This is a genomic window from Streptomyces sp. NPDC025793 (genome assembly GCF_055558375.1).
Genome location: NZ_JBVHMR010000017.1, coordinates 1 through 54,458, shown reverse-complemented (window position 1 = coordinate 54,458; position 54,458 = coordinate 1). Strand labels below are relative to the sequence as shown.

The window sequence follows — 54,458 nt, the reverse complement described above, 5'->3', positions numbered from 1 at the left end:
TTCCGCTATCTGCCCCGGCTGCGGCGCGGGGACGACATCGAGGTGGAGACGCGGACGGCGACGTACACCTACGACGTCGACCAGGTGCTTCCGCAGACCTCGGCGACGGACTCGGGGGTGATCCGGCCGGTCCCGCGCTCCCTCGACCGGCCGTCCTACGGCTACGACAGCCCCGGCTACTACATCACCCTGACCACCTGCACCCCCGAGTTCACCTCCCGCTACCGGATGGCGGTGTGGGGGAAGCTGGTCTCCGTGCGGCCGAGGTGAGCGTGCCGGGTCGCCGTCGGTTCAGGACCGCTCCCGCGGCGCCAGCACGCTCACCACGCCCAGCGCCGCCAGTCCCGCCGACACCAGCAGGGCGATGTCCGCGCCGTGGGCGAGGCCGCCGGAGGAGGTGGCGAGGGCGATGGTCAGGGCGACGCCGGCGCTGGAGCCGATGTAGCGGAAGGTCTGCTGGGCGCCGGAGCCCATCGCGGCCCGCTCGCGCGGGACCGACTCGACGGCCAGCAGCGGCAGACCGCCGTTGAGCAGGCCGCTGCCCACGCCGCCGATGACCAGGCCGGGCAGCAGCCGGACCCAGGAACCGGAGCCGACGGCGCCGAGCATGGTCAGGACGCCGACGGCGTGCAGGGCGAAGCCGGCGGCGAGCTGCACGCGCGGGGTGACGCGGCCGGCCAGGCGCTTGACCTGGAGGGCGACCGTGAAGCTCAGCCCGGACCAGATCAGGAGCAGCCAGGCCGTGTCCATGGGGGACAGCCGCAGCGTCTGCTGGATCAGGGCGGGCAGGAAGCTGAACGGGGCGATCACGGCGAGGCCGGTGAACAGGCCGCCGCCGGCCGAGGCGAGGAAGGGGGCGTGGCGCAGCAGACCGAGGTCGATCATCGGGGTCGCGACCCGGCGTTCGACCGCGACGAAGAGCGCCATCAGGACCACGGCGGCCGCGAGGAGCAGGCCGACGGGTGCGCGCAGCCAGCCGTCCCGGCCGAGGGTCAGGGCGGCGAGCAGGGACACCAGGGCGAGGCCGAAGGTCAGGGCGCCCGGGATGTCGGGGCGGCCGCCGCGCGGGGCGCGGGACTCGGCCAGGGCGCGGGTGCCGAGCGCGGCGACCACGAGGGCGGCGGCGCCGAGGACGCCGTACGCCACGCGCCAGTCGGGCAGCGCGCCCGCGATCAGCGGGCCGGTCGCGATGCCGCCGCTGACGAAGGCGCCCCAGACGGCGGTCGCGTGCAGCCGGCCGCGCGGGGAGGGGTGGGCCGCGACGATCAGGCCGAGGCCGCTCGCGAGGAGTGCGGCGCTGGCCGCGCCCTGGGCGATGCGGGCGAGGGTGAACTGCCAGGTGGACGTGGTGAAGGCGCCGAGGACGGTGGTGAGGCCGAGGGCCAGGGTGCCGCTGAGGAAGAGCCGGCGGCGGCCGTAGTCGTCGGCGAGGCTGCCGGCCACCAGCAGGAGCGCGGCGAGGCCGAGCGGGGTGCCGTTCAGCAGCCAGGCCTGGCCGGACAGGGCGGTGTGCAGGGCGCGCGCCGTGTCCGGGAGCGTGACCATCGGGGCCGTGTACGTCATCAGTGCCACGGCGGTGGCCGCGCTGGTCAGGGCGAGGGTGGCCCGGGGGCGGGCGGGGGCGTCCCGGGCGGGTGCGGCGGTCGCGGTGCCGGCGGGGGTGGTGGCGGTGGCGGCGGCGGAGTCGAGCCCGGTCATGGCATGGTCCTTACGGTTCAGTCATTGAACTGACCTGACCCGGCCACCGTAACACGGTCGATTCAGTCATTGAACCTATTCGTCGGAAAGTGGCTACAGTGGACGGCATGGCACTGGGCAAGGACTACGCGACACAGCAGTGCTCGATCGCTCGCGCGCTCGAGATCGTCGGTGAGCGCTGGACGCTGCTCGTCGTCCGGGACGCGCTGTACGGCGTGCGGCGCTACAACGACTTCCTCGTCCACCTCGGCATCCCGCGCGCCGTCCTGGCCGCGCGGCTCCAGACGCTGACCGCCGAGGGCATCCTCGAAAAGCGCCGGTACCAGCAGTCGCCGCCGCGCGACGAGTACGTCCTCACCGACCGCGGCACCGAACTGTGGCCCACCCTGCGCGCCCTCGGCCTGTGGGGGCGCGAGCACTACACCGACGGCCGGCTGCGCTCCTTCCGGCACGCGGACTGCGGCACCGAACTCGGGGCGTACGGCGAGTGCCCCGCGTGCGGGGGCGTCGTACCGGTGGGGGACGTGGTCATGTGGCCCGGACCGGGCCTCGACCCGGACCCGGCCGACCCGGTGAGCCGGGTGCTGCTCAAGCCGAAGCGGCTGCTGGAGCCGCTGGAGACCGACTCGGCCTAGGGTCTGTCGTCACATTCCCGTCGTCCGCCCGAAGGGCGGGCCGCGCGCCAGGCGTCGCACGGCAGGCGGGGGAATGTGACGACAGACCCTAGGCGATCCGGCGGACCAGGTCGACGGCGGTGCGGTCGGTGTCGTCCGAGTCGCCGTTCAGCCGGTGGACGACCACCCAGCGGCCGTCGTCCGTCGCCCCGGCGAAGAGCGAGGCGTGCCGGGTCGCGCCGTTGTGCCACACCAGGGCCCCGGACCTCTGCCACGAGGGGGCGGGATCGCCCAGCCGGCGCTCGACCGCCAGCCGGACCAGCAGATCGGCCACCGCGCGCGGCGTGGCCCACAGCCCGCCCGCCGGGAGGATCGCCCCGTCCATCGTCCAGGGCCGGCGGGCCCGGCCGAACAGCCCCGGGGCGAGCAACCGCCGGTCCGCGTCCGGACGCGCGCCGACCTCGTCGACGTCCAGCGGGCGCAGGACGTGCTCGGCGAGCAGCTCCTCGTACGGCGCGCCGGCCGCCGCGACCAGCGCGGCGCCCAGCACCGCGTACCCGAAGTTGGAGTACTCCCGCTGCCCCGGCGGCCGGACCGCGACCTTGTCGAGCCGGGCGAGCGCCCGGGTGAGCGCGGACCGGTCGAAGGCGGCGTAGGGGTCGGCGAGTTGGAGGATCCCGATGGGGTCGGGCGGGAGGCGGGGCAGGCCGGAGGTGTGGGTGGCCAGGTTCCGCAGCGTGATGCCCGTGCCGGGCGTGGCGGGGAGGTGGCGCTCGACGGGGTCGTCCGGGTCGAGCAGGCCCGCGGCGGCCATGCGCATCAGGGCGGTGCCGGTGAGCACCTTGGTGAAGGAGCCGATCTCGACGAACCGGTCCACCGCATGGCCGTCGGAGACCCGCGCGGCAGCCGCGTCGCTCGTCAGGACGCAGGTCGGGATGCGTGGCACGGGCAGCTCCTGTCGGGTGCGGGCTTCGGGTACGACTGCCCTCTCAGGTATAAAGGGCGGAAAGGCACCGGAAGTTGCTTACGGGGAGGGCCGGATGAGGCGCGGGTTCGTGTCGTCGCGTTCGCTGCGTTCCTCGCGTGCGGTCGCCCTGCTGCTGCTCGTGCTGCTGCCGGTCCTGCTGCTCGACACCGGCAACCTCTCCGCGACCGTGGCGCTGGCCGCGACCGCCGCCGCCGGTTCCGCGTTCTCCGTCTGCCTCCTGCTCTCGGCGCGCAGCGCCCCGGCCGTTCCGCCCACGCGCGTGCGTACGGCGATCCGGGACCGGGCCCGGCGTACGGCCTTCCTGCCCCAGCGTGATCCCGACGCGCCCGGCCGGCGACGGCCGAGGGCACCCGGGTGCGCCCTCCCGGCGACCGCCGCGTAGGGCACGCACTCCCTTTCTCTTCCCGTACGCGTGACCCCGCGCGGGTCGTCATGCCGCTCTGTTCCGTTCCGGCCATGCCCGGACATCCGGCACGACGAGACCCCCGGAGGGCTCACCCATGTCCGTTCTCGCTGTCTTCGCCCGCCTGGTCGAGCACTTCGCCGACCTGCTGGCCCCGCTGTTCCACGCCTCCGCGGCCGCCGCCGCGATCGTCCTGTTCACCGCGCTCGTACGACTCCTCGTCCACCCGCTGTCCCGCGCCGCCGCCCGTGGCCAGCGGGCCCGGGCCGCGTTGCAGCCGAGGATCGCCGAACTGCGCACGAAGCACGCCGAGGATCCGCAGCGGCTCCAGAAGGCGGTGCTGGAGCTGCACGCCGAGGAAAAGGTCTCGCCGCTGTCCGGCTGCCTGCCGAGCCTCCTCCAACTGCCCGCGTTCTTCCTCCTGTACCACCTCTTCTCCAGCTCCACGATCGGCGGCGAGGCCAACGGCCTGCTCGGACACGAGCTGTTCGCCGCTCCGCTCGGCGGGCGCTGGGCCGACGCGCTCGCCGACGGCGGGCCGTTCGGGCCGGCCGGGCTGGTCTACGCCGGTCTCTTCGTCCTCGTCGCGGCCGTCGCCGTCTTCAACTACCGGCGCACCAAGCTCATGATGGCGAACAACCCGGTCGCCGTCGCGGGCGCGGGCGGCGACGGCGGGCAGGTGCCCGGGCTCGGCGCGCTCAACAAGGTCATGCCGTTCATGTCGTTCTTCACCCTCGTCACCGTGGCCGTCGTCCCGCTCGCGGCCGCGCTGTACGTCGTCACGAGCACGACCTGGAGCGCCGTGGAGCGGGCCGCCCTCTATCAGTGAGAGGCCTGGTTACGGTCCAGTACGTGAACAGGGTCTTGCGGAGTGGACTCCGGGATTGGAGGATCGGCCAGTCCTCCGATGGCTGCACCCATCGGCCGGGCGCCCCCGCGATCGAGGGAGATTGTGACCATGAAGCTGCTGCGAGTCGGTACGGCAGGGGCGGAGCGGCCCGCGCTGCTCGATGCCGAGGGAACCCTCCGGGACCTGTCGGGGATCGTCGACGACATCGACAACGCGCTCCTCGCCGACGAGGCCGCGCTCGGCCGGGTACGGGCGGCCGCCGCCTCCGGTGAGCTGCCCGCGCTCGACGCGGCGGGGCTCAGGACCGGGCCGCCGCTCGGCCGGATCGGCAAGATCGTGTGCATCGGGCTCAACTACCACGACCACGCCCGCGAGACCGGCGCCGAGCCGCCCGCCGAGCCGGTGGTCTTCTTCAAGGCCCCGGACACCGTCGTCGGGCCGAACGACACCGTCCTCGTCCCGCGCGGCTCCGCGAAGACCGACTGGGAGGTGGAGCTGGCCGTCGTCATCGGACGAACGGCCCGCTACCTGGAGTCGGCCGAGGACGGCCTCGCGCATGTCGCGGGGTACACGGTGGCGCACGACGTCTCCGAGCGGGAGTTCCAGATCGAGCGCGGCGGGACCTGGGACAAGGGCAAGAACTGCGAGACGTTCAACCCGCTCGGGCCGTGGCTGGTGACGGCCGACGAGGTGCCCGACCCGCAGGCGCTGTCCCTGAAGCTGTGGGTCAACGGGGAGCTGAAGCAGGACGGGACGACGGCCGAGCAGATCTTTCCCGTGGGGGAGGTCGTGCGGTACGTCAGCCACTTCATGACGCTGTACCCCGGGGACGTCATCAACACGGGGACGCCGGCGGGGGTGGCGATGGGGCAGCCGGAGCCGAAGCCGTATCTGCGGGGCGGGGACGTGGTCGAGCTGGAGATCACGGGGCTCGGGCGGCAGCGGCAGGAGCTGAAGGACGCCTAGGGCCTGTCGGTCGTCACCTTCCCGTCGTCCGCCCGAAGGGCGGGCCGGGCGGCGTCCGGTGCGTGCGGCTGCACGGCGGAGGAGGGAGTCGACGCGATGGGGGCCCCTCCCGCGCGAGCGAAGCCGAGCGTGGGGGAGTCGGCGACCGACGACAACGCGGCTGGGGGTGCCCCCTCTGGGGGAGCGCGTGCCAGGCGTCGCACGGCAGGCGGGAATTCGACGACAGGCCCTAGGGGGCGGGGGCTGCGCGAGTACGGCGGGTGCCGGTCCGTCGTGGTTGCTCGCGCAGTTCCCCGCGCCCTTTCGGGGGCGCTTCCGCTCACCCCAGCAGATAGGCCAGGCGGCGCCATTCCTCCCTCGGGAGTTGCTCACGCGGGCCCCCGGTGACCACCTGGAGGGCCACGTGGTCCGCGCCCGCCTGGTGGAAGGTGTCGATGCGGTCGCGGACGGCGGCCTCGTCGCCCCATGCGAAGACCGCGTCGACCAGGCGGTCGCTGCCGCCGTCGGCCAGGTCGTCCTCGGTGAAGCCGAGGCGCAGGAAGTTGTTCGTGTAGTTCGGCAGGGCGAGGTACATCGCGAGGGTCTCGCGGGCGACGGCGCGGGCCCGGGCCGGGTCGGGCTCCAGGACGACCTTCAGCTCGGGGGCGAGCAGCGGCCCCTCGCCGAGGGTCTCGCGGGCCTGCGCGGTGTGTTCGGCGGTGACCAGGTAGGGCACCGCGCCCGCCGCCCGGTCCCGGGACAGCTCCAGGGTCTTGGGGCCGAGGGCCGCGAGGACCCGGCGGTGGGCGGGGACGCCCGCCGCGTCCAGCGCGTCGAGGTAGGCGACCAGCGCCGAATAGGGGCGGCGGTACTGCTCGGCGACCTTGGCGTGGCTCACCCCCAGGCCGAGCACGAAGCGGCCGGGGTGGGCCGCGTCCACCTGGGCGAAGGCCGCCGCGCTGGTCTCGGCGTCGTAGTCCCAGATGCTCTGGATGCTGGTGCCGACGGTGAGGGCGTCGGTGGCCTCCAGGAGCGGTACGGCATGCCGGGCCGCGCTGCTGCCGCCCAGCCATACGGCTCGGAAGCCGAGCTCCTCCAACTCGGTCGCGGCCTCCGCCAGTTCGCTGCGCCGGGAGGGTTCCTCCGCGCGCAGGGCGAAGCTCCAGATGCCGTAGCGGCCGATCCGGTCCTTCAGGCCGTTCGAGGTGTTCGTGCTGCTCGTGCTGCTCGTGCTGCTCATCGGGGCGATCCCTCCGGGCGGGTCGTGATCATCACGTCTACAGCCCTTCCCAACCGGCGGGATCCCCCCACGGATTCCCGGCGGGTGTCACAGCTTGAGGAATCGCTCCAGGGCCTCGACGACGAGCCGGTGGTCCTGGAGCTGGGGCAGCCCGGAGACCGTCACCGCGCCGACGACGCCCACGTTCTCCACGTGGACCGGGAACGAGCCGCCGTGGGCCGCGTAGGTGCCGGGGTCCAGGCGGGCGGAGTCCTCGAAGGTCGTGCCCTTGGCGCGGAAGCGGGAGCCGACCAGGTAGGAGGAGGCGCCGTAGCGCTCCACCACCCGGCGCTTGCGGGCGATCCAGGCGTCGTTGTCCGGGGTGGAGCCGGGCAGGGCGGCGTGGAAGAGCTGCTGGCCGGCGCGGTGGATGTCGATCGCGACGGGCGCCCCGCGCTCCCGGCCCAGCTCGACCAGGAGCGAGCCGAGGGCCCAGGCGTCCTCGTACGTGAACTGCCGGAAGACCAGGCGGCGTTCCTGTGCCTCCAGCTCCTCGACGGACGGGGGGGCCGGTGCGGGGTCGGTGCGGGGAGCGGTCCGGGACATCAGAGGGTCACCGTCGTCTTGTCGAGGGCCGAGCGGCGGGCCGCTTCGAGTACGTCGAGGGCGGCGGCCGCCTCCAGCGCGGACACCGGGTTGGGCGCACCGGCACGCAGGGCGTCGGTGACGGCCGTGTAGTAGGCGGGGTAGTCGCCCGGCAGGGTCGGTACGGGGGTGCCGGCACCGGTCAGCGGGGATTCGCCGGCGCCGATGCGGCCCCACAGGGACTCGGGCTCGGCGCCCCAGTGCGGGCCGGGGCGCAGGCCCTCGCGCAGTGCCCCCTCCTGCGGGTCCAGGCCGTACTTCACATAGCCCGCCCGCGAGCCCAGCACCCTGAAGCGCGGGCCGAGTTGGGCGGTCGTCGCGGAGACGTAGAGGTGGGAGCGGACGCCGCTCGCGTGGGTGACGGCGATGAAGGTGTCGTCGTCGGTCTCGGCGCCCGCGCGGCGGACGTCCGTCTCGGCGTACACCTCGGTGGCCGGGCCGAAGAGGACCAGGGCCTGGTCGACGACGTGGCTGCCGAGGTCGTAGAGGAGACCTCCGATCTCTGCCGGGTCGCCGGACTCGCGCCAGCCGCCCTTGGGCTGCGGGCGCCAGCGCTCGAAACGGGACTCGAAGCGCCACACGTCGCCGAGCGAGCCGTCCGCGAGGAGCCGGCGCAGGGTCAGGAAGTCGTTGTCCCAGCGGCGGTTCTGGAAGACCGACAGCAGCAGGCCGCGCTCCTCGGCGAGGGCGGCGAGGCCGCGGGCCTCGGCGGCGGTGCCGGCGACCGGCTTGTCGATCACGACCGGAAGGCCCGCCTTCAGGGCGGCGGTGGCGAGCGGGACGTGCGTCCTGTTCGGGGACGCGATGACGATCAGGTCCAGTTCGCCGGCGCGGTCGAACAGCTCCCAGGGCGTGGCGACGGTCCGGATGTCCGGGAACTCGGCACGGGCCTGCTCCTGCCGCTCGGGGTTCGAGGTGACCACGGTGTCCAGGGCGAGGCCCTCGGTGGCGGCGATCAGCGGGGCGTGGAAGACGGAGCCGGCGAGGCCGTAGCCGATCAGGCCGACGCGGAGAGGGGTGGCAGCACTCATGGGACTCATGGGACCTACTTTCGCAACGCTGTTGCCAAAGTGCAAGCGGCGGGGACAATGGGTGGCGTGAACAGGACGACGACGGGGACGGGGACGCGGGCGGGAATGGGGACGCGGGCGGGAATGGGAGCCGGCGGCCCGGCGGGGGCGAACCTCGGCGCGGTGCGCAGCCACAACGCCGCGCTGGTGCTGGGGCTGCTGCGGGACGCCGGGGCGGAGGGCATCAGCCGGCTCGAACTGGCCGAGCGCACCGGGCTGACCCCGCAGGCCGTCAGCAAGATCACCGCACGGCTGCGGGAGCAGGGGTTCGCGGCGGAGGCCGGGCACCGGGCGTCCACCGGGGGCAAGCCGCGCACGGTGCTGCGGCTGGTACCGGAGGCGGGGCACGCGGTCGGGGTCCACCTGGACCGCGACGAACTGCGGGCCGTCCTCGTCGACCTGGACGGCGCCGTGGTGGCGCAGCGGCGCGCGGAGCTGGACCTGGGGGCCGGGGCGCCGGCCGTGCTCGGGGTGCTCACCCGGGCGGTGGAGGGGCTGGTGGGGCAGGCGCTCGGCCTCGGGGACGACGACGGACTCGCCGGTGTCGGCACGCTGCTCGGGGTGGGGGTGGCGCTGCCGGGGCCGCTCGATCACGCGCGGGGAGTACTGCACCGGGTCACGGGATTTCCCGAGTGGGACGGCTTCGCGCTGCGGGACGCGCTGGAGACACGGCTCGGGGTGGCGGTGGTGGTCGACAAGGACACGAACGCGGCCGCGCTGGGGCTCTCGGTGCGGGGCGAGGGCGGCTCCGGATCCTTCGCGTACCTGCATCTCGGCACCGGGCTCGGGGCCGGGCTGGTGATCGGCGGCAACGTGCACCGGGGGGCGCGGACCGGGGCGGGGGAGTTCGGGCACCAGGTGATCCAGCTCGACGGTCCGCCGTGCGAGTGCGGGAACCGGGGGTGCGTGGAGGCGCTGTGCCTCGGGGCCGTGGGGCGCGGGGAGCCGGAGGAGGCGGCGCGGGTGCTGGGGGTGGGGGCGGCGAATCTGGTGGGGCTGCTGGACATCGACGCGGTGCTGCTCGGGGGGCGGACCGTGGCCGGGGCGCCGGAGGTGTACGTGCGGGGCGTGGGCGACGTACTGGCGGCGCAGGCCCGGCGGGAGGGGATGCCGGGCGGGGCGGTGCCGGTCCGGGTGGCCGGGGGTGGTGAGCGGCTCGTCGCGGAGGGGGCCGCGCAGTTGCTGCTGGGGCGGTTGTTCGGACGCGGGGACGCGTGACGGTGCCGTGCGCCGTGGCCGGGTTGCGAGGCCGGCCGGTCGTCCCACCATGGAACCAACCGCATCAGCCGACTCGACGGGTGACCTGAGCCCCGACGGCCCGCCTTCGGCGGCCCGCCTTCGACCGGCACCCTGGTCGGAACCGCCCGGCCGGACCCGGGCACGCGAGCGGGCGTGGCGCACATCTACCTGGCCTGCGCCTCGGACCCGGACGACGTGGCCACGGCGGACGTCACCGTCGTCGGCCGACCCCGGCACCGCCCCCGAGGAAACGGCTCCCCGCGCGCACCCGGTCACCCGGCCCGACCATGGACCCATGCGACTGCGCACACCCCCGGCCCCGGCACCGGCCCCGGTAGTGACCCCGGCCCTGGTGGTGCCCCCGGTCCCGGCCCCGGTCCTGCTCCCGGTGGTGACTCCGTCCGCGTCCTCGTCCCTGACCTCGTCCTCGGCCTCATCTACGTCCCTGCCCACGTCCCTGACTCTGGCCCCGCCCCCGCCCCTGGCTGTGTCCTCGGCTCCGGCCACGTCCCTGGCCCCGCCCCCGCCTCTGGCCACGTCCCTGGCCCTGCCCCCGCCCCTGGCTGTGTCCTCGGCTCCGGCCACGTCCCTGGCCCCGCCCCCGCCTCTGGCCACGTCCCTGGCCCTGCCCCCGCCCCTGGCTGTGTTCTCGGCTCCGGCCACGTCCCTGGCTGTGTCCTCGGCTCCGGCCCCGCCCCTGGCCCCGGTGCTGCCCCCGCTCCCGCGTCTCGCCGCCGTCGCCGTCACCGTCGCGGTGGCCGTCGGACTCCTCGTCCCCCTGTCCGCGCCGGTTGCCCGGGCCGTCGGGGCGCCCGCGGACGCCGTCTGTGCCGGTGCCGACGCGCATGTCTTCCCGCTCACCGCCCGGATCCGCGGGGGACCGGACTCGTACGAGGCGGGCGGTGGATTCGGGACCTGGTACATCGACCTCACCAACACCACCCGCCGCACCTGCACCGGGGTCCATCCGGTCGTCGTCCTCGTCGACAGCAGACGCGCCCTGCAGCCCCACCAGCCCCGGCTGGACTTCTACGACGGCTCCCGGGCCCGTCCGGTGTCGTTCGAGAGCACCGACGAGCAGGAGCTGGTCGGGGTGCTGGACGCCGCGGGGTTCGCCGGGTTCACCGTGCCGGCCGGCAGGACGGTCAGCGTCAGGGTCAGGCTCTCGCTCACCTCGGACGCCGTGGCCGACCGGGTCACCGTCGGCGCCGCCGTGGTCCAGCGCCGGGGCGCGGACGACGGGGACTGGGTCGGGCAGTCCGATCCGTACGTGTTCGGGATCGTGCACGAGGGGGACCGTGCGGGCGACGGCTCCGAGGCGGGGGCCGAAGCCGACTGGCAGACAAGCGAGTTGGCGCGCACCGGAACCGGGGCCGCGCCCGGTCTGTCGGCGGCCGCCGGGGCCCTGATCGGGGCCGGCGCCGGTGCGTTCCTGGCGTCCCGGCGGCGCCGCTGAAACCGGGTCCCGTACCGGAAGCGCTTCCGTCGTCTGCGAACATCCCTGCGTGGACTACCCGAACGACCAGGCCCCCGGCGCCCCCGTCCGCTCCGGCATCCCCGAGCACGGGCGCATCCCCAAGTACTACGCCGTGAAGGCGCGGATCGCCGCGCTGCTGGAGGAGCTGGGGGAGGGCAGCCCCATCCCCACCGAGCGGGATCTGGCCGAGCGGTACGACGTCGCGCGCGAGACCGTGCGGCAGGCGGTGCGGGAGCTGGTGCTGGAGGGGCGGTTGCAGCGCCGGGGGCGCGGGACCGTCGTCGCCGGGCCCAAGCTCGCCCAGCCGCTGTCCCTCGCCAGCTACACCGAAGGGGTGCGCCGGCAGGGCCGTACGCCCGGCCGTACCCTCGTCACCCTCGACCGCTTCCCGTGCCCCGAGGCCCTCGCCGCCGAGACCGGGCTCACCCGGGGCGAACCCGTGTGGCACCTGGAGCGCGTGCTGCTCGCCGACGAGGAACGGGTCGGGCTGGAGAGCACGTACGTCGCCGTCGCGCGGGTGCCCCGGCTGGACGCCGACTTCGACCCCGACTCCTCCTTCTACGGCTATCTCACCGCCCAGGGCATCGCCTTCGGTGACGCGGACGAGCGCATCGAGACCGTGTTGGCCACCCCCCGCGAGGCGCTGCTCATCGGCACGCCGCCCGCCCTTCCGATGCTGCTGATCCACCGTGTCTCCCGGGACACGGAGGGCCGGCCGCTGGAGCGGGTGCGCTCGCTGTACCGGGGCGACAGGTTCTCCTTCACCACGCATCTGAGCGGCTGAGAAGCGGGTGCGGCGAGCACTCGGGCACTCTCAGTTGTATCACGAAAAGATAACGGGTCTAGCCCAAACTTGAGAGGTCGTTCACGCTCTCGTTGACAGCCGGATATCTCCGGTTCCCCGGTCCCGAGGAGCGTTGCCGACGTGAGAGTGACAGTCGTAGGAGCAGGCGTGGTGGGCACCATGCACGCCTGGCATGCGGTTCAGCGTGGCCATCAGGTCGTCCAGATCGAGCGCGAGACCGAGGCGCGCGGCGCCTCGCTGCGCAACTTCGGGCAGATCTGGGTCAGCGGCCGCGCGGGTGGCGAAGAGCTGGAGACCGCGCTGCGGGCGCGGGAGCTGTGGGAGGGGATCGGCGCCCGCGTGCCGGAGCTCGGGTTCCGGGCCAACGGGTCGCTGACCCCGGTCCGCGGCGCCCTGGAGCTGGCGGTCGCCGAGGCCGCCCTCGCCCGCCCGGACGCGGCCGCCCGCGGCTACAAGCTGCTGCCGCCCGCCGAGGCGCGCGCCCTGAACCCCGCCCTGCGCGGCGAGTTCACCGCGGCCCTGTACTGCGAGCGCGACGCGGCCGTCGAGCCGCGCACCGCCCAACTCGCCCTGCGTGAGGAGCTGTTGAAGTCCCCCAACTACACCTTCCTGCCGGGCCGTGAAGTCCGCGACGTGGTCGGCCCCGGCGCCGTACGGGACGACCACGGCGACGTGCACCACGCCGACGCCGTCGTCCTGTGCACCGGCGCCTGGCTCGGCGGACTCGTCCGCGAGCTGGCCGGGCCCGACCTGCCCGTGCGCCGCGTCCGCCTGCAGATGATGCAGACCGACCCGCTGGGCGAGCAGCTGACCACCTCCGTCGCGGACGCCGACAGCTTCCGCTACTACCCGGCCTACGGCTCCCCGGCGCTGGACGCGCTCAACGCCGGCCGGCCCCAGGCGCCGACGGCGGCCGAGCACAGGATGCAGCTGCTGATGGTGCAGCGCGCCGACGGCGGACTGACCATCGGCGACACCCACGAGTACGAGCACCCCTTCGCCTTCGACACCGTCGAGGAGCCCTACGAGCACCTCACCGGAGTCGTCGAATCCCTGCTCGGGCGCCCGCTGCCGCGCATCCGCCGCCGCTGGGCGGGCGTGTACGCGCAGTGCACCGACACGAGCCGGGTCGTGCACCGGCAGCAGGTGAGCGACGGTGTGTGGCTGGTCACCGGGCCCGGCGGGCGCGGCATGACCTGCTCCCCGGCGATAGCCGAAACGACCGCGAACGAACTGGGCTGGTGAGCACCCCCATGACCCCCTCCACGACCCTCTCCACCGACATCCGTCTCGTCGTCCTCGACATGGCCGGCACCACCGTCGGCGACGACGGCCTCGTCGAGCGCGCCTTCGCCGCCGCCGCAGGCGAACTCGGCGTCGAGACCGGTTCGCCCGAGCACACCGAGCACCTCGCGCACGTCCGCGCCACCATGGGCGAGTCCAAGATCTCCGTCTTCCGGCACCTGTTCGGCACCGAGGAGAAGGCCCGGCGCGCCAACGCCGCCTTCGAGAAGGCCTACGGCGAGCTGGTCGACGGCGGCCTGATCGCCCCCGTCCCCGGCGCCCGCGAGGCCATCGAGGAACTGGCCGGCAGCGGCCGGACCGTCGTGCTGACCACCGGCTTCGCCCGCGTCACCCGGGACGCCATCCTCGACGCCCTCGGCTGGCGGGACCCCTCGTTCCCCGTCTCGCTCACCCTGTGCCCGGCCGACGCCGGCGGGCGCGGACGGCCGTACCCGGACATGGTCCTCGCGGCCTTCGTCCGCACCAGGGCCGCGGACGACGTGCGCCAGGTCGCCGTCGTCGGCGACACCTCCTACGACGTGCTCAGCGGGGTACGGGCGGGCGCCGGGCTGGTCGCGGGCGTACGCACCGGTGCCCACGGGGACGCCGAGTTCCACGCCGCCGGCGCCACGCACGTCCTCGACTCGGTGGCCGGTCTGCCCGCGCTGCTGTCGGGAGCGCGCTGAGATGGGCATCCGCTTCGACTCCGTCACCGTCGCCTACGACGGCAACGTCGTCCTCGACTCGCTCGACCTCACCGTCGAGCCCGGCGAGGTCATGGCGCTGCTCGGGCCGTCCGGCTCCGGCAAGACCACCGCGCTGCGGGCGGTCGCCGGGTTCGTACGGCCCGTGTCCGGGCGGGTGCTCCTCGGCGGCCGGGACGTGACGGACCTGCCGCCGTACCGGCGCGGCATCGGCATGGTCGTGCAGCAGTACGCGCTCTTCCCGCACCTGCGGGTCGACGAGAACGTGGCCTTCGGGCTCAGGGCCAGGAAGACACCCAAGCTCTCCAAGGGCGAGATACGGCAACGGGTCGCCGAGGCGCTGGAGATGACCGGCATGGGCGCCTACGCCCGCCGCCATCCGCGCGAGCTGTCCGGCGGACAGCAGCAGCGGGTCGCCATCGCCCGCGCGCTGGCCATCCGCCCGGACGTACTGCTCCTGGACGAGCCGCTGTCCGCGCTGGACGCCCGGCTGCGCTCCGGGATGCTGACCGAACTGGCCCGGCTGCACCGGGAGTTGCCCGACGTCTCGATGCTGTACGTCACCCACGACCAGGTCGAGGCGCTGACCCTGGCCGACCGGATCGCCGTCATGGACAAGGCGCGGCTCCAGTCCTGCGGGACACCGAGGGAGCTGTACCGCTCCCCGGCCGACGAGTTCACCGCCTCCTTCGTGGGCGGCGCGAACCTGGTGCCCGTGACCGTGGGGACCGGCGGGGTCTCCTTCGCGGGGTCCGAGCTGGAGGTCGACACGAACGGGGCGGCCGCGGGGGCGCGGGCCACGCTGTGCGTACGGCCGCACGTCGTCGGGCTGGGCCAGGGCCCCAACCAACTCACCGGCGTCGTACGGGAGATCCAGTGGCGGGGCGCCACGCACCGGCTGTACGTCGAGGTCGGCGGACACACGCTCATGGCGGACGTGCGCGAACTGAAGGCTCCGCCGGCCCACGGCGACTTCGTGAGCCTCCACTTCGCCTGCGACGACGCCGTACTGCTGCCCGCCGGAGTCAGCCATGCCTAGGCCCTGTCGTCAAACTCCCTCCCCCAGCCTTCGGCCCGAGTACGTCCAGTACGAGGGCCAGGGCCCGGCACGCCGAGAGCACGCGCCTGACGCCGCGAGGCCCGCCCTCCGGGCGGACGGCGGGAGTTTGACGACAGGACCTCGCCTGTTGTGGGCCCTGCCTCCCGTGGTCCTGCTCGCCCTCTTCTTCCTCTACCCCCTCGGCCTCGTCGTCCAGCAGTCCTTCCAGCCCGACTCCGGCGGCACCTCCCTCCAGCCGTACGCCGACGTCTTCGCCTCCGACGCCTTCCGGCACGCGCTTGGGACCACCGTCTGGCTGGCGCTCGCCTCCACCGCCGGATGTCTGCTTCTCGGGTTCCTGCTGGCGCTGGTCATCGCGTTCGTGCCGTTCCCCGGGGCGAAGGGGGTGGCGCGGTTCATCGACGTGTACCTGTCCTTCCCGTCCTTCCTCATCACGCTGGCTCTGCTGTTCATCTACGGCAGCACCGGCATCGTCGGCTCCTTCCAGTTCCTCACCACGCCCTGGGGCGTGCTGCTGGCGGAGGTCACCTACTTCACGCCGTTCGTGATGCGGCCCCTGCTCGCCGCCTTCTCGCAGCTGGACACCGCCCAGCTGGAGGCGGCCAGTTCGCTGGGCGCGCGGGCGCCGCGGATCGTGCGGCAGGTGATCCTGCCGGAGGCGCTGCCCGCGCTCGCCGCCGGCGGGAGCCTCGTCCTGGTGCTCTGCCTCAACGAGTTCGGCATCGTGCTGTTCACCGGCGCCAAGGGCGTCACCACCCTGCCGATGCTCGTCTACAGCAGGGCGATCCTGGAGTCCGACTACCCGGGCGCGTGCGTGGTCGCCGTCGTCAACGTCCTGATCTCCGTGGGCCTCTACGCCCTCTACCGGGTGGTGAGCCGTCGTGCTGGTGCATAGCCGCGGGGCCAGGTGGGCCGTGTGGACGGTGTTCGCCGTCCTCTTCCTGCCGCTGTTCGCCCTGCCCCTCCTCGTCATCGTCGGCGCCTCCTTCGCCACCCACTGGTCCGGCGTCCTGCCCTCGGGCGCGACCGTCGCCAACTACCGTGCCGCCACCCGCGGCGAGGCCGTCCAGGCGCTCACCACCAGCCTGCTCACGGCCGTCGGCGCCAGCCTGCTCGCGCTGACCGTCGGCACCTGGGCCGCGCTGGCCGCGGCGGGGCTGAGGAAGCGGTACCGCAGGATCATGGACGCCCTGTTCGTCCTGCCGGTCGCCGTACCCTCCGTCGTGGTCGGTCTGTCGGTCCTCGTCGCCTTCTCCAGGCCGCCGCTGCTGCTCAACGGCACCCGGTGGATCGTGATCCTCGCGCACACCGTGCTGGTCACGGCCTTCGCCCACCAGTCCGTGTCGGCGGCGATCACCCGCCTCGACCCGGCCTACGAACAGGCCGCCGCCTCCCTCGGCGCCCGACCCGGGTACGTCCTGTGGCGGGTCCGCCTCCCTCTTCTGCTGCCCTCCCTGACCGCCGCCGCCGGCCTCTGCTTCGCCCTGTCCATGGGCGAGCTGAGCGCCACGATGATGCTCTATCCGCCCGACTGGACCCCGCTGCCGGTCCTGATCTACGCGGCCACCGACCGGGGCGCCCTGTTCACCGGCTCGGCCGTGGCCGTGGTGCTGATGGCCGCGACCCTGCTCGTCCTGTTCGCCGTCTCCCGGGTCCGCACCCGGGCGTCGTACCGCTGACACCCCCACCGCAGACCATCCCCTCCACTCCCGTAACCCCCGTGAAAACGCCAGGAGTTGGCCTCGCCATGCCCAGAAACCGCCTCTCGCTCGCCCTAGCCCTCGCCCTGCTCGCCACCCCCGCGCTGTCCGCCTGCGGCACCTCCACCGCCTCCGACGCCAAGGAGGTCACCGTCTACAGCGCCGACGGCCTCAAGGGCGAGAACGGCGACGGCTGGTACGACACGGTCTTCGCGGACTTCACCAAGCAGACCGGCATCAAGGTCAAGTACGTCGAGGGCGGCTCCGGCGAGATGGTGCAGCGCGCCGTCCGCGAGAGGAGCAACCCGCAGGCCGACGTGCTCGTCACGCTGCCGCCCTTCATCCAGGAGGCCGACGCCAAGGGCCTGCTCCAGAAGTACGAGGTGAAGGACTCCGACCGGGTCAGCGGCGCCGACAAGGCCGTCGACGGCTCCTGGATCTCCGTCGTCGACAACTACTTCGGCTTCGTCTACAACAAGAAGGAGCTGAAGCAGGCCCCGAAGACCTGGAACGAACTGCTCGACGCCACGTACAAGAACAAGCTCCAGTACTCCACCCCGGGCGTCGCCGGCGACGGCACCGCCGTCCTCATCAAGGCAATCCACGACTTCGGCGGCAAGGAACAGGCCCTCGCCTACCTGAAGAAGCTCCAGGCCAACAATGTCGGCCCGTCCGCCTCCACCGGCAAGCTCGCGCCCAAGGTCGACAAGGGCGAACTGCTCGCCGCCAACGGCGATGTGCAGATGAACTACGCCCAGGCCAAGACCATGCCGAACCTCGGCATCTGGTTCCCGGCCGACAAGGACGGCAAGCCCTCCACCTTCGCCCTGCCCTACGCGGCCGGCCTGGTCACCAAGGCCCCGCACAGCGAGAACGGAAAGAAGCTGCTCGACTTCATGCTCGCGCAGAAGCAGCAGCAGGAGGTCAGCTCCATCGGCGGCGGCTTCAGCGCCCGCCAGGACATCAGGGCCACCGACGCCAACGCCGTCGCCCTCACCAGGATCATGGACGGCGTCGACTTCTTCGAACCCGACTGGACCGACATCGACAAGAACCTCACGACGTACGTCGAGGACTGGAAGTCGGCGACCGGCAGCTGAGCCGATCGACAGGCGGACGGCCGGGTCAGGATCAGGCCACGCTGATTAGGCTGGGGGCGTCGGTACGCCGTGGTTCCGGCGCCCCCGCTTTGCCTTGTCGACCGCACGTACGCCAGGAGACGCACAACATGGCAGACCGCAAGCCGATCGAGTCGTGGCTCACCGACATGGACGGTGTCCTGATCCACGAGGGCGTCCCGATCCCCGGCGCCGACGCCTTCCTGAAGAAGCTGCGCGAATCCGGCCGGCCCTTCCTGGTGCTGACCAACAACTCCATCTACACCGCCCGCGACCTGCACGCCCGGCTGCGCCGGATGGGCCTGGACGTGCCGGTGGAGAACATCTGGACCTCGGCGCTCGCCACCGCCCAGTTCCTGAACGACCAGCGGCCCGGCGGCAGCGCCTACGTCATCGGCGAGGCCGGTCTGACCACGGCCCTGCACGACATCGGCTACATCCTCACCGACCACGAGCCCGACTTCGTGATCCTCGGCGAGACCCGCACCTACTCCTTCGAGGCCCTGACCAAGGCCGTCCGGCTGATCAACAACGGCGCCCGGTTCATCGCCACCAACCCCGACAACGTCGGCCCCTCCATCGAGGGCGACCTGCCCGCCACCGGCTCGGTCGCCGCCCTGATCACCGCCGCGACCGGCAAGAAGCCGTACTTCGTCGGCAAGCCCAACCCGCTGATGATGCGCGCCGGGCTCAACGCGATCGGCGCCCACTCCGAGACCTCCGCGATGATCGGCGACCGCATGGACACCGACGTGCTCGCGGGTCTGGAGGCCGGTATGCGCACGTTCCTGGTGCTCAGCGGGGTCACCCAGCCGGACTCCGTCGACCAGTACCCGTTCCGCGCGTCCAAGGTCGTCGACTCCATCGCGGACCTGGTCGACCTCGTCTGACACGGCTGACCAGCGGCTTTCAAACCCGGGCCCACCCATATGGAGCAATCGGGCGCCCTCAGGGGATGCGGGGGCGCCTGCGCCGGGGGAGCCTCCAGATAACTGGAGGTTCACGATGGGCTCACTTCGCCTCACTGTCTGTACCGGAATCCTGGCCGTCGCCGCCCTCACACCGTCGGCTCACGCGGCCGAGGGCGGCTCGGTCTCCGTGACTCCCGGCTCCCCGTCCCCCGGTACCGACGTCTCCCTGCGCGTCCACGGCTGCTCCGGTCCCGAGGGCACCGCCGTCTCGGGCGCCTTCGTCTCCGACGCGCGGCTGACCGGCAAAGGAGGCTCCCTCTCCGGCGAGACCCGCGTCCGCTCCTCCCTCGCGCCCGGCGCCTACGACGTGCGGATCACCTGCGCCGACTACGTCATCAGCGGACGGATCACCGTGGCGGGCGGCCAGGGCGACGCCCGGGGAACGGCCCCGGGCTCCGACCGGGGAACCGGACGGACCAGCCAGACAGAACAGACCGGACAGACGGGGGATCCGGGCCGGCGCCCCGACTCCGCCGCCTCCCCCGTCGCCCCGGTCCACGCGGGCGGCGGCGGCACCGCCACCCACTTCGCCACCGTGGCCACCAGTGAGTCCGGGCCCGGTACCGCCGAGACGGTGACCGGTCTGGGGCTGGCCGGGGTCGCCGCGCTCGCCGTCGGGCTCCGCGGACACCGGGGCCGCAACAGCCGTACCGGCCGCTGACGGGCCCGCATGACCGACGACCAGGGGCATCCCGGCACCGGCACCGGACGGCTGGTCACCCTCGTCACCTGGGCGCTGCTGCTGCTCGGGCTGTGGCTGTGGGGGCGGGCGGTGACCGGCGTACCGGAGGGCGCGGACGACCCGGCCGCCGGTGGCACCTGGGCCTCCGGAGCCGTGGACCCCGCCCTGCTGCCCCGCGCGGCCGCGCCGCTCGCCGACGCGCTGCCGCAGCGCGTGGACATCCCCCGGCTCGGCGTGCAGGCCCCCGTGGTGGCCCGCGGCCTCGACACCGAGGGCGCCGTCGACCCGCCGCCGTTCGACCAGCCGGGCGTGGTCGGCTGGTACGGCGCCGGCGCCAGCCCCGGCGCCAAGGGCGCGGCCCTCCTGGTCGGACACGTCGACACCGCGACCCGACCGGGTGTCTTCTACAAGCTCAGCACGCTCACGCCGGGCGCGACGGTCCGGGTGGTCCGCTCGGACGGCACGGTCGCCCACTTCACCGTCGACGACGTCCGCGTCCTGCCCCGCACCGGCTTCGACGCCCACCAGGCCTACGGCCCCCACCGCCCCGGCCGCGCCGAACTGCGCCTGATCACCTGCGGCGGCGCCTTCGACCGCACCACGAGCTCCTACACCGCCAACGTGGTGGTCAACGCCTACCTCACCGGCACCACGCACTGACCCCCGTACGCCCCGGCGTGCGACCTCGTGACGGGGCGTCCGGATATGTCAGCATGGGACGGCACCCGGACCAGTGCGCCCAGGGGGGAATCGTATGGACGACAGCAGGGGGGCCAGGCCCTGTCATCACACTCCCGCCCGCCCCGCGACGACAGGACCTGGCGCCCGGGTGTCCGTGGCGGCGGTGCTGGGGGCGGCGCTGCTGCTCGCCGGCTGCTCTTCGGGAGGCGGAGGCGGTGACAAGAACGCCGACGCGGGCGCCCGGATCACCCAACAGCCCAAGTCCGCCGACCCGTTCTGGGTGAACCCGGACGGCACGGCGGCCCGGCAGCTCGCCGCCTACACCAAGGCGGGCAGGACCTCCGACGCCGAGCAGATCCGGAAGATCGCCGAGCAGCCCGTGGGGGAGTGGATCGGCCCGGAGAACCCCGAGCAGGAGGCCCGCGGCTTCACCGAGGCCGCCCAGCACGCCGACCGCACGGCCCTGCTCGTGCTCTACGACATCCCGCACCGCGACTGCGGCCAGTACTCGCAGGGCGGCGCCGCCGACGGCAACGCCTACCGCGCCTGGATCGACGGCGTGGCCCGGGGCATCCAGGACCGTCCGGCCGTCGTCGTCCTCGAACCGGACGCCGTACTGCACCTGGTGGACGGCTGCACGCCGAACCAGTTCCACGAGGAGCGCTACGACCTGCTCCGGGGCGCGATCACCACGCTCAAGTCCCTGAAGAACACCAAGGTCTACCTCGACGCGGGCAACGCCGGCTGGGGCCGTCCCGACCAGATCTTCCAGCCCCTCCAGCAGGCCGGCATCGCGCAGGCCGACGGCTTCGCCGTCAACGTCTCCAACTTCTACTCCACCCAGGACTCCCTCGCCTACGGCAAACAGCTCTCGGCGAAGGTGGGCGGCAAGCACTTCGTCATCGACACCAGCCGCAACGGCAACGGCCCCGCCACACAGGGCGATCCGGGCCGGCGCTGGTGCAACCCGCCGGGCCGCGCCCTCGGCGAGACCCCGACGACGAAGACGTCCGACCCCCTCGTGGACGCCTACCTGTGGGTCAAGCGCCCGGGGGAGTCGGACGGGACGTGCAAGGGCGGCCCGAAGGCCGGCGACTGGTGGGCGAGTTACGCACTCGCCCTGGCCCGGAACAGTAAGCAGTAGCCCTACGACACCTTGACCCACTGTGCGACGGACGGCGTCCCCTGGTCGTCGTCCACGAACAGCATGTACCACCCGGACGGCACCAGGTTCCGGTTCGTCGGCACGGTCACCGTGACCTTGTCCCCGGACACCCTGAAGTCCAGCGCGATCGACCGCTGGTCCACATCCGTCACATGCGTCGACGCGCTCGGCCGGATCAGCCGCGCCTTCCTGAGGCCGGCCGCCTGCCGCGACGTGAACGTCCCCGAGGCGCCCCGCGCGATCGTCTGCGGACCGCCGCTCAGCGACGGCCGCGCACCCCGGTACAGATACGGCGGGGTGTAGATCTCGATCCGCTGCTCGAACTTCCCCGGCTTGGTGTTCGCCTTGTCGCCGTACAGCGAGTCGGAGCCGAAGAACATCACCCGCCCGTCCGGCAGCAGGATCGACCCGGAGTGGTAGTTGCGGCCCACCAGCGGATCGGCGACCCGCGTGAAGCTGTTGCTGTCGGGGTGGTACAGCCGCGCCTGGAGGATGTTCGAGTCGCCGCGCCCCCGGTAGTCCTCCGAGCCGCCCGACACCAGCACCGTGTCGTCGGGCAGGACCGAGGACTGCGGATACCGGGTCCCCTTCTCCAGCGACGGCCCGTCCGTGAACGCGGGTTTCCCGGCCTTCAGGTCGATGAGCCGCGTCTTCCTGCTCGACAGCTTCGACTCACCTACCCCGCCGCCCCCGATCACCATGAACTTCTCGTCCTGCGCCGGCGGCAGCAGCACGGTCGCGGAGGTCTCCATCATGTTCGGGTCGCTGAGCCCGGGCAGCTTGGTGAAGGCGTTGCTGCCGACGTCCCAGATGCCGGGCTCGCGGCCCACGTCGTCCGGGCCGTACCCCGCGTTGGACCCCGAGTAGAAGATCTTCCCGTTCTGCATCAGGAACAGCGCCGGGTACGTCGGGAACTGCCGGGTCGTCCTCGTGTACGTCCACTTCTTCGTCGCCGGGTCGAAGATCTCGTTCTTGCCCGGCACCAGCTGACCGATGTCGTCCAGGCCGGAGACGCTGAGGATCCTGCCGTCCGACAGGGTGGTGAGCGTCGGGTACCAGCGGGCCTCGTTCATCGGGTCGACCTTGATGTACCGCTCGGCGACCGGGTCGAACTCGTAGGCGTCCTTGATGCCTTCGAAGTCTTTCTTGTCGAGGGCGAGCTTCTGCGCGATGCCGTACGTGTTGCGCGCGTCGGCGCCGCTCAGGCCCTGGATCGTGTAGTTGTCCTGGGTGCCGGTCTCGTACTGGGTGCCCTCGCGCGGCGCCTCGACGTAGACCCGGCCGTAACCGGGGTTGTTCCGCAGCCACTTGCCCGCCCTGTCGAAGACCTTCGTCGCGCGCGGGAGGAGCACCGGGTCCTGCGAGACGAACGTCCTGCCGTTCTGCTTGCCGGTGAACCTCGTGCCGGCCGGCAGCGTCATCGGCTTGTCCGGGTTCTCGTTGTAGAGGATCATGACGCCGCCGGCCTTCTTGACGTCGCCCTTGAGCTTCTCGTACCGCTTGGTGCCGCCGGCGATCAGGACGTCGCCGTTGCCGAGCTGGGTGTGGCCGGTGCAGAACAGGTCGGCCGGGGTCGGCACCTTCTTGATCGTGCCCTTGACCGGGTCCCAGATCCGGGTGTCGAACTTCTTGGCGTTGAAGTTGTCCTGGTTGTTGCCCGAGCCCGCGATCATCAGGATCTTCCCGGTGCGCAGCAGGCTCGCGTGGATGGTGTCCTGCCGGAACTCCTCGGGGAACTCGATGATGTCCCAGTGGCCGTTCTCGGCCTTGTACTCGGGTCTGTTGATCTTGTACTGGTGGTACTGCGCGGTGGTGAAGCGGTAGACCCACGGCCCGTTCATCCCGGCCAGCGCGAGCACCACCGCCGTCCCGATCGCGAGCCTGCGGGCGCGACGGCGGCCGGCCTGGTCCTTCATTCCTTACGTCCCCCAAGTCCGCCAAGGGCGATCTGCATGGTCTGCTCGTTCGTCTCCGCGGCCGGGCCCGCCGACGGGCCGCCGCTCGCCCAGGACGGCCGCTGCTGCGGCACCGGCGCCGGGTGCGGCGCGGCGGGCACCGCGTCCTGCGGCCCGGTCCCCGCCACCACGGGCGCGGGCTCGCGCCGCTCCCGCCGCAGGGTGTACCGCCAGGCGAGGATCGGCGAGGCGGTGATCAGCAGCGCGAGGGCCGCCCAGACGATCATCGCCGGGTGGGAGTGCCCGAACACGAAACCGGCGGCGAGCGAGCCGCCGAAGACCAGGATGAAGAACCAGTGCACCCGGAACGTCCCGAACAGCGTGTCGGGGCTGGCCGACTCGCCCTTGGGCGTGACGACGAACGTGCTCTTGCGGCGCAGCACCGCGTCCATCAGCGAACGGGCGTAGATCGGCGCGGACAGCGCGGACATCACCATGCCCGCGACACCGCCCGACCCCTCCGGCTCGTGCGGGGAGACGTTGTGCCGTCGGTTCCAGACGTACAGGCCGATCTGGAGCGCGGAGGCGTTGCCGTACAGCATCAGCCACACGGCCGGGTCGATGTTCACGCCGGAGGCGCCCAGCCCGAGGAACAGGGCGCAACTCAGGGCCGCGAGGATCCAGTTGAGGGCGGACATCGGGTAGAAGATGATCATCATCGTGTAGTTGAAGAGCTTGCCCGGCCCCAGCGTGAACAGGCCCTTCCAGTACTGCTTGAGGATCGTCTCGTACGTCCCCCGGGACCAGCGCAGCTGCTGCGTGAAGAAGTCCGTCCAGGCGTTCGGGCCTTCGCCGACGGCGAGGACGTCCGGCGTGTAGACGGACTTCCACTTCCGCCCGGTCGCCGGATTCTTGGCCCGGTGCATCTCGAAGCCGGTCGCCATGTCCTCGGTGATCGAGTCGTACAGCCCGCCGATCTGCTTCAGCGCCCTGATCCGTACGGCGTTGGAGGTGCCGACGAACATCGGGCCGCCGTAGCGGTTGCCGGCGCGCTGGATCAGGGCGTGGAAGAGGAACTGCTGGGACTCGGCGGCCTTGGTGACGAACGTGTCGTAGTTGCCGTAGACCTGCGGGCCGATGACGAAGCCGACGTCCGGGTCGCGGAAGTAACCGAGCATCCGCTCCAGGTAGTTGGGCAGCGGCACGTGATCGGTGTCGACGGAGGCGAAGTAGTCGTAGGAGTCGCCGTGCGCCTCCAGCCAGGCGTTGTAGTTGCCGTGCTTGGTCCTCGCGCGGTGCGGCCCCTTGGGCCGGTTCCACTTCTCCACCCCCTTGCGGGTGAAGTGGTGCACGCCGAGCCGGGCGCACACCTCCTTGACGGCCGGGTCGTCGCCCTCGTCCAGCAGCCACACGTGCAGCAGGCCCCGGTGGCGCAGCCGCACCGCCGCCTCCAGGGTCTTCGTCACCATCTCCAGCGGCTCCTTGCCGGGCACGAAGGTGGTGATGAAGGCGACCCGGGTGCCGGTCTCGGGCACGACCGGGACCGGGTCCCGGGCGACGAGCGTGGCGTGCGCGTTGGACAGCACGTTCATGCAGCGGAAGAACTCGATCAGGCCGATCGAGACGAGCATGACGACGTCGAGCGCCGGCAGGAAGTCGTAGGCGGGGTAGTCCCGTTCGGTCCAGTGCGCGGGGCGCAGCAGCCAGAACAGCAGGACCAGCGAGAGGATCGGGGCCGCGCCCAGCATGAGCGCCGCGCGTATGCGATGCGGTTCCTGCGACAGCAGCGACCGGTACGCCACCGTGTACGGCTTCGCCGGGTCGGGCTGGGTGAGCGGGCCGGCGAGCCGGCTGTAGTGCTCGTAGTCGTATCTCGGCAGGCTCTTGCGTATGCGGCGGAACTGACCCGTCCGATGGGTGACCGCCCTCAGCTGTGTGGTCCGTGACGGGTCGTCGGTCTCGTCGGTCTCGTTGTGAGCGTGGCTCTGCCCGGCGCCCCTCGGCGTCGACGTCATGAGTCAGTCCCCCCACACGCAGGTCACTGCGTGTTGTTGTTCAGCGGTGGCGCGAGTGATGGCGCGTATCTCCACGTCCTCCCCACTGCATGGACACGGGATCGCGACCTTCCGGTTGCAGGGGCCCCTTCCCCGTCGGTGCGCAACCGGTTACTTCCCCCCAACTGCCGCCAATGGGCCGCAGCTTGGACATCCAGGGTTCTACGCCGTTCAGCATGATCGCAAGACGCGAAACGCGGTGTTTACCGCTCAAACCCGTTCATTGTGGCGGGCGTGGGGCGCGGGGGATCGGGGTGCGCCGGTGCTTCCGGAGGGCCGGGGTGCGCCGGTCGTGGAGAGGCGGACACGGATGTTGCCGAAGTGATCCCTTATGGCCTCCTCCGCCCGCGGCGAGTCCCCGGACCGGACCGCGTCCAGGATCTCCCGGTGCTGGCGACAGGTGACCCGGGGGTCCTGCGGCACGTCCACCAGATCCCGCTGCACCCGGTGGAAGGCGTCCCAGAACGCCTCCAGCACCTCGCTCAGCAGGACGTTGTCCAGCCCCCGGTAGAGGGTGGCGTGGAAGGCGCGGTCGGTCTCGGCGAGGCCGGCTCCCTGTGCGGCCTCCTGTTCCATACGGGCGACGAGGGCATCCAGTTCAGCGAGGTCCGCCTCCGGCAGCCGCCCGGCGAGCCGCGAGACCAGCCCGATCTCCACGGCCTCGCGCAGCTCCAGCAGCTGGAGCAGGGAGTCCTCGCCCCGGTAGTGCCCGGCGACCGTGCGGAAGGCCAGGCCCTCGATCAGCGGCGCGAACGACATCGAGCCGACGTACGTCCCGAACCCGTGCCGGATCTCCACGATGCCCATCGCCTGGAGCGCCTTCAGTGCCTCGCGCACCGAGTTCCGGCTCGCCCCGAGGTACTCCATCAGCTCGGGCTCGGTCGGCAGCGGGGCACCCGAGGGCAGCCGCCGGTCGACGATCAGCTTCTTGATCCGCTCCTGGAGGTCCCGGGCTGCCATGGCCAGAGGGTATCCGGCCAAACGAGGGGACCGGCAGAGGGATACCGGCGCGATACGGAAAGGCCCCTCGCTCGCACGAGGGGCCTTTCCGATCGGGGGTGTGGGTGGCGGAGCCCCCGCTTCGCGCGGCGAAGCCGCGCAATAACAGAGATGGCGACCCAGGTCCGCGCTTTCTGCGGACGTGGATCGCCATCGTCATCGTGCGCCGCCAGGGACTCGAACCCCGGACCCGCTGATTAAGAGTCAGCTGCTCTAACCAACTGAGCTAGCGGCGCCTGCTGACGGGATAACTCTACCTGACCTTGAGGGGTGCCTTCGACCACCGCCGGATGGCCGGACGGGTGCCGGGCGGCCGCGTACATCATTCGGACCGTCAAAGTGGCGGCCCGGTGGACAGTTGGGAAACTGACCAACGTGCACACACGCGGACAAATTACCTCTGAATGTGAGGCAGATCTCATGACCGCTCCGGTGTTCGTGGGCCGCCGTACGCCGCCGGGACGCCCGCTCGGCCTTTCGGCCGCCTGTGGTGTCGTCGTCGCCGCGGTCGCCGTTCTCGGCGCGGCCGCCCCGGCCGCCGCCCTCACCGTCGGCCGGCCCGCCGTCCAGCGCCCCCACGTCCCCGCGGACGACGGGTCCGACACCCCGCAGGGTCCCCGGTCCGGGCTGCACGGCAAGAGCGCCGGCCCCGCCAACCCCGCCAACGTCCCCGCCACGACCCGGGCCGACATCATCAAGCGGGCCAAGGTCTGGGTGACGGCGAAGGTGCCGTACAGCATGAGCACCTACTGGTCCGACGGGTACCGGCAGGACTGCTCCGGCTACGTCTCCATGGCCTGGAACCTCGGGACCAACGAGTGGACCGGCAGCCTCGGCTCGTTCGGCGAGAAGATCACCAAGGAGGAGCTGGAACCCGGCGACATCCTGCTCTACCACAACCCCGACAACCCCGAGAAGGGCTCCCACGTGGTGATCTTCGGCGGCTGGACCGACTACACGCACGGCTCCTACACGGTCTACGAGCAGACACCCCCGAGCGCACGGAGCCAGCCCACGCCCTACCCCTACTGGAGCAACACCGACAAGTACGTCCCCTACCGCTACAAGGGCGTGACCCCGGCCACCGCGGGCGCCCCGGCGGCCGACGGCAAGGGCGGGTCCCGGTTCCCCGTCCGGTCCGCCGCCGCCCGCCCGGCCGCCCGGCCCGTCTCGCACGGAGTGCCCGGCTATCCCGGCCGCGCCTTCTTCCTGCCGGGCGCGGAGAACGACCACGTCACCCAACTGGGCCGCCGGCTGGTGGAGAAAGGGTTCGGCAGGTTCTACGCCACCGGTCCCGGTCCGGTCTGGAGCGAGGCGGACCGCCGTGCCGTGGAGGCGTTCCAGCGAGCCCAGGGCTGGCGGGGCGGCGCGGCGGACGGCTACCCGGGCCCGGAGACCTGGCGCCGGCTCTTCCCGACCGCCGGCCCGGACCGCGTGACCGGAACCTGACCCGCGACTCCCCGCTCGTCCTCTGTCCATTCCTGCCCACCCCTACTCACTTCCTGCTCACTTCCCTGTTCATGGCGCATCTGGCGCGGAGGTTGGAGGCACGCATGAGTACGACCACGTCACACACGCCGCCCGAGTCCGAGGGGCGACCGGAGGCCGCCGTGGGCCCGGGCGGCCTGCCGGGCCCGTCGGCCCAGAACGAGACGACCGCGGAGATCCCCGTCCCGCTGCCCTTCCCCGGCACCCCCGACCCGTCGTATCCGGTGAAGGTGCCGCTCAAGCCCGCCGCGCCCCGCCGGTCGCTGCCGGAGGTCGACCCGGAGCTGACCGAGCGTCCCGCGCGGGTGCTGCCGGGGGCGGCCGGGGTGCTCGCCGGGGTGTGCGGGGTCGCCGGATGCGTGGCGACGACGTGGTGGGCGGGGCTGCTGCCCCGGCTCGCGACGCACGCGCTCGGGCTGCCGGTGCCCACCGGTGCGGGGCTCGGACCGGCGCAGTGGGCCGCGTACGCCGGGGCCTGGGTGCTCGGCGCGCTCGGCTTCGGCGGGCTGACCCGGGGGCGCACCGGGCGGGCCTGGGTGCTCGGCCTGTTCGGCCGCTACCGGGGGACCGTCCGGCGCACCGGGCTGCTGTGGGTGAACCCGCTGCTGCCGCGCCACGCGGTGGACGTGCGGCTGCGGCACTGGCGCAGCGAGGAGATGCCGGCGGCGGATCCGGACGGCGCCGGGCTCAGGGTGCAGGTCCTCGTGGTGTGGCGGGTCCGTGACACCGCGCGGGCGGTGCTCGGCGTCGAGGACCACGAGACGTACCTGCGCGCGTGCGTGGAGACGGCGCTGGCCCGGGTGCCCGTGGAGCCGGAGGGCGAGGCCCGCGACGGCATGACGGAGGCCGGGGACGCGCTGACCCGGCTGGTGGCGGCGGAGAGCGCGCCGGTCGGCCTGGACGTGTTCTCGGTCCAGCCGGTCCGGGTGGAGTACGCCCCGGAGATCGCCGCCGCGATGCACCGGCGCCGGATCGCCCGGCTGGACGCCCGGCAGCGGGCCGGCATGCTCAGCTCGGTGGTGGACTCGGTGGAGGACACGGTGACCCGGCTGACCGGGCGCGGCCTGGTCGAACTCGACGACCACGAGCGCAAGGTGCTGGTGCGGGACCTGACCGTCGCCTTCTGCTCGGGGCGCGGGGAGCCCGGGTAGCGCACGCCGCGATTGGTATGGACATGTTCGAGTGGCGGCAATAATCTGAGACTTGGTCTAGACCTAACCGCACCATCTGCACGGCTCACCCGAACTCCCCACGTTCTCGAGGAGCGGCAGCATGCGCACCAAGACCAGATTCTCGGCATCGACCGCGGTCGTGCTCGGGGTGGTGACCGCCGGCGCGTTCGTGCTCTCCACCGGCGGCGCCAGCGGGCACGGCTACACCGACCTCCCCATCAGCAGGCAGAAGCTGTGCGCCAACGGCACGGTGACGGGCTGCGGCGACATCCAGTACGAGCCGCAGAGCGTCGAGGGTCCCAAGGGCTTCCCGGCCGCGGGACCCGCCGACGGACAGATCTGCAACGGCGGCCTCGACCGGTTCGCCCAGCTCAGCTCGCCGACCACGCCCTCCGGCGGGGCCTGGCCCACCACCAGGGTGACGGGCGGCCAGACGTACACCTTCCGCTGGCAGTTCACCGCCATGCACGCCACGACCGACTTCACGTACTACGTCACCAAGCAGGGCTGGAACCAGAACCACGCCCTGTCCCGCTCGGACCTCGATCTCACCCCGTTCCTGACGGTGCCGTACAACGGCCAGCGCCCGCCGGCCACCCTCAGCCACAGCGGCACCCTGCCGAGCGGGCTGAGCGGGCACCACGTCATCCTCGCGGTGTGGACGATCGCCGACACCGGCAACGCCTTCTACGCCTGCTCGGACGTCACGTTCTGAGCTTCAGCACGAAGGGCCCCTCGCTCTCGCGAGGGGCCCTTCGTTTATGTGCGCCGCCAGGGACTCGAACCCCGGACCCGCTGATTAAGAGTCAGCTGCTCTAACCAACTGAGCTAGCGGCGCATGACTCCCGCCGTCCGCCGGATTTTGTCTCCCGCGGCTGGCGACGAAGAAAATACTACCTGGTCCCGAGGGGTGCTCGTGACCATCCCCCTGCCGCCCTAGAGCGTGAGCGACAGCAGCAGCGGTGCCGCGTTGCGGTTGAGCGCCTCCGCCGCCTGCTTCAGCCGGTGCGCGTGCTCCACCGGGAGGGACAGGGCGAGGCAGCCCACCGAGGAGCCCGCCGTGATCGGGACGGCCGCGCAGACCGTGCCGACCGCGTACTCCTGGAGGTCGAGCACCGGCACCGTCGGCGGCTGGGACTCCAGACGGGAGAGCAGCAGCTTGTCGCTGGTGATGGTGCGCGAGGTGAGGCGGGCCATCCGGTGCCGGGAGAGATGGTCGCGCCGGCCGTCGTGGTCGAGCTGGGTCAGCAGGCTCTTGCCGACGGCGGTGGCGTGCGCGGAGTAGCGGAAGTCCACCCACTCGTTCACCGCCGGGGTGGACGGGCCGGCGGCGTACTGGGTGACCCTGACCTCGCCGTCGACGTACCGGCTGATGTAGACCGCCGCGCCGACCGAGTCGCGCAGCCGGTCCAGGGTGTGCTGGAGTTTCTCGCCCAGGGCCCGCTCGTGGTCGTGCGCCGAGGTGAGCCGGCGCAGGGTGTCGCCCGTGACGTACGCCCCGTCGCCGATCTGCTCGACGTAGCCCTCGCGGCGCAGCATGCGCAGCAGTGCGGTGAGCCGCTCGGCGCCGAAGCCGGTGCTGCGGGCCAGCTCGGTGTCGGTGACCCCGGCGGAGTGGCGCGCCACGGTCTCCAGCACGCGCAGCGCGTCCTGGGCCGAGTGGTACGGGGCGGTCGGCTCGTGCGTCAGTGCCACGGTGTTCCCCCCTGGCTCGCCTGTCTGGCCGCGAAATCCGGTCGGCGGATCGCTACCCACGATATCGGGCAAACGGTCCCCGGGGAGAGGGTGTTGGCGAGATTGTGGTGTGCGCCGTTCTCGCCCGTGCCCTCTCCCAACTGGGGTACCAACCCCCTGGCATATGCCAGGGGCACCATCACAGCACCGCGCTGAGGAATTCCCGGGTGCGCTCCTGCTCCGGGTCGCTGAAGATCTGCTCCGGCGGGCCCGACTCGATGACCCGGCCGCCGTCGAACATCAGGACCTGGTCGGAGATGTCCCGGGCGAAACCCATCTCGTGGGTCACGCAGAGCATCGTGATGTCGGTGCTGCGCGCGATGTCCCTGAGCAGGTCCAGGACGCCCGCGACCAGCTCCGGGTCGAGCGCGGAGGTCACCTCGTCGAGCAGCAGCACCCGCGGCCGCATCGCCAGCGCGCGGGCGATCGCCACCCGCTGCTGCTGCCCACCGGACAGCCGGGTCGGCTTCGCGTCGCACTTGTCGGCGAGCCCCACCAGCTCCAGCAGCTCCCGGGCCCGCGCCTCGGCCTCGTCCGCGGACAGGCCGAGGACCTGCACCGGCGCCTCGGTGATGTTCCGCAGCACGCTCATGTTCGGGAAGAGGTTGAAGTGCTGGAAGACCATCCCGATCTTCTTGCGGACCTCGCGGATCTGCTTCTCCGGTGCGGGGAAGAGCTGCTCCCCGTCGACGGTGATCGTGCCCTCGTCCGGCTTGGTGAGGGTCATCAGCAGCCGCAGGATCGTGGTCTTGCCGGAGCCGGAGGGCCCGATCAGGGTCACGTGCTTGCCGGGCCGGACGGAGAAGTCCAGCCCGTCGAGGACGGTGTTCGAGCCGAAGCGCTTGGTGACCTTCTCCAGCCGGACCAGCTCGCCCGGCACGCTCTCGGCGACAGTGGACTTCGTATGGGGTTCAACGGACAAGGCGTCGCTCCAGAGCTCGCAGCAGCAGAGAGGCCGGGAAGGAGATGAGGATGAAGGCCACACCGATCACGGTGAGGGGCTCGGTGAACTGGAAGTGCTGCTGGGAGAAGAGCCGGGCCCGGCCGAGCATCTCCAGCACGGTGATCACCATCAGCATCGGGGTGTCCTTCAGCATGGAGATCACGTAGTTGCCGAGCGCGGGGATCACCCGGCGGATCGCCTGCGGCAGGATCACCGCGGTCCAGGTCCGCCGCCGGGGCAGGTTCAGCGCCGTCGCGGCCTCCCACTGGCCGACCGGCACGGCCTCGATGCCGGCCCGGTAGACCTGCATCGTGTACGTCGAGTAGTGCAGGCCGATCGCGAAGACGCCGGTGGCCAGCGCCGAGAAGGTCAGGCCCCACTCGGGCAGCACGTAGAACAGGAAGAACAGCTGCACCAGCAGCGGGGTGTTGCGCACGAACTCCGTGACCACCCCGACCGGCCAGCGCACCCACCGGGTCGGCGTCCGCATCAGCAGCGTCCACACCAGGCCGAGTGTGAACGACAGCAGCGAGCCGAGGACCAGGATCTGCAGGGTGACGAGCAGCCCGTGCCAGAACTCCGGCATGAAGTCGCTCACGGCGTTCCAGTCCCACTTCATGCGACACCACCCCCCACTCCGGTCGTCTGCGCGCGCTTCAGCTCACGCGCCCCGGACTCGGTCCCCGCGTCCCTGCCGATGCCGGACTTCAGCCTCTTCTCCAGTGCCCGCATCAGCCGCGTCAGCACGAAGGCGATCGCGAAGTAGATCAGCAGCACGTACGTGTAGATCTCCGCGCTCTGCTGCAACGCGAGCCGCACCAGGTTCGCGCTGAACGTCAGATCGCCCATGCCCATGACCGACACCAGCGCGGTGCCCTTGAGCAGCTCGATCAGCAGATTGCAGAAGGACGGGATCATCTCCGGCACCGCCTGCGGCAGCTCGATCAGCCGAAGGCGCTGCCAGGGCGTGAAGCTGAGGGCCACCCCGCCCTCCTTCTGCGCCGGGTCGACCGCGTTCAGCGCGCCGCGCACGATCTCCGAGCCGTACGCGCCGTACGTCATCCCGAGCGCCAGCGTGCCCGCCCACATCGGCACCAGCTGCCAGCCGAACGCGATGGGCAGCACGAAGAACACCCAGAAGATCATCACGAGCGCCGAGGTGCCGCGGAACACCTCGGTGTAGAAGCCGGCGACGAAGCGCACGAGCCGGCTGCGGTGCGTGCGCGCGACGCCGACGACGAAGGACACGGCGGTGGCCAGCAGGGCGCTGAACACCAGCAGCTGGATCGTGGTCCAGACGCCCTTCAGTACGAGTTCCCACAGTCCCGAGGTCATCCGCCGCACAGCTCCTTCGCGGTGAGGCCGGTCATCTCGGCCTTGGTGAAGCCGAAGGGCCGAAGTATCCGGAACAGCTCCCCGCTCGCCTTCAGCTTGTGCAGCTCGACGTTGAACGCGTCCCGCAGGGCCGTCTCGGCGGGCCGGAACGCGAAGGCGCCGCCGTCGACGTGCGGCTTGCCCTTGACCAGCGGTGCGAAGGGCGCGGTCGCCTCCGCCTTGGCCGACTTCCTCACCACCTCGCGGGTGGTGAGCGCCGTACCGGCGAAGACGTCGACGCGGCCGGCCTCCACCGCGTTCAGCCCGGCGACCTGGTCGGGGACGATGAGGATGTCGCCCTGTTTGTATCCGGCCCCGACGGCGTACTCGATCTCGGCGTACCCGGTGCCGGTGGCGAACCTGGCCTTCTTCGCGACGACGTCCTTGTAGGAGTGCAGCCCGAGCGGGTTGCCCTTGCGCACGATGAAGGAGTCAAGCATCTGGTAGTCCGGGTCGGCGAAGATCACCTGCTGGCAGCGCTCCGGGTTGACGTACATCCCGGCCGCGACGACGTCGAACTGCTGGGAGTTGAGCCCCGGGATCAGCGAGCCGAACTCCGTCGGCACCGGCTGCACCCGGTGGACCCCGAGCCGCTTGAAGACGACCTTCGCCAACTCGGGCGCCTCACCCGTGAGATGGCCGTTCTTGTCGATGTACCCGAAGGGGATCTCCCCGGCGATCCCGAGCCGCACGACCCCCTGCGCGCGGAGCCGTTCGAGCAGGTCACCCCCCGGCTTGTCCGACGCCGAGGCCACCCGCGTGCACCCGGCGGCCCCCAGCGCCCCGAGGGCGGCGAGAGAGCCGAGACCGCCGAGCACGGACCGCCGGCTGTGTCTGCGTACAGACCGGAATGTGTGTACGTCGTTCCCAAGTGGTGGAGCCATGGCGGCGCGGCTACCCAAGCGCACCCGGGCTATGCACCCTGGTTTCATGGCCGATCGATTCGTCACCGTCTCACTCGACAAGCGGGACGTGCACTGCACGGCCCGCCTTCTGACCGACCGCGCGCCGCTGACCTGCGAGGCGGTGTGGGAGGCGCTGCCGCTGTCCGGCGACGTCTACCACGCCAAGTACGCGCGCAACGAGATCTACGCCCTCTTCCCGCCGTTCGCCTCCACGGAACCCCCACTGGAGAACCCGACCGTCACCCCGATTCCCGGCGACCTCTGTTACTTCTCCTTCGCGGGCGCCGAGCTGGGCACGAAGGCCTACGGCTACGACCGCGAGGTCCGCCCCGGCAGCACCGTCGTCGACCTGGCCCTGTTCTACGAGCGCAACAACCTGCTGCTCAACGGGGACGTGGGCTGGGTGCCGGGGATCGTCTGGGGCCAGGTGACCGACGGCCTCGACCGGATGGCCGAGGCCTGCAACGACCTGTGGCGGACGGGCGCGGCGGGGGAGACGCTCAGCTTCCGGCGGGCGTGACGGTCGCGGACGCGGCGATCCCCGCTTCGTACAGCGCGTGCGCGGCCCGCAGCACCAGGTCGTCCCGGTGCCGGGCCGCGACGAGCTGCATCCCCACCGGCAGCCCGGCCCCGTCCGTGCCCACCGGGACGGTCGCGGCGGGCTGCTGGGTCAGGTTGAAGGGGTAGGTGAAGGGGGTCCAGCCGGTCCAGCGGCGGTGCGCCGACCCCTTCGGCACCTCCTCGCCCGCCTCGAACGCCGTGACCGGCAGCGTCGGCGTCACCAGCAGGTCGTACGTCTCGTGGAAGCGCCCCATGCGCCGCCCGAGGTCCATGCGGACGTCCACCGCGGCCAGGTAGTCCAGCGCGCTGCACCGGGCGCCCTGGACGCAGATCTCGCGCAGGCCGGGGTCCAGCAGCTGCCGCTTGCGCGGGGAGAAGCGCTCGGTGAGCCGGGCCGCGCCGCTGAACCACAGGGTGTGGAACGCCTCCACCGGGTCGCTGAGGTCGGGGTCGGTCTCCTCGACGTACGCACCGAGGTCGGCGAGCCGGGCCACCGTCCGCCGGACCGCCGCCGCGACCTGCGGAGCGACCGCCACCTGGCCGCCCAGCGACGGGGAGTACGCCACCCGCAGGCCGCGTACCCCTTCGGCCAGGCCTTTCGTGAAGGAGCCCGGGGCGGGCGGCAGGGCCGACCAGTCGCGCGGGTCGGGGGCGGCGATCACGTCCAGCAGCAGCGCCGCGTCGGCCGCGTCCCGGGTCATCGGGCCCACGTGCGACAGCGTGCCGAACGCGCTCGCCGGATACAGCGGCACCCTGCCGTAGGTCGGCTTCAGCCCGAAGATCCCGCAGAACGCGGCCGGGATCCGGATGCTGCCGCCGCCGTCCGTGCCCAGCGACAGCGGGCCCGCGCCGAGCGCGACGGCGGCCGCGCTGCCGCCGCTGGAGCCGCCGGCGGTCCGCGACGGGTCGTGCGGGTTGCGGGTGATCCCCGACAGCGGGGAGTCCGTCACGCCCTTCCAGCCGAACTCGGGGGTCGTGGTCTTGCCGACGAACACCGCGCCGTGCTCGCGCAGCCGGGCCACCGAGGGGGCGTCCTCGCTCCAGCTGCCCTGCTCGGAGAGGGTCGAGGAGCCGCGCAGGGTCGGGTGGCCGCGCAGCAGGAGGATGTCCTTGACCGTCACCGGGACCCCGTCGAGCAGCCCCGCCGGCTCACCGCGCCGCCAGCGCGCCTGCGACTCCCGGGCCCGCGCGAGCGCGTCCTCCTCGGTGAGCCGGACGAACGCGTTCACCTCCGGCTGGATCCGCCGGGCCCGGTCCAGCGCCTGTTCGGTCGCCTCCACGGGGCCGAACTCGCCCTTGCGGTATCCGTCGAGGAGCCGGACGGCGGTCAGGTCGGTGAGCTGCATGCACCCTCCTGGTGGTTCAGTGACCGGGGACGTAGCCGCGTTTCTTGTCGACCACGTTCACCAGTGATCTGCCCGCGGCCCACCGCTCGTACAACTCCACGAACTGCTTGCCGAGTTCGTCGCGCCAGCCGATCGTGTCGCCGCTCATGTGCGGGGAGACGATCAGCCCGGGCAGGCCCCACAGCGGGCTGTCCTCGGGGAGGGGCTCGGTCGTGAACACGTCGAGGGCCGCGCCCGCGATCCAGCGCCGGGTCAGGGCGTGGGCGAGGGCGTCCTCGTCCACCAGCCCGCCGCGGCCCACGTTCACGAAGAACGCGGACGGCTGCATCACGCCGAAGCGGTGGGCGTCGAACATGTGGTGCGTCTGCTCGGTGAGCGGCGCGGCAGCGATCACCCAGTCCGCGCGCGAGACCAGCCGGTCCAGGTCGGCCGGGCCGTGGATGCCGGTCCGCGGGGTCCGCCCGACCAGCGCCGTCGTCACGCCGAGCGCCTTCAGGGTCCGTACGATCGCCCGGCCGATCGGGCCCGAGCCGACCACGCACGCGCGCGTGCCCGCCACCCGCCGGCTCTCCCGGTGCCGCCAGGCCCGCTCCCGCTGGTGCTCCAGCGTGCGCGGCAGATCCTTGGCCACGGCCAGCACCAGCGCCGCCACGTACTCGGCGATCGGCTGGTCGAAGATCCCGCGCGCGTTGGTCACGACCGTGTCGGACGCGGCCAGCTCCGGGCACATCAGATGCTCCACGCCCGCGCTCGCCGTGTGCACCCAGCGCGGCCGGGGCCCCTCCCCCGGCCAGGCCTCGCGGACCGCGTGCGAGGTGAAGTCCCAGACCAGCAGCACGTCCGCCTGCGGCAGCCGCTCGGCCAGCCGGTCCGCGCCGGTGTGCACGACACGGGCGCGACCGGTGAGGCTGCCGAGGCGCGGGAGGGGCTCGGCGTCCAGGACGAGCAGCGTGGGGCGCGTGGGAAGCGTCGTCATACGGGGCGGCTCCGAGCGTCTGACGTGCACGGATTCTCCGCGCATCCTGCGCGGATTGACCACGCTCGCACCCGAACCTACCTTCGTCAACACGGGCGTACTCGCGATTCGTTGCCCGCTCGCCCGCCGCTGTTCGCTTCCACTCGTCCACTTGTCATGAGGCCGGAGCCTGCCATGGACGTTTCCTTTCTGGGCGGACCCTGTCCGCAGCGTGGCGTGGGGGTCGTCGCCCCTTTTGACTTCGCCCTCGACCGGGAGCTGTGGCGCTGGGTGCCCGACGAGGTGTCGCTGCATCTGACCCGCACGCCGTTCGTACCGGTCGAGGTGAGCCTGGACCTGGCCCGGCTGGTCAGCGAGCACGAGACCCTCGGCGACGCGGTCCGCGCGCTGACCGCCGTCGCCCCCGAGGTCGTCGCCTACGCCTGCACCTCGGGCAGCTTCGTCGGCGGGGTCGCCGGGGAACGGGCGATGTGCGCGGCGATGAGCCTCGCCGGCGCCCCGCCCTCGGTGACGACGTCCGGGGCGCTGCTGGAGGCGCTCGCCGAGCTGGACGTGCGCCGGGTCGCGCTGGTCACGCCGTACACGGTGTCCGTCACCCGGGTGCTGGAGGAGTTCATCGCCGAGGGCGGGGTGCAGGTCACCGGGTGCGCCTTCATGGGGCTGACCCGGGAGATCTGGCGGGTGCCGTACCGGGACGTGGTCGCCATGGCCCGGCAGGCGGTCCGCCCCGGCCGGGCCGACGCGCTGTTCATCTCCTGCACCAACCTGCCGACGTACGACGTGATCCCCCAGCTGGAGGCCGAGCTGCGCATCCCGGTGCTGTCTGCCAACCAGGTCACGATGTGGGCGGCGCTGCGCAGGCTGGGTACCCGAGCGGTGGGGCCCTATCAGGCGCTGCTCGACGAGTCGGCGCGGGTGTGGCCGCCGCCCGTACCGCCGGTACTGCCGGAAGAGACGCAGGAATACTGAGGCCGGAGTCAGGAATCAGGAATCCGGAATCAGCAACACGGAAAAGGACGGACATGACCGCACTCGGATTCCTCTACCCGGGCCACTCCGGCGAGGACGACTACCCGCGCATCGAGCAGCTCCTCGGCAGCGACGTCCGGCTGGACCTGATCCACACCGACATCGGTGAGGACGCGCACCGGGTGGACGCGCTGCGCGAGATGGGCTCGCGGGAGCGGCTCGCGGCGGGGATGGCCCAGCTGCGGCTGACGGGCGCGGAGACGGTGGTGTGGGCGTGCACCAGCGGCAGCTTCGTGCACGGCTGGGACGGCGCCCGCGACCAGGTGCGCGCCCTCGCGCAGGTGGCCGGCATGCCCGCCTCGTCGACGTCGTTCGCCTTCGTGCACGCGGCCCAGGAGATCGGGGTACGGCGGGTCGCCGTCGGCGCGACCTACCCGGAGGACGTGGCCGGGCTGTTCGCGGACTTCCTGCGGGCCGGCGGTCTGGAGGTGACCGCGGTGCGCCCGTCCGGGATCGTCACGGCGGCCGAGGTCGGCACGTGGGGGGAGGAGGAGGTGCTGGCGCTGGCCCGCGCGGCGGACGGCGCCGGCGCGCAGGCGGTCCTGCTCCCGGACACGGCCCTGCACACGGCCGCGTATCTGCCGCGGCTGGAGAAGGAGCTGGGCAAGCCGGTGCTCACGGCCAACCAGGTGACCGTGTGGGAGGGGCTGCGGCTGGCGGACCGGCGGGTGAACGCGCCGAGGCTCGGGACCCTGTTCACGCGGGAGCCGATCATCCAGGTCTGAGTCCGGAAGGAGGGGCGGCGCGAAGGGCGGCACGGGAGGTGGAGGTGGCACGGCGGCCGGAATAAACGGAGAGTGCCTCCTGTTACCTGGCGGACGCACAGCGCACGCCACACCACAGGAGGCCACACCGTGTCGGCAGACGAGGCAGACGAGATCCGGGGCACGACACACGGCACCGCCCCCGTCCCCCTCTCCGTACTGGACCTGGTGACCGTCGGCGCGGGCAGTACCGCCGGGGACGCCCTGCGCACCAGCGTCGCGCTGGCGAAGTTCACGGAGGCCCGCGGATTCCACCGGTACTGGGTCGCCGAGCACCACTCCATGCCCGGCGTCGCCTCCTCCTCGCCCGCGGTGATCCTCGCCCACCTCGCCGCCCACACCGAGCGCATCCGGCTCGGCTCGGGCGGCGTCATGCTGCCCAACCACGCGCCGCTCGTGATCGCCGAGCAGTTCGGCACGCTGGAGGCGATGGCCCCGGGCCGCATCGACCTGGGCCTCGGCCGGGCGCCGGGCACGGACGGCGCCACCGCCGCCGCCCTGCGCCGCACCGACACCCTGGCCGAGGGCGCCGACGACTTCCCGCAGCAGCTCGCCGAGCTGACCCGCTTCCTGGACGACGACTTCCCCGACGGGCATCGCTACGGCCGCATCCACGCCATCCCGGGCCCCGTCCAGGCCACCAGCCCCGGCGGTGTCCAGTCCCCGCACCGGCCGCCGGTCTGGCTGCTCGGCTCCTCCGGCTTCAGCGCGCGCCTCGCCGCGATGCTGGGCCTGCCCTTCGCCTTCGCGCACCACTTCTCCGCGCAGAACACCATCCCGGCCCTCGACCTGTACCGCGAGACCTTCCGGCCCTCCGCGGTCCTCGACGAGCCGTACGCCCTCATCGGCGTGTCCACGCTCGCCACGGACGACCCGCGCGAGGCCCGCCGCCAGACCCGGGCGATGGCCCTGAACATGCTCCGGCTGCGCACCGGCCGCCCCGGCCTCTTCCCCGACCCGGCCGAGGCCGAGAAGCACGAGTTCAGCCCGATGGAGGAGGAGTTCATCGACTCCTGGACGGCCAACATCGTGCACGGCACCGCCGACGAGGTCCGCTCCGGCCTCGACGACCTCCACAAGCGCACCGGCGCCGACGAGCTGATGCTCGTCTCCCACGCCCACCGCGGCGAACTGCGGCTGCGCTCCTACGAGTTGATCGCCGACGCCTACGGACTGCCGCAGGCCTGACGCCGTGGTCGCGACGGCGCGGGACGGCCGGGACGGCCGCGCCGGTCAGGGACTCGGGCAGACGTCGGTGCCGAGCAGCTCGGAGATACGATCCGGCGGCACCGGGCGGGAGTACAGCCAGCCCTGCCCGGTGTCGCAGCCGATCCGGCGCAGCCGGGTGGCCTGCGCGGAGGTCTCCACGCACTCGGCGGTCACGGTGATCCCGAGCCGGTGGGCCAGCCGGATCATCGCCTCGACGATGACCTCGTCCGCCGGGTTGGGCGCGATCGCCTTCTGGTCGCCCTCGTACTGGAAGCCGCGCACGAAGGAGCCGTCCAGCTTCAGCGTGGAGACCGGCAGCCGGCTGAGGTAGGCGAGGTTGGAGTAACCGGTGCCGAAGTCGTCGATGGCGATGCGCACGCCCATGTCGCTGAGCGCCTGGAGGGCCTGGAGCGGACGGCCCGCCGAGCCCATCACCGCCGACTCGGTCAGCTCCAGCTGGAGCAGATGCGGCGCGAGCCCGGTCTCGGCGAGCACCTGCGCCACGTCGGCGACCAGGTCGGAGTCCCACACCTGCCGTACGGCCACGTTGACGCTGACGAAGATGGGCGGCTCCCCGGGGTGGTCCAGCTGCCAGCGGCGGGCCTGCCGGCAGGCGGTGTTCAGCACCCAGCGGCCGAGCTGGACGATCGAGCCGTCCTCCTCGGCCAGTCCGATGAACCGATTCGGCGTCAGCGTGCCGAACTGCGGGTGATGCCAGCGCACCAGCGCCTCGACCCCGGACAGCCGGCCGTCCTCCATGCCGACCAACGGCTGGTATTCGAGGGCGAACTCACCGCGCTCGATGGCGGGGCGCAGGGTCGAGGACAGGGCCTGCCGGGTCATCCGGTGCGCGTTGCGCTCGGGGTCGAACAGGGTCCAGCGGCCCTTGCCGTCGGCCTTCGCCCAGTACAGGGTCGTGTCCGCCGCCTGCATGAGACCGGTGGCCGTCGTCCCCGCCGCGTGGCGCTCCACCACCCCGATGGACGCGGTCAGCGACAGCCGCTGGCCGGCCAGGTCGAAGGGGTCCTCCAGGGCCTTCAGCGCCGACTCGGCGAGATCGGCGAGCTGTTCGGTGCCGGTGGAGTCCTCGACCAGCAGCGCGAACTCGTCACCGCCGAGCCGGGCCACCAGGGGGGTGGCGGCGCGGGCGTACCCCGCCTCGTCGGCGACCCGGGTCAGCCGCTCGGCGACGGCCGCGAGCAGCCGGTCGCCGACGCGGTGGCCGAGGGTGTCGTTGACGGCCTTGAAGCCGTCGAGGTCCAGATAGCACAGGCCGATCCGCCCGGTGCCGCTCTGCTCGTACGACTCCGCCTCCAGCGCGCCCGAGAGCCGCTCGAAGAACAGCGTGCGGTTGGGCAGCCGGGTCACCGGGTCGTGCATCTGCAAGTGCCGCAGCCGCGCCTGGAGTTCACGGCGGGCGCTGATGTCCGCGACCGACAGCAGCACGCCGGGCTCCGCGCCCGTGTACGGCGCCGAGGGGGCGTCGCCCGCGAGCGGCGACACGGTGACCTGCACCCACACCGAGTGCCCCTCGGGGTGTTTGAGCCGGCGGGTGCAGCGCAGCCGGGCCTGCCGGCCGCGCAGGACCTCGCGGTAGGCGTGCCAACTGCGGGCGTCCGAGGCCAGGTCCACCAGATCGGCGGCGACCCGGCCGGTGAGGGGGGTGTCCGCGGACATGCCGAGGAGTTCCCCGAAAGCCGCGTTCGCGCGGACGACGAGTCCCGCGCGGTCCACGACGGCCATGGCGAGCGGGGCCGCCGCGAAGACACGGCGATAGAAGGTGTGATCACTGTCTGTAACGGCTGACCGGTCGAGGTCTGCCTCGGGCGTCGGCCCTTCGGACGTTCCGCTCACCGCTCGCTCCCGCAGTGCACTCGATCTCTGTCCGTGCCGGAAAGTGTGCCGATCATAGAGGCTGGCCCCGGGCCCTTCCAGCCACTCTCCAGTGTCCCGGATCGAGCAAGGGTTCTGACAGATCGTTTCTGCCCGCACCTGGGCGGGTTCTTCAAGCCGCCGACCAGTTGTGACGTTCCGTGAGTGATGCGGGGTGTCGAGCGCCGGGGTGCGCCGGTGCGCGGCGGGGCGCGCTCACCCTTCCGGTGCAGGCAAACAGGGCATGGCGCAATAAACGCGCCAATCTGGAGGGTGGGTCCCTGAATCGCGTCCGGAGGTCACGTCCGTGCCCATGCTGCGCAGCACCGCCGCCGTGTGCACCACGCTGTCGGCGCTCGCCGCCACCTCGATCCTCGGCAGCCCCTCGGCGGCCGAGCCCTTCTCCACCACCCCCTGCGCCCTGCACCGCACCGACGACCACCACTCGGAGGGCCTGGACGCCTGGAACCCGGACTACACCCACCCGACCGGCGCCCTCGACGCCGTCCTGGTCTTCCTCTCCTTCCCGGACGCCACCCCCCGCGTGACCCCCGCCCAACTGGCGGCCGATCACTTCCCGGCCACCAGCCGCTACTACGAGCAGGCCTCCTACGGCCGCTTCACCCTGCGCCCGCACCCGCTGAAGCACTGGCTGCGCATGCCGAAGCCGTCCACGGCGTACGCCATGAAGCGCGACTGGAGCGCCGAGGACCGCGGCGCCTACCTGCGGGACGCGTTCGCGGCGGCCGACCGGGAGGTCGACTTCTCCCGCTACCAGGTCGTGTACCTGGTCGCCGACCCGGACGCGCCCGGCGTCGACTCGGACGCCACGAAGGTCGTGAACCTCGACACGCCGATCCACGTGGACGGCACGGACGTCCGCCGGGTCGTCACGGTCTTCGAGAGGCACCCGCCGGACCGGCTGGTCCTCGCCCACGAGACCGGCCATGTCTTCGACCTGCCCGACCTCTACCACCGCCCGGTCGACGGCAAGGGCGACTGGGACACCTACGTCGGCGACTGGGATCTGATGGGCAGTCAGTTCGGGCTCGCGCCCGACCTGTTCGCGTGGCACAAGTGGAAACTGGGCTGGCTGGATCCGCGCCAGGTGGTGTGCGTGCGCGGTGCGCGGCCGACCCGGCTGACCCTGGAGCCGCTGGAGGCCGGCCCCGGCGTCCCGGTGCGGGACACGGCGGGCGCCCCGGCCTTCGGGCTCGGGCACGGGGTGAAACTGGCGGTCGTCCGCACCGGCGCCGACAGTGCCCTCGCCTTCGAGGTGCGCAGCGCGGCCGGCAACGACCGGGCCGCGTGCAGGCAGGGCGTCCTGGTGTACCGCGTCAGGAGCGGCGCGCAGTCCGGCGGCGGCCCGGTGCAGGTCGTGGACGCCCACCCGCACACCGAGGCCTGCTGGGAGAACTCGGTCCGTCCGCCCCTCGCCGACGCCCCGGTCGCCCTCGGTGAGAGCTTCACCGTGCCCGGGGACGGCGTGCAGGTGGAGGCCGAGGACCGGACGGCGTCGGGGGCGTGGACGGTGCGGATCACGCCGCGGCTGAAAGACGAGGGCTGAGCGCCGTGCGCCGTCGAAGGGGGTACGTACAAGGGGCGGGTACGTACAAGGGGGGTGCATACGAGAACGGCGGGTCCGATTCCTTCGAATCGGACCCGCCGTTCTTCACGCGCGTGCGCCGCCAGGGACTCGAACCCCGGACCCGCTGATTAAGAGTCAGCTGCTCTAACCAACTGAGCTAGCGGCGCCTGCTGACGTCGTAGACCTTAGCATCCTGGTCGGCGGGAGGAAAAATCGATATCCGCACCGCAGCGCGGGCGGCTCGTACGGCCGCCCAGAGCACCACCTCGGGCCCCGGCAGCCACGGGTGCCGCTGGTCCGGCGCCACCAGCCAGCGCGACTCGCCCGCGACGGGGGCGTCGCCGCACGGGGCGGGGACGGTCACCGCGTCGCCGGTGCCGTGGCACAGCAGCGGCGGGACCGCCTGCGTACGGTGCGAGCCCCACTCCTCCCAGGCCAGCAGTGAGGGCAGCCGCTGGGCCGTGCCCGGGGTGGAGAACAGCAGCATGCGGCCCCGGAACATCGCGACCGGGCCCGAGCCCGGACCCTCGTCCCACAGCTGGTCCAGCATCCGGCGCCCGAAGACCGCGGGGGCGCTCACCACGTCGAAGGCGGTGCCGCAGGGCAGGACGACCGGGGTGTCGGGGTGCTGCCGCCAGTGGGTGAGCGTGCTCCGGGGATATGTCCCTGTCGAAGCGAGCCAGGCGACGCCGTCGGCGGTGACTCGGGTGACGTTCGGTGTGCTGCTCATACCGCCAGGTGTACCGGGGGTGAGCGGGCCGTTCTTCTGAGTTGCCGAAAACCGGGACAACGGGGGTGGGGGAGGAGTATCTTGCCCGCCTGGCATATGCCAGACGGGTTGACGTATCGCGTTGACGCACCGGGTTGACGGTGTCGACGGTCACACGGGGACGACGGTCACACGGGGTCGGGGGTCGTCCGCCCCTCGCTGTCGCCCCGCAGCAGGTCCCGGCCGAACTCGACCATCCGCTTCGCGTAGTCCTCGGTCCACTCCGCGCGCTCGGCGATGTCGGCCGGGGTCAGCCGGTCGAAGCGACGCGGGTCGGCGAGCTGGGCCGCCGCGATGGCCTGGAACTCCATCGCCCGGTCGGCGGCCGCGCGGAACGCCTGGGTCAGCTCCGTCGCCCGGGCCAGCAGCGCTCGCGGATCCTCGATCGACTCCAGATCGAAGAAGTGCTCGGGATCGGAGGCCGCCTCCACGGGCTCGAAGAGCAGGGGCGCGGGGCGTAGCCGCGGTTCGTCACGACGCGGCGTGGGCTCCGCCATGTCTTGTCTCCTCCTCGTACGGTTCGCTGGGCACCACCTACGGGTGGGCCACCGTCCATTGTCCCGCGCCTTCGCAAGAGCCCCTCCCGGGTGACCTACGGCTGTTCGTGCGGGGGTGGGTTCCGTCGTGGGCGCCGGCTGGCCCGGTGTTCGGCGAGGTGGGCCAGGATCGCGTGGTTCGCCTCCCGGCCGTCCGGGGCTGTGACCTTCGGCCGCCTCCGGCGGTGTGCCGGACTCCGTCCGGCGAGGGGGGCGGTGCTGAGCCGGGTGTCCGCCGACCTGGTGCCCGGTGTGCCGGTCATGGGCGCCAGCTGACCCGGTGTTCGGCGAGGTGGGCCAGGATCGCGTGGTTCGCCTCCCAGCCGTCCGGGAACTTCACCAGCGTGCCCAGCTGGACCGGTTCCGTGGAGGGGTAGTCGTCGAGGAGGTCGCCCACGCCCGCGCGGCAGACCACGATGCAGGCGTGGCGGTGCCGGGAGGCGAGGACGCACAGGCGGCCGGTCTCCAGGTGGAAGGCCGTGGCGTCGGGGCGGCCGGACAGTGGGTGCAGGACGACCGTGACGTCGTACTCGCGGCCCTGGAGCCGGTTGGCCGTGTCGACCGTCACGTCCGCTGCGCCCAGCTCGGCGAGCGCCGCGCGGACCGCCGCCGCCTGGTCGCGGTGGGCCGTGCCGACGGCGACGCGGTCGGGGGTGAGGGGGGAAGGGTCCGGGGAGCGCTCGGAGGTGGCCGCGCCGCCGCGGTCCAGCAGCCGGCGTACCACCGCGGCCACCGCGCGGACCGCCTCCGGATCCGTGCGCGGAGTGTGCCGGGCGGGCAGCTCCAGCAGGCCCCAGCCGGAGCGCGCCGCCTCGTCGATCACCCGGTCCGGGCCGGAGCCGTCGGACGGGACGGCGAAGGTCAAGGCGCGGTCGCCGTGGTCCGTGCCGCTGCGGAACGGGGTGTACGGGTAGAACGCGTCCGAGACCAGCGGGGCCGCCGAGGCCGGGAGCCGCCAGGACACCGGCAGGCGGTGCTGCGGCAGGGCCGGGTTGTGCGCCAGGAGCGTGCTGACGGCGGAGGCCGAGGGGTCGTACGACAGGCCCGCCCACTGCTCGCTGCCGACGATCGCGAACGGGTCCAGCTGGCCCGGGTCGCCCACGAACAGCGCCCGCTCGAACAGCCCGGCCACGGCCAGCAGCGAGTCCGAGCGCATCTGGTACGCCTCGTCCACGATCGCGTGCCGCCACGGCTCGTCCACCGTGACGTGCGCCCACTTCGCGGCCGTGGACAGGACGACGGGCAGGTCCTTCAGGTCGGCCGCCTTCGCCGAGGTGCGGACCTGGGGCAGTTCGTCGAGCGCCGGGTCGTACGCGTCCGCGTCGCTGCTGTGGAGGCGGCCGACGGGCAGCTCCGGGTTCTTCTCGGCGAGCCGCAGGACCAGATCGTCCACCTGGGCGTTCGTCTGAGCCACCACCATCAACGGGCGCCCGGCGTCGGCCAGTTCGAGGGCCGCGCGGACCACCAGCGTGGACTTGCCGGCACCCGGCGGGGAGTCCACGACCACGCCCCGCTCGGTGCCGTGCAGGGTGTCGCGCAGGATCGCGTCGGTGGCGCGGGCGGCAGCGGCTCCGGGGTCGAAGCCGACCGCCGACGCAGGATGCGGATGCGCGGGGCTCACAGGACGTCCTCCTCGGTCACGGCGTCAGGGGCCTCCGGCGCGGGCTCGCCCGGCGGACCGCCGTGCGTCCACGGGGTCTGCTCCGGGTCGGGCAGCTTCGCGCCGCCGCGCTGCTCGTGCTCGAACAGCGTGAAGCAGATCCGGTCGCCCTTGTCCGGCACCGAACCGGGCTCCGGCTCCTTGCCGCGGCCCATCTTGTCCAGCACCCGCAGGACCAGCACTCCGTCGGCCTCCTGCCCGACCACCTCCGCCGACTGCGGCCTGCCGCCCAGCGAGCGGTACACCTTCGCCCGCTCGGCCGTCTGCGGCCGGTCGTCCGTGCGGACCGTCACCAGCGGGCGAGGGCTCGGCCGCCTGCCCTCGCTGTACGCCATGACGACATCGATCACCTCGCCCGCGAACGCCTCCCCGGCCAGCCGCCGCCCCGCCATCACCAGCGGGTCGTCCAGCGCCTCCTGCGCCTCCAGCCGGGCCTGCTCACGCTCGCGCGTGGCCAGCTTGTTCGCCGCCGTCACCGCGTCGTCCCGGCGCGGCTGCGGGGGCTCGCCCGCCAGCACCCGGTCCCGGTGGCCCGTGAACGACCAGCGGTCCCGGGTCCAGCGCTCCTCGGCGTACGCGCCCCGGGGCAGCTCCCGCAGCAGGTCCAGGCCCCGCCACACCGCGTCCCAGGTCGGCCGGGTACGGCCGGCCACCAGGTCGCGGATCTCCCGCTCGGCCGCCGTGAGCGCGGCCAGCCGGTCGTCGGCGGTCACGGCGTCCTCGGCGGCGGCGAGCGCGGCACGCGCGCGGTCGTAGCGCTCGATCGCCGGGGCCAGCAGCTTGTTGTCGAACGCCGGGTCGGTGGCCGGACCGGCCGGCGGGCAGAGCAGCTGGCCGTCGGCGTCCCGGGCCAGCTCGGCCGCGCGCGCGGCCTGCGCGCCCGAGATGCCCTCGGGCGGGTCGATCCAGGCCAGCAGCGCGCCCAGATGCTGGTCCTCCAGGCTGGACTGGCCGGTGGCCCAGTGCCGCGAGAGCACGTCGGTGAGGGCGAGCAGCAGCGAGGAGCCGGGGACGCGGGCCCGCTCGCCGTAGTGGGTCAGCCAGCGGCCCAGCAACGGAATGCGCGGCGGCGCCGGATGGGGCGCCTCGGGGTCCTGCTCGGCCGTACGGCGAAAGCGCGTCGAGCGGCCCAGCAGCCGGACGAAGTCCAGGCCCGCGCGGCTCGGCACGATCAGCTGGGGCGCGTCCGCGCACAGCTCCACCTCGACCTTGACCCGCTTGCCGGTCTCCGGGTCGGTCTCGGTGCGCTCGGCCGCCTCCACGGACTCCGCGTGGGCGTCGATGTACGGCAGCACGACGTCGGCCAGGTCGGCGAGGAAGCCGAAGCGCAGGTCGCGGTCGCGGGGCTGCGGCACGACCAGCAGGCGGGGCGCGTCCCGGTCGGTGCCGACCAGCGCGCCCAGCGGGGCGCCGGTCTCACCGGCGGTGGTGAGCGGCACGAACACCAGCGGACGCGCGGACAGATGCCGGTGCCGGACGGTCGCGACGGGCTGGGCCCGGCCGCTGTCGACGGCCTCGAACCGGGCCAGGGTCGTGATCAGCGACACGCGGTCACCTCCTCCGGCGAGCCGACGCGCCCGCCCGGCACACCCGCCACCCCCTTAGTCGCTGCGGCGCCCACGTCCGGCGCGCCCGGTGCGCCGGCCAGTGCCTCGGCGCGCAGAGCGGCGGCCCGGCGCAGGGCCGCGACCGCCGGGTCGTCCGGGTCGCCCCGCTCGCCCCGGGCCGCCGCGAGGACGTCCTCGACCGTGGCCAGACCGCCCAGTTCGGCGCGCAGCGGCCGGCCGAGGCGGGTGACGGCGCCTGCCGCACGCGCGCGGTCCCGGCAGTGGAAGGCCAGTTCGCACGCGGACAGGCACTCCGGCGCGTAGGTCGCCGGGACCGCCGCCACGGCCGCCGTCAGCTCCCCGGCACTGCGGTCGGGCGCGAAGCACGCGCCCTCGGGCAGGGCGTCGGCGATCTCCTCGATCCGGGTGAGCCGGGCCAGCTGGCGCGCGGTGACGGCGCGCTGCCTGCGCACGTCCACGGCCGATCCGGCCGCCAGGTTGGAGAAGTCCTTCGGGCACACCAGCAGCACCCGGTGCCGCACGCGCGGGGCCGGAGCGCTGTCCTGCGCGCTCGCCTCCCCGGCACCGGCGCGCCCCTCCGGCTCCGCGCCGAGGCGCCCGGCCACCTCCTCCAGGGCCAGCACGTACACCGCCGCCTGGCGGGCCGCCGCGCCGACCTTCGCCGGATCCGCCGCGCCGTCCAGCATCGGGAAGGACTTGATCTCCACCACCGACCAGCTGCCGTCGGGGTGCACCACCACCGCGTCCGGCTCCAGGAAGGCGAGCGAACCCGCCACGTCCAGCGCCAGCATCGGATGGTCCAGCAGCGTCCAGCCACCCGCGCGCGTGGCCTCCCGCAGCGCCAGTGCCGTACGCGCCGTACGCCCCTCGGGGCCGTGCGCGGTCAGGTCGGGCACGGCGGCGCCCTCGGGCGGCGCGGCGTCCGGGTCGAGGCGGGCGTGCGCCAGGTGCAGCAGCTCCGCACCGCCGTCCGCCTTCACCCGCGCCTCGAACGCGTTGCCCCGCGTCAGCGCGAACTGCGACTGCCCGAAACCGGACGGTGCACCCAGCGCGCTCGCCAGCCGCGCCTTGTCCACCCCGGCGCCGTCCAGGATCGCCCGCCTGCGGCACCCGGGGTTCGCGGCGAGCGCCGCGAGGGCGCGGGCGTCCAGGGCCTTGGCCGGTACGTCGGGACCGCGCAGCTCAGCGAGCCGATGCCGCAGCCCCTTCGCCCTCGTCGCTGGGGGACGTGTCGGGTCCGGCCCCGGCGTCGAGCCGAGACTCGCGCTGCCGTGGAATTCGCTCACCCGCGGAAGTCTGGCATCCGCCACTGACAATCGGGGAAACCGTGGCGTCGGCGACCGGTGCGAGGCGCGGGAACAGGCGGGTCCGGAGCCGGTCCAGGACCCGCGTCACACGCGGCGCCAGCAGGTGTCCGACGCCCATCACGGCGACGCCCGCGACCGCGTCCAGCAGATAGTGGTTGGCGGTGCCCATGACCACCAGCGCGGTGCCCAGCGGGTAGGCGACACCGAGGATCCTCGCCACGCGCGTGCCGCTGTGCCGCCACAGCATCACCCCGCACCACAGCGCCCAGCCGACGTGCAGGCTCGGCATCGCCGCGTACTGGTTGGTCATCCCGCCCAGCCCGCGCGGCGCGCTGGCGTCGCCGCCCCACCAGCCGTAGGAGCTGTAGTGCGCCATGGTGTCCACGAAACCGTGCCCGGCGGCGAGCAGCCGGGGCGGGCAGGTCGGCAGCAGCGTGAAGCCGATCAAGCCGATGAACGTGGACGTCATCAGCCAGGTGCGGGCCCGCCGGTAGTGCTCGGAGCGGGCCCTGAACAGCCAGATCAGGATCGCGGGTGTGATCAGGTAGTGCAGCGAGGCGTACCAGAAGTCCGCCGGTACGCCGAGCCAGGGCTCGCGCGTGAAGAGCCGGTTGAGCGGGTGCTCGGCGTTGAGGTGCAGGGTGTCCTCGATGCGCAGGATCGCCAGGCCGTGGTCCACGGCGGAGGCGACGTCACCGCGCACGAGCAGGCGGCCCGCCGAGTAGCAGCCGTAGACCAGGAGGATCAGCGGCAGCTCGGTCCACCAGCGCAGCCGGGTGGGCGGGGCCGCCCCGGTGCTCGGTGTCTCGGTCGGCATGGATCGCCCTCCCCCTTGTCGTGCTGTGCGGCCCGCGCCCCGCAGGGCGACCGTGCCACTTTACGGTGTTCGTCCGTCGCCCCCGCGGGCGCGCCCTCTCCGCTCAGGAGGGGCCCGGGCGCTCGCCCGGGCGACGCGCCCCGCGGGCACTCAGACCTCGAAGACGCCGAGATCGCCCGCGGGGTTGCCCCGGCACGGGGTGAGCGATGATGGAGGGGTCCCCTTCGCATCCGGAAAGGTCTCCCATGGCACCGCGCATCCTGCTGGCCCGGCACGGACAGACCGCATGGTCACTGTCCGGCAAACACACGGGCCGGACGGACGTACCGCTGCTGGAGGAGGGCCGACGCGGCGCCAAGCTGCTCGGTGAGCGCCTGCACAGCGCCCCGCTGGACGGGCTGCCGGACGTGGAGGTGCGCACCAGTCCGCTGGTACGCGCGCGTGAGACGTGCGATCTGGCCGGCTTCGGCGACCGCGCCGCCGACTGGGACACGCTCATGGAGTGGGACTACGGCGCCTACGAGGGCCTGACCCCCGCCGAGATCCACGCCGGGCGGCCGGACTGGCTGATCTGGCGGGACGGCGTTCCGGAGGGCGAGACCCTCGCGGAGGTCACCGCGCGCGCGGACGAGGTGGTCTCGTGGGCGCGCTCGGCCGACCGCGACGTCCTGATCTTCGCCCACGGCCACATCCTGCGCTCCATAGGCGCCCGCTGGCTGGGCCTTCCGCTGGCCTTCGGCGCCCGCCTCCGGCTGAACCCGACGTCGCTGTCGGTCCTGGGCTGGGCGTACGGGGAGCCGGCCGTCCACAGCTGGAACGACGTGGGCCACCTGGCGTCCTGAGTCCGTCCCGAGTCCGGTCAGACCCGCCCCGGCCTCGGCACGCATGCGTGCCGGTCCAGGAACTCGGAGACCCCGGACGCCCGCCGGTGCGGCAGCAGCACCCGTGCCGTACCCGCCAGCATGCTCTGGATCCGTGAGGACTGGACCTGGTCCAGCAGGGAGAGCACCCGCATCCCGGCGGCGGCGGCCTCGTCCGGCCGCCCCTCACGGGCGAGATCGTCGGCCAGTTCGGCGGTGTAGAGCGCGATGTTCCGGCTGAAGTGAGGATCCTGCAACTCGGTCGCGCGGTACGCGTGCCGTGACGCGCGCCGCCAGTCGCCCAGCGTGGACCAGCACTGCGCCTCCAGTCCCTCCAGCTCGGCCTCGCCGTAGAAGCTCATCCACTCGGGGTCGGCGTCCGAGCGGCCGCGGATGAAGAGGGTCTGGGCCCGCACGAGCGCCTGCTCGCAGCCGGTGCGGTCGGCGAGCCCCGCCCAGCCGCCCGCCTCGCGCAGGGCCAGCAGGGACATCAGCCGGGCGGAGCCGAGCGGGCGGGCGGCGCGCTGGGCGGCCTGGGCCGCGCGGACCGCCTCGCGGGGCCGGCCGGCGTCCCGCGCGAGGAACGCGGTGTTGCAGAAGGCGTGCGCCTCCAGGGCCGGGTCCCCGGTCATCCGGGCCGTGGCCAACGCCTCCGCGTAGTGCGAGCGGGCATCCTCGAAGCGGCCCGAGTCATGGGCCAACCAGCCCACGGAGATGGCGAGTTCACCGGCGCCCGAGTGCAGCCGGTCGGCGGTCGTCTGCCGGGTCGCGCCGGCGTCCAGCAGCGCGTAGGCGGCGCGCAGCGGAGCCGCCGCGCGCCGGTAGAGGCCGTCCGCGCCGTGCCGGTCGTCGAGCAGCCGGATGCGGCGGACGGCCTCCTCCAGGGCGGTCGCCTCGGTCGTTCCGGCGCGCCCGGGGCGTCTGACGGCGGCCGCTGTGTCCGGGGCGAGCCCCAGTGGGGCCAGCGTGACGGCGGCCATCGTGGCGCCGCCGCCGGTCATGAATGCGCGACGCAGCACGTCGCTCTCCTCGTGGTTCAGGTGGTGGTTCTCGTACGGCTCGCGCGGGTCATACGGCTCGTGCGGGTCGTACGGGTGGTGCGGGTCGTGCCGGTCGTGCTGGTCCTGCGGGTCGCACGCGTCGTGCGGGTCCTGCGTGTCATACGGCCCGGAGGCCGCCCGCGGCTCACCGAGCCCGTCCACGGCCGGGCGCGCCGCCCGCCCGCGCACGGACGAACGCGGCGCGAAGCCGAGGTCGGTGAGCGTGCGGCCGGGGAACATGTGCAGGAACACCCGCTCGTACGCGTAGTTCGGGCAGCGGATCTCACCCGCCTCGACCCTGCCGATGTACCGCGCGTCACAGCTCACCCGCTCACCGATCTCGCGCGCGGCACGCCGTACGAGCGCCGCGAACTCGGCCGGTGAGCGCCTGCCGCGCAACTGCCGGAAGGCGAGGTTGGGCCGTGGTGGCCGTTCGGACTGTGACGAGGTCACGGTTGACGACGCCATGGCCGGGTCCTCTCGTGCGAACCGTCGAACCGGGCATGAACGTACCTGCTGTGACGGACCCGCCACGCGGTGTTTAGCTACAAACCGGATATCTCATCCACGATCTGCCATGAAGTGCCATCCTTTGCGGCGCACTTGCGCCGTAGCCGTTGACGCCCTCGCGCGTTGGACGGGTTGGACCGCAACAGTGCTGTGTGGTGGAGGCCGGCATGGAGACCAGCCAGAGCAACGAACCGTGTACGTCGTCGCCGTCGGGCGCGGCTGACGAGGCGGTGTGCGACCTCGTGACGGTGCCGGCCCGGCAGGGGCTGGAGGCGGTCGACATCCTGCGGCGCGGCTCCGGCGACGCGATGGGGCCCGTGCTCCACGACGGCGGCTGCGACACCCTCGGCTTCCTGGTCCCGGCCGGCACCGCGGCCTGCTGGGACGTGCCGGGCAGCACCTGCACCGGGACCGACGGGCGCGGCATGCGCCTGGCCCCCGAGCCGCCGGTGGAGGGCTCCGACTGGTTGCTGCCGCCCGGCGGCGCCGACCTCGCCACCGACCCGGTGGTGCTGCGCGAGGCGCTCGGCGAGGCCGCTCGGCTGATCGAGGCGGCCGACAGCTGCCGGTGAGGCACCCGGCCCCGGCACCTGCGAAAATGGGCCGGTGGGCAGGTCGAGGAGTACGAGAGACACGGGGCACACCGGGCGGCGCAGGCCGGCCGCCGCACAGCCCGTGGTGGAGGCGGTCGACGGCGGGCTCGCCGAGCTGGTCCCGGACCCCGACCGCGGCCGGGCCTGGACGCTGCTGATCGACGGCGCCCCGCAGTCGCACGTCGACCTGGACGACCCCGCGTACCTCTCCTTCGAGTACCAGCGCCGCCTCGGCCATGTCATCGACCTCGTCGCCCCGCCCGGCAAGCCCGTACAGGCGGTGCACCTCGGCGGCGGCGCGTTCACCCTCGCCCGGTACGTCGCCGCCACCCGGCCCCGCGCCACCCAGCAGGTCGTCGAGCGGGACGCGAGCCTGGTGCAACTGGTGCGCCGGGAACTGCCGCTGGACCAGGGCGCCCGGATCAGGGTCCGTTCGGCGGACGCGCGCGTGGGGCTCGGCAAAGTCCCCGACGGCTGGGCGGACTTGATCATCGCCGACGTGTTCAGCGGCGCCCGCACCCCGGCCCACCTCACCTCCACCGAGTTCCTGGACGAGGTCCGCCGGGCGCTGGGGCCCTTCGGGGTCTACGCCGCGAACCTCGCCGACGGCCCGCCGCTCGCGCATCTGCGCGGCCAGATCGCCACCGCCGCCGCCCGGTTCGCCGAACTCGCGCTGATCGCCGACGCGGCCGTCCTGCGCGGCAAGCGCTTCGGCAACGCGATCCTCGTGGCCTCGAACGCCCCGCTCCCGCTCGCCGAACTCACCCGGCGCGCCGCCTCCGACCCACATCCCGCCCGCGTCGAACACGGCAAGCCGCTCACCGACTTCACGGGCGGGGCCGTACCCGTGACGGACGCGGCGGCCGTGGCCTCCCCGGCGCCACCGCTCTCCGTCTTCCGCTGAGGGCTAGTAGTTCCCGACCTCGACATGCGGCGGCCCGTCGTGCCAGGTGCAGAACACCGACACGCGGTCCGTGCCCCGGCTGAACTCCACCCGGATCCAGGTGTCGGTCTTCCACACCTGCATCGACCAGCCGGTCCCCGGCGTCGCCGAGACGAGCGTGGCGTCCGCCGCGCCCAGGTCGAACACCGCCCGGCCGCCGCCGGTGTCGTACGCCCTGACCTGGCCGGAGGCGGTCGCGGAGGCGGATGGGCCAGGAGCGCGGACCGGGGTCCGGGCGGGGGTCGGGGTCGGGCTCGGTGAGGGGGTGCGCACAGGGCCTGCGGAGGCGGACGGCGGCGGGGGCGCGGGCGTCGAGGACCGGTCCCGCGCGTCGGCCGCCGTGATCGGCAGGGCGCGCGGCGGGTCGTACGCCGTCCCCGCCATGACCGTGTGCACACCCCACCACGACAGCGTGACCGCCGCTCCCGTCGCGAGCAGCCACGCCATCACCGGTACGAGTCCTTTGCGCATCGCGGGCCATACTGCCTCAGGACCCGCACGGGTTGTCCACAGGGCTGGAGTTGTCCACAGGCCGGGTAGGAGGCGGGGCCCCAAAAATGACCGCCTCCGAATCCACGGTGATCATGGCCCCTCGCCTTCGATCCTCTCGTTCGGCCCCTCGAACGCC

General features: G+C 72.9%; 53 protein-coding genes and 3 tRNA genes (1 of these 56 running past the window's edge). 29 read left to right on the top strand and 27 right to left on the bottom strand.

The window, feature by feature from the left end; all coding sequences use genetic code 11:
• Positions 1-270 carry the end of a class E sortase gene (locus ACZ4MF_RS28810; RefSeq protein WP_467494787.1) on the top strand. It extends 519 nt beyond the left edge of the window, so only the last 270 of its 789 coding nucleotides appear in the window; its start codon lies off the left edge, out of view; its stop codon occupies positions 268-270.
• A 21-nt stretch (positions 271-291) separates the two neighbouring features.
• Here the strand turns inward: ACZ4MF_RS28810 and ACZ4MF_RS28805 are convergent, their stop codons facing one another.
• Positions 292-1,698: an MFS transporter gene (locus tag ACZ4MF_RS28805; RefSeq protein ID WP_467494786.1), complete on the bottom strand. Its 1,407-nt coding sequence runs from the start codon at positions 1,696-1,698 to the stop codon at positions 292-294.
• Positions 1,699-1,805: 107 nt separating this feature from the next.
• Between ACZ4MF_RS28805 and ACZ4MF_RS28800 the strand changes: the two genes are divergently transcribed.
• Positions 1,806-2,333: a winged helix-turn-helix transcriptional regulator gene (locus ACZ4MF_RS28800; protein WP_467494785.1), complete on the top strand. Its 528-nt coding sequence runs from the start codon at positions 1,806-1,808 to the stop codon at positions 2,331-2,333.
• 88 nt (positions 2,334-2,421) lie between these two features.
• On the opposite strand, the gene ACZ4MF_RS28795 is transcribed toward ACZ4MF_RS28800, so the two are convergent.
• Complete coding sequence (locus ACZ4MF_RS28795; RefSeq protein WP_467494784.1) at positions 2,422-3,258, bottom strand: serine hydrolase domain-containing protein; 837 nt, start codon at positions 3,256-3,258, stop codon at positions 2,422-2,424.
• Between the two features lie 109 nt (positions 3,259-3,367).
• Here ACZ4MF_RS28795 and ACZ4MF_RS28790 point away from each other — a divergent pair, with 109 nt between their 5' ends.
• The 3 genes from ACZ4MF_RS28790 (at position 3,368) to ACZ4MF_RS28780 (ending at position 5,519) form a co-directional block, all read left to right on the top strand.
• A complete protein-coding gene (locus tag ACZ4MF_RS28790) occupies positions 3,368-3,682 on the top strand; it encodes a DUF6412 domain-containing protein (protein ID WP_467494783.1) in 315 nt (104 codons plus the stop codon).
• A 118-nt stretch (positions 3,683-3,800) separates the two neighbouring features.
• Entirely contained in the window at positions 3,801-4,532 is a 732-nt protein-coding gene (locus ACZ4MF_RS28785) for a YidC/Oxa1 family membrane protein insertase (protein ID WP_467494782.1), read from the top strand.
• A gap of 129 nt (positions 4,533-4,661) precedes the next feature.
• On the top strand, positions 4,662-5,519 hold the full coding sequence (locus ACZ4MF_RS28780) for a fumarylacetoacetate hydrolase family protein (protein WP_467494781.1): 858 nt from the start codon (positions 4,662-4,664) through the stop codon (positions 5,517-5,519).
• A 319-nt stretch (positions 5,520-5,838) separates the two neighbouring features.
• Here the strand turns inward: ACZ4MF_RS28780 and ACZ4MF_RS28775 are convergent, their stop codons facing one another.
• The 3 genes from ACZ4MF_RS28775 to ACZ4MF_RS28765 all read right to left on the bottom strand — a co-directional run bounded on the left by ACZ4MF_RS28775 (position 5,839) and on the right by ACZ4MF_RS28765 (position 8,402).
• Positions 5,839-6,738 (bottom strand): LLM class F420-dependent oxidoreductase, encoded by a 900-nt coding sequence (locus ACZ4MF_RS28775; protein WP_467494780.1) that lies wholly within the window; start codon positions 6,736-6,738, stop codon positions 5,839-5,841.
• An 87-nt stretch (positions 6,739-6,825) separates the two neighbouring features.
• The gene (locus tag ACZ4MF_RS28770) at positions 6,826-7,323 is read right to left on the bottom strand and encodes a heme-degrading domain-containing protein (protein WP_467494779.1); all 498 of its coding nucleotides are present in this window, start codon (positions 7,321-7,323) and stop codon (positions 6,826-6,828) included.
• A complete protein-coding gene (locus tag ACZ4MF_RS28765) occupies positions 7,323-8,402 on the bottom strand; it encodes a Gfo/Idh/MocA family protein (RefSeq protein ID WP_467494778.1) in 1,080 nt (359 codons plus the stop codon). The genes ACZ4MF_RS28770 and ACZ4MF_RS28765 overlap by 1 nt, the downstream gene beginning before the upstream one ends.
• Before the next feature lie 96 nt (positions 8,403-8,498).
• Between ACZ4MF_RS28765 and ACZ4MF_RS28760 the strand changes: the two genes are divergently transcribed.
• The 13 genes from ACZ4MF_RS28760 to ACZ4MF_RS28700 all read left to right on the top strand — a co-directional run bounded on the left by ACZ4MF_RS28760 (position 8,499) and on the right by ACZ4MF_RS28700 (position 21,297).
• Positions 8,499-9,650, top strand: coding sequence for an ROK family transcriptional regulator (locus ACZ4MF_RS28760; RefSeq protein ID WP_467494893.1), 1,152 nt, complete (start codon positions 8,499-8,501; stop codon positions 9,648-9,650).
• 316 nt (positions 9,651-9,966) lie between these two features.
• Positions 9,967-11,127: a hypothetical protein gene (locus ACZ4MF_RS28755; protein WP_467494777.1), complete on the top strand. Its 1,161-nt coding sequence runs from the start codon at positions 9,967-9,969 to the stop codon at positions 11,125-11,127.
• A 49-nt stretch (positions 11,128-11,176) separates the two neighbouring features.
• Entirely contained in the window at positions 11,177-11,932 is a 756-nt protein-coding gene (locus ACZ4MF_RS28750) for a GntR family transcriptional regulator (protein ID WP_467494776.1), read from the top strand.
• Positions 11,933-12,112: 180 nt separating this feature from the next.
• On the top strand, positions 12,113-13,198 hold the full coding sequence (locus ACZ4MF_RS28745; RefSeq protein WP_467494892.1) for a TIGR03364 family FAD-dependent oxidoreductase: 1,086 nt from the start codon (positions 12,113-12,115) through the stop codon (positions 13,196-13,198).
• 8 nt (positions 13,199-13,206) lie between these two features.
• Positions 13,207-13,923 carry an HAD family hydrolase gene (locus ACZ4MF_RS28740; RefSeq protein ID WP_467494775.1) on the top strand — a complete coding sequence of 239 codons (717 nt, stop codon included), beginning with the start codon at positions 13,207-13,209 and terminating at the stop codon, positions 13,921-13,923.
• A gap of 1 nt (position 13,924) precedes the next feature.
• Positions 13,925-14,980, top strand: a complete 1,056-nt coding sequence (locus ACZ4MF_RS28735) for an ABC transporter ATP-binding protein (RefSeq protein ID WP_467494774.1) — start codon at positions 13,925-13,927, stop codon at positions 14,978-14,980.
• 127 nt (positions 14,981-15,107) lie between these two features.
• Positions 15,108-15,896, top strand: a complete 789-nt coding sequence (locus ACZ4MF_RS28730) for a 2-aminoethylphosphonate ABC transporter permease subunit (RefSeq protein WP_467494773.1) — start codon at positions 15,108-15,110, stop codon at positions 15,894-15,896.
• Entirely contained in the window at positions 15,883-16,680 is a 798-nt protein-coding gene (locus tag ACZ4MF_RS28725) for an ABC transporter permease (RefSeq protein WP_467494772.1), read from the top strand. Before ACZ4MF_RS28730 ends, ACZ4MF_RS28725 begins: the two co-directional genes overlap by 14 nt.
• Positions 16,681-16,748: 68 nt before the next feature.
• Positions 16,749-17,801 (top strand): 2-aminoethylphosphonate ABC transporter substrate-binding protein, encoded by a 1,053-nt coding sequence (locus ACZ4MF_RS28720; protein ID WP_467494771.1) that lies wholly within the window; start codon positions 16,749-16,751, stop codon positions 17,799-17,801.
• Positions 17,802-17,929: 128 nt separating this feature from the next.
• Positions 17,930-18,709 carry an HAD-IIA family hydrolase gene (locus tag ACZ4MF_RS28715; RefSeq protein ID WP_467494770.1) on the top strand — a complete coding sequence of 260 codons (780 nt, stop codon included), beginning with the start codon at positions 17,930-17,932 and terminating at the stop codon, positions 18,707-18,709.
• A gap of 115 nt (positions 18,710-18,824) precedes the next feature.
• Positions 18,825-19,451 (top strand): hypothetical protein, encoded by a 627-nt coding sequence (locus tag ACZ4MF_RS28710; RefSeq protein WP_467494769.1) that lies wholly within the window; start codon positions 18,825-18,827, stop codon positions 19,449-19,451.
• A gap of 9 nt (positions 19,452-19,460) precedes the next feature.
• Positions 19,461-20,132, top strand: a complete 672-nt coding sequence (locus tag ACZ4MF_RS28705; RefSeq protein WP_467494768.1) for a class F sortase — start codon at positions 19,461-19,463, stop codon at positions 20,130-20,132.
• A 94-nt stretch (positions 20,133-20,226) separates the two neighbouring features.
• Entirely contained in the window at positions 20,227-21,297 is a 1,071-nt protein-coding gene (locus ACZ4MF_RS28700) for a glycoside hydrolase family 6 protein (RefSeq protein ID WP_467494767.1), read from the top strand.
• Between the two features lie 2 nt (positions 21,298-21,299).
• On the opposite strand, the gene glxA is transcribed toward ACZ4MF_RS28700, so the two are convergent.
• The 4 genes from glxA to ACZ4MF_RS28680 form a co-directional block, all read right to left on the bottom strand.
• Positions 21,300-23,234, bottom strand: a complete 1,935-nt coding sequence (gene glxA / locus ACZ4MF_RS28695; protein ID WP_467494766.1) for a radical copper oxidase GlxA — start codon at positions 23,232-23,234, stop codon at positions 21,300-21,302.
• Positions 23,231-25,228 carry a glycosyltransferase family 2 protein gene (locus tag ACZ4MF_RS28690; protein ID WP_467494765.1) on the bottom strand — a complete coding sequence of 666 codons (1,998 nt, stop codon included), beginning with the start codon at positions 25,226-25,228 and terminating at the stop codon, positions 23,231-23,233. The genes glxA and ACZ4MF_RS28690 overlap by 4 nt, the downstream gene beginning before the upstream one ends.
• 249 nt (positions 25,229-25,477) lie before the next feature.
• Positions 25,478-26,227: a FadR/GntR family transcriptional regulator gene (locus tag ACZ4MF_RS28685; RefSeq protein ID WP_467494764.1), complete on the bottom strand. Its 750-nt coding sequence runs from the start codon at positions 26,225-26,227 to the stop codon at positions 25,478-25,480.
• A 201-nt stretch (positions 26,228-26,428) separates the two neighbouring features.
• Positions 26,429-26,502, bottom strand: a tRNA-Lys gene (locus ACZ4MF_RS28680).
• 184 nt (positions 26,503-26,686) lie between these two features.
• Between ACZ4MF_RS28680 and ACZ4MF_RS28675 the strand changes: the two genes are divergently transcribed.
• The 3 genes from ACZ4MF_RS28675 to ACZ4MF_RS28665 all read left to right on the top strand — a co-directional run bounded on the left by ACZ4MF_RS28675 (position 26,687) and on the right by ACZ4MF_RS28665 (position 29,641).
• Positions 26,687-27,715, top strand: coding sequence for a peptidoglycan-binding protein (locus ACZ4MF_RS28675; RefSeq protein ID WP_467494763.1), 1,029 nt, complete (start codon positions 26,687-26,689; stop codon positions 27,713-27,715).
• A gap of 104 nt (positions 27,716-27,819) precedes the next feature.
• Complete coding sequence (locus ACZ4MF_RS28670; RefSeq protein WP_467494762.1) at positions 27,820-28,905, top strand: SPFH domain-containing protein; 1,086 nt, start codon at positions 27,820-27,822, stop codon at positions 28,903-28,905.
• Positions 28,906-29,026: 121 nt separating this feature from the next.
• A complete protein-coding gene (locus ACZ4MF_RS28665; protein WP_467494761.1) occupies positions 29,027-29,641 on the top strand; it encodes a lytic polysaccharide monooxygenase auxiliary activity family 9 protein in 615 nt (204 codons plus the stop codon).
• Between the two features lie 49 nt (positions 29,642-29,690).
• Here the strand turns inward: ACZ4MF_RS28665 and ACZ4MF_RS28660 are convergent.
• The 6 genes from ACZ4MF_RS28660 to ehuB form a co-directional block, all read right to left on the bottom strand.
• A tRNA-Lys gene (locus ACZ4MF_RS28660) sits at positions 29,691-29,764 on the bottom strand.
• A gap of 98 nt (positions 29,765-29,862) precedes the next feature.
• The gene (locus ACZ4MF_RS28655; RefSeq protein WP_467494760.1) at positions 29,863-30,621 is read right to left on the bottom strand and encodes an IclR family transcriptional regulator; all 759 of its coding nucleotides are present in this window, start codon (positions 30,619-30,621) and stop codon (positions 29,863-29,865) included.
• A gap of 178 nt (positions 30,622-30,799) precedes the next feature.
• A complete protein-coding gene (gene ehuA, locus ACZ4MF_RS28650; RefSeq protein ID WP_467494759.1) occupies positions 30,800-31,582 on the bottom strand; it encodes an ectoine/hydroxyectoine ABC transporter ATP-binding protein EhuA in 783 nt (260 codons plus the stop codon).
• Entirely contained in the window at positions 31,572-32,222 is a 651-nt protein-coding gene (gene ehuD, locus ACZ4MF_RS28645; protein WP_356038945.1) for an ectoine/hydroxyectoine ABC transporter permease subunit EhuD, read from the bottom strand. The genes ehuA and ehuD overlap by 11 nt, the downstream gene beginning before the upstream one ends.
• Positions 32,219-32,938 carry an ectoine/hydroxyectoine ABC transporter permease subunit EhuC gene (gene ehuC / locus ACZ4MF_RS28640; RefSeq protein ID WP_467494758.1) on the bottom strand — a complete coding sequence of 240 codons (720 nt, stop codon included), beginning with the start codon at positions 32,936-32,938 and terminating at the stop codon, positions 32,219-32,221. The genes ehuD and ehuC overlap by 4 nt, the downstream gene beginning before the upstream one ends.
• Positions 32,935-33,861 (bottom strand): ectoine/hydroxyectoine ABC transporter substrate-binding protein EhuB, encoded by a 927-nt coding sequence (gene ehuB / locus ACZ4MF_RS28635; protein ID WP_467494757.1) that lies wholly within the window; start codon positions 33,859-33,861, stop codon positions 32,935-32,937. The genes ehuC and ehuB overlap by 4 nt, the downstream gene beginning before the upstream one ends.
• 46 nt (positions 33,862-33,907) lie before the next feature.
• On the opposite strand from ehuB, the gene ACZ4MF_RS28630 reads away from it, so the two are divergent.
• Positions 33,908-34,402, top strand: coding sequence for a DUF3830 family protein (locus ACZ4MF_RS28630; protein WP_467494756.1), 495 nt, complete (start codon positions 33,908-33,910; stop codon positions 34,400-34,402).
• Here the strand turns inward: ACZ4MF_RS28630 and ACZ4MF_RS28625 are convergent.
• Complete coding sequence (locus ACZ4MF_RS28625; RefSeq protein ID WP_467494755.1) at positions 34,383-35,789, bottom strand: amidase; 1,407 nt, start codon at positions 35,787-35,789, stop codon at positions 34,383-34,385. The genes ACZ4MF_RS28630 and ACZ4MF_RS28625 overlap by 20 nt on opposite strands.
• 16 nt (positions 35,790-35,805) lie before the next feature.
• Positions 35,806-36,765 (bottom strand): D-2-hydroxyacid dehydrogenase, encoded by a 960-nt coding sequence (locus ACZ4MF_RS28620; protein WP_467494754.1) that lies wholly within the window; start codon positions 36,763-36,765, stop codon positions 35,806-35,808.
• A gap of 174 nt (positions 36,766-36,939) precedes the next feature.
• Here ACZ4MF_RS28620 and ACZ4MF_RS28615 point away from each other — a divergent pair, with 174 nt between their 5' ends.
• From ACZ4MF_RS28615 to ACZ4MF_RS28605, 3 genes are all read left to right on the top strand, one after another.
• On the top strand, positions 36,940-37,734 hold the full coding sequence (locus ACZ4MF_RS28615) for a maleate cis-trans isomerase family protein (RefSeq protein WP_356038930.1): 795 nt from the start codon (positions 36,940-36,942) through the stop codon (positions 37,732-37,734).
• A gap of 53 nt (positions 37,735-37,787) precedes the next feature.
• Positions 37,788-38,519, top strand: a complete 732-nt coding sequence (locus ACZ4MF_RS28610; RefSeq protein WP_467494753.1) for a maleate cis-trans isomerase family protein — start codon at positions 37,788-37,790, stop codon at positions 38,517-38,519.
• A gap of 129 nt (positions 38,520-38,648) precedes the next feature.
• The gene (locus tag ACZ4MF_RS28605) at positions 38,649-39,746 is read left to right on the top strand and encodes an LLM class flavin-dependent oxidoreductase (protein WP_467494752.1); all 1,098 of its coding nucleotides are present in this window, start codon (positions 38,649-38,651) and stop codon (positions 39,744-39,746) included.
• A 45-nt stretch (positions 39,747-39,791) separates the two neighbouring features.
• Here ACZ4MF_RS28605 and ACZ4MF_RS28600 read toward each other — a convergent pair whose 3' ends face one another.
• Entirely contained in the window at positions 39,792-41,621 is a 1,830-nt protein-coding gene (locus tag ACZ4MF_RS28600) for a putative bifunctional diguanylate cyclase/phosphodiesterase (RefSeq protein ID WP_467494751.1), read from the bottom strand.
• A 331-nt stretch (positions 41,622-41,952) separates the two neighbouring features.
• On the opposite strand from ACZ4MF_RS28600, the gene ACZ4MF_RS28595 reads away from it, so the two are divergent.
• Complete coding sequence (locus ACZ4MF_RS28595) at positions 41,953-43,206, top strand: M6 family metalloprotease domain-containing protein (RefSeq protein ID WP_467494750.1); 1,254 nt, start codon at positions 41,953-41,955, stop codon at positions 43,204-43,206.
• A 114-nt stretch (positions 43,207-43,320) separates the two neighbouring features.
• On the opposite strand, the gene ACZ4MF_RS28590 is transcribed toward ACZ4MF_RS28595, so the two are convergent.
• The 7 genes from ACZ4MF_RS28590 to ACZ4MF_RS28560 form a co-directional block, all read right to left on the bottom strand.
• Positions 43,321-43,394: transfer RNA gene (locus ACZ4MF_RS28590), tRNA-Lys, on the bottom strand.
• Positions 43,385-44,017, bottom strand: a complete 633-nt coding sequence (locus tag ACZ4MF_RS28585) for a bifunctional DNA primase/polymerase (RefSeq protein ID WP_467494749.1) — start codon at positions 44,015-44,017, stop codon at positions 43,385-43,387. The genes ACZ4MF_RS28590 and ACZ4MF_RS28585 overlap by 10 nt, the downstream gene beginning before the upstream one ends.
• Positions 44,018-44,124: 107 nt before the next feature.
• Positions 44,125-44,493: a hypothetical protein gene (locus tag ACZ4MF_RS28580; RefSeq protein ID WP_467494748.1), complete on the bottom strand. Its 369-nt coding sequence runs from the start codon at positions 44,491-44,493 to the stop codon at positions 44,125-44,127.
• A gap of 298 nt (positions 44,494-44,791) precedes the next feature.
• Positions 44,792-46,153 carry an AAA domain-containing protein gene (locus ACZ4MF_RS28575; RefSeq protein ID WP_467494747.1) on the bottom strand — a complete coding sequence of 454 codons (1,362 nt, stop codon included), beginning with the start codon at positions 46,151-46,153 and terminating at the stop codon, positions 44,792-44,794.
• A complete protein-coding gene (locus ACZ4MF_RS28570; protein WP_467494746.1) occupies positions 46,150-47,739 on the bottom strand; it encodes a hypothetical protein in 1,590 nt (529 codons plus the stop codon). The genes ACZ4MF_RS28575 and ACZ4MF_RS28570 overlap by 4 nt, the downstream gene beginning before the upstream one ends.
• The gene (locus ACZ4MF_RS28565) at positions 47,730-48,962 is read right to left on the bottom strand and encodes a hypothetical protein (protein ID WP_467494891.1); all 1,233 of its coding nucleotides are present in this window, start codon (positions 48,960-48,962) and stop codon (positions 47,730-47,732) included. Before ACZ4MF_RS28565 ends, ACZ4MF_RS28570 begins: the two co-directional genes overlap by 10 nt.
• The gene (locus ACZ4MF_RS28560; RefSeq protein ID WP_467494745.1) at positions 48,943-49,884 is read right to left on the bottom strand and encodes a phosphatase PAP2 family protein; all 942 of its coding nucleotides are present in this window, start codon (positions 49,882-49,884) and stop codon (positions 48,943-48,945) included. Before ACZ4MF_RS28560 ends, ACZ4MF_RS28565 begins: the two co-directional genes overlap by 20 nt.
• A 245-nt stretch (positions 49,885-50,129) precedes the next feature.
• On the opposite strand from ACZ4MF_RS28560, the gene ACZ4MF_RS28555 reads away from it, so the two are divergent.
• The gene (locus ACZ4MF_RS28555) at positions 50,130-50,726 is read left to right on the top strand and encodes a histidine phosphatase family protein (protein ID WP_467494744.1); all 597 of its coding nucleotides are present in this window, start codon (positions 50,130-50,132) and stop codon (positions 50,724-50,726) included.
• Positions 50,727-50,743: 17 nt separating this feature from the next.
• Here ACZ4MF_RS28555 and ACZ4MF_RS28550 read toward each other — a convergent pair whose 3' ends face one another.
• A complete protein-coding gene (locus ACZ4MF_RS28550) occupies positions 50,744-52,252 on the bottom strand; it encodes a hypothetical protein (protein ID WP_467494743.1) in 1,509 nt (502 codons plus the stop codon).
• A gap of 209 nt (positions 52,253-52,461) precedes the next feature.
• Between ACZ4MF_RS28550 and ACZ4MF_RS28545 the strand changes: the two genes are divergently transcribed.
• A complete protein-coding gene (locus ACZ4MF_RS28545) occupies positions 52,462-52,866 on the top strand; it encodes a hypothetical protein (RefSeq protein WP_356037671.1) in 405 nt (134 codons plus the stop codon).
• A gap of 34 nt (positions 52,867-52,900) precedes the next feature.
• Entirely contained in the window at positions 52,901-53,791 is an 891-nt protein-coding gene (locus ACZ4MF_RS28540; RefSeq protein WP_467494742.1) for a spermidine synthase, read from the top strand.
• 3 nt (positions 53,792-53,794) lie between these two features.
• On the opposite strand, the gene ACZ4MF_RS28535 is transcribed toward ACZ4MF_RS28540, so the two are convergent.
• Positions 53,795-54,301, bottom strand: a complete 507-nt coding sequence (locus ACZ4MF_RS28535) for a hypothetical protein (protein WP_467494741.1) — start codon at positions 54,299-54,301, stop codon at positions 53,795-53,797.
• Positions 54,302-54,458 lie beyond the last annotated feature (157 nt).

Bases quoted from the DNA above. Each gene is read 5' to 3' on its own strand.
- ACZ4MF_RS28805 (WP_467494786.1), bottom strand. From the start codon at position 1,698: ATGACCGGGCTCGACTCCGCCGCCGCCACCGCCACCACCCCCGCCGGC.
- ACZ4MF_RS28800 (WP_467494785.1), top strand. From the start codon at position 1,806: ATGGCACTGGGCAAGGACTACGCGACACAGCAGTGCTCGATCGCTCGC.
- ACZ4MF_RS28785 (WP_467494782.1), top strand. From the start codon at position 3,801: ATGTCCGTTCTCGCTGTCTTCGCCCGCCTGGTCGAGCACTTCGCCGAC.
- ACZ4MF_RS28780 (WP_467494781.1), top strand. From the start codon at position 4,662: ATGAAGCTGCTGCGAGTCGGTACGGCAGGGGCGGAGCGGCCCGCGCTG.
- ACZ4MF_RS28775 (WP_467494780.1), bottom strand. From the start codon at position 6,738: ATGAGCAGCACGAGCAGCACGAGCAGCACGAACACCTCGAACGGCCTG.
- ACZ4MF_RS28770 (WP_467494779.1), bottom strand. From the start codon at position 7,323: ATGTCCCGGACCGCTCCCCGCACCGACCCCGCACCGGCCCCCCCGTCC.
- ACZ4MF_RS28765 (WP_467494778.1), bottom strand. From the start codon at position 8,402: ATGAGTCCCATGAGTGCTGCCACCCCTCTCCGCGTCGGCCTGATCGGC.
- ACZ4MF_RS28760 (WP_467494893.1), top strand. From the start codon at position 8,499: ATGGGGACGCGGGCGGGAATGGGAGCCGGCGGCCCGGCGGGGGCGAAC.
- ACZ4MF_RS28755 (WP_467494777.1), top strand. From the start codon at position 9,967: ATGCGACTGCGCACACCCCCGGCCCCGGCACCGGCCCCGGTAGTGACC.
- ACZ4MF_RS28745 (WP_467494892.1), top strand. From the start codon at position 12,113: ATGCACGCCTGGCATGCGGTTCAGCGTGGCCATCAGGTCGTCCAGATC.
- ACZ4MF_RS28740 (WP_467494775.1), top strand. From the start codon at position 13,207: ATGACCCCCTCCACGACCCTCTCCACCGACATCCGTCTCGTCGTCCTC.
- ACZ4MF_RS28735 (WP_467494774.1), top strand. From the start codon at position 13,925: ATGGGCATCCGCTTCGACTCCGTCACCGTCGCCTACGACGGCAACGTC.
- ACZ4MF_RS28720 (WP_467494771.1), top strand. From the start codon at position 16,749: ATGCCCAGAAACCGCCTCTCGCTCGCCCTAGCCCTCGCCCTGCTCGCC.
- ACZ4MF_RS28715 (WP_467494770.1), top strand. From the start codon at position 17,930: ATGGCAGACCGCAAGCCGATCGAGTCGTGGCTCACCGACATGGACGGT.
- ACZ4MF_RS28710 (WP_467494769.1), top strand. From the start codon at position 18,825: ATGGGCTCACTTCGCCTCACTGTCTGTACCGGAATCCTGGCCGTCGCC.
- ACZ4MF_RS28705 (WP_467494768.1), top strand. From the start codon at position 19,461: ATGACCGACGACCAGGGGCATCCCGGCACCGGCACCGGACGGCTGGTC.
- ACZ4MF_RS28700 (WP_467494767.1), top strand. From the start codon at position 20,227: ATGGACGACAGCAGGGGGGCCAGGCCCTGTCATCACACTCCCGCCCGC.
- glxA (WP_467494766.1), bottom strand. From the start codon at position 23,234: ATGAAGGACCAGGCCGGCCGCCGTCGCGCCCGCAGGCTCGCGATCGGG.
- ACZ4MF_RS28690 (WP_467494765.1), bottom strand. From the start codon at position 25,228: ATGACGTCGACGCCGAGGGGCGCCGGGCAGAGCCACGCTCACAACGAG.
- ACZ4MF_RS28685 (WP_467494764.1), bottom strand. From the start codon at position 26,227: ATGGCAGCCCGGGACCTCCAGGAGCGGATCAAGAAGCTGATCGTCGAC.
- ACZ4MF_RS28675 (WP_467494763.1), top strand. From the start codon at position 26,687: ATGACCGCTCCGGTGTTCGTGGGCCGCCGTACGCCGCCGGGACGCCCG.
- ACZ4MF_RS28670 (WP_467494762.1), top strand. From the start codon at position 27,820: ATGAGTACGACCACGTCACACACGCCGCCCGAGTCCGAGGGGCGACCG.
- ACZ4MF_RS28665 (WP_467494761.1), top strand. From the start codon at position 29,027: ATGCGCACCAAGACCAGATTCTCGGCATCGACCGCGGTCGTGCTCGGG.
- ehuD (WP_356038945.1), bottom strand. From the start codon at position 32,222: ATGAAGTGGGACTGGAACGCCGTGAGCGACTTCATGCCGGAGTTCTGG.
- ehuC (WP_467494758.1), bottom strand. From the start codon at position 32,938: ATGACCTCGGGACTGTGGGAACTCGTACTGAAGGGCGTCTGGACCACG.
- ehuB (WP_467494757.1), bottom strand. From the start codon at position 33,861: ATGGCTCCACCACTTGGGAACGACGTACACACATTCCGGTCTGTACGC.
- ACZ4MF_RS28630 (WP_467494756.1), top strand. From the start codon at position 33,908: ATGGCCGATCGATTCGTCACCGTCTCACTCGACAAGCGGGACGTGCAC.
- ACZ4MF_RS28625 (WP_467494755.1), bottom strand. From the start codon at position 35,789: ATGCAGCTCACCGACCTGACCGCCGTCCGGCTCCTCGACGGATACCGC.
- ACZ4MF_RS28620 (WP_467494754.1), bottom strand. From the start codon at position 36,765: ATGACGACGCTTCCCACGCGCCCCACGCTGCTCGTCCTGGACGCCGAG.
- ACZ4MF_RS28615 (WP_356038930.1), top strand. From the start codon at position 36,940: ATGGACGTTTCCTTTCTGGGCGGACCCTGTCCGCAGCGTGGCGTGGGG.
- ACZ4MF_RS28610 (WP_467494753.1), top strand. From the start codon at position 37,788: ATGACCGCACTCGGATTCCTCTACCCGGGCCACTCCGGCGAGGACGAC.
- ACZ4MF_RS28595 (WP_467494750.1), top strand. From the start codon at position 41,953: ATGCTGCGCAGCACCGCCGCCGTGTGCACCACGCTGTCGGCGCTCGCC.
- ACZ4MF_RS28580 (WP_467494748.1), bottom strand. From the start codon at position 44,493: ATGGCGGAGCCCACGCCGCGTCGTGACGAACCGCGGCTACGCCCCGCG.
- ACZ4MF_RS28560 (WP_467494745.1), bottom strand. From the start codon at position 49,884: ATGCCGACCGAGACACCGAGCACCGGGGCGGCCCCGCCCACCCGGCTG.
- ACZ4MF_RS28555 (WP_467494744.1), top strand. From the start codon at position 50,130: ATGGCACCGCGCATCCTGCTGGCCCGGCACGGACAGACCGCATGGTCA.
- ACZ4MF_RS28550 (WP_467494743.1), bottom strand. From the start codon at position 52,252: ATGGCGTCGTCAACCGTGACCTCGTCACAGTCCGAACGGCCACCACGG.
- ACZ4MF_RS28545 (WP_356037671.1), top strand. From the start codon at position 52,462: ATGGAGACCAGCCAGAGCAACGAACCGTGTACGTCGTCGCCGTCGGGC.
- ACZ4MF_RS28535 (WP_467494741.1), bottom strand. From the start codon at position 54,301: ATGCGCAAAGGACTCGTACCGGTGATGGCGTGGCTGCTCGCGACGGGA.